50 protein-coding genes and 2 tRNA genes (2 of these 52 running past the window's edge) are annotated in these 57,671 nt (G+C 34.0%); 18 read left to right on the forward strand and 34 right to left on the reverse strand.

Annotated elements, in window-relative coordinates; genetic code table 11:
* The 13 genes from ftsZ to mraZ form a co-directional block, all read right to left on the reverse strand.
* Positions 1–995 carry the 5' portion of a cell division protein FtsZ gene (ftsZ, locus tag IWX83_RS01720; RefSeq protein WP_196827208.1) on the reverse strand. 955 nt of this gene lie to the left of the window's left edge, so the window shows 995 of its 1,950 coding nt (coding positions 1–995); its start codon is at positions 993–995; its stop codon lies beyond the left edge, outside the window.
* 54 nt (positions 996–1,049) lie between these two features.
* Positions 1,050–2,432, reverse strand: a complete 1,383-nt coding sequence (gene ftsA / locus IWX83_RS01725; protein WP_196827210.1) for a cell division protein FtsA — start codon at positions 2,430–2,432, stop codon at positions 1,050–1,052.
* A gap of 6 nt (positions 2,433–2,438) precedes the next feature.
* Entirely contained in the window at positions 2,439–3,161 is a 723-nt protein-coding gene (locus IWX83_RS01730) for a cell division protein FtsQ/DivIB (protein ID WP_196827212.1), read from the reverse strand.
* Positions 3,148–4,497 carry a UDP-N-acetylmuramate--L-alanine ligase gene (murC, locus tag IWX83_RS01735; protein ID WP_196827214.1) on the reverse strand — a complete coding sequence of 450 codons (1,350 nt, stop codon included), beginning with the start codon at positions 4,495–4,497 and terminating at the stop codon, positions 3,148–3,150. The genes IWX83_RS01730 and murC overlap by 14 nt, the downstream gene beginning before the upstream one ends.
* Before the next feature lie 23 nt (positions 4,498–4,520).
* Positions 4,521–5,618, reverse strand: coding sequence for an undecaprenyldiphospho-muramoylpentapeptide beta-N-acetylglucosaminyltransferase (gene murG / locus IWX83_RS01740; protein ID WP_196827216.1), 1,098 nt, complete (start codon positions 5,616–5,618; stop codon positions 4,521–4,523).
* Positions 5,619–5,673: 55 nt separating this feature from the next.
* Positions 5,674–6,963, reverse strand: a complete 1,290-nt coding sequence (locus tag IWX83_RS01745) for an FtsW/RodA/SpoVE family cell cycle protein (protein ID WP_196827218.1) — start codon at positions 6,961–6,963, stop codon at positions 5,674–5,676.
* Positions 6,964–7,010: 47 nt separating this feature from the next.
* Positions 7,011–8,342, reverse strand: coding sequence for a UDP-N-acetylmuramoyl-L-alanine--D-glutamate ligase (gene murD, locus IWX83_RS01750; RefSeq protein WP_073351967.1), 1,332 nt, complete (start codon positions 8,340–8,342; stop codon positions 7,011–7,013).
* A 1-nt stretch (position 8,343) separates the two neighbouring features.
* Positions 8,344–9,573 (reverse strand): phospho-N-acetylmuramoyl-pentapeptide-transferase, encoded by a 1,230-nt coding sequence (gene mraY, locus IWX83_RS01755; RefSeq protein ID WP_073351965.1) that lies wholly within the window; start codon positions 9,571–9,573, stop codon positions 8,344–8,346.
* 96 nt (positions 9,574–9,669) lie between these two features.
* Positions 9,670–11,133: a UDP-N-acetylmuramoyl-L-alanyl-D-glutamate--2,6-diaminopimelate ligase gene (locus IWX83_RS01760; protein ID WP_196827220.1), complete on the reverse strand. Its 1,464-nt coding sequence runs from the start codon at positions 11,131–11,133 to the stop codon at positions 9,670–9,672.
* Complete coding sequence (locus tag IWX83_RS01765; RefSeq protein ID WP_196827222.1) at positions 11,130–13,133, reverse strand: penicillin-binding protein; 2,004 nt, start codon at positions 13,131–13,133, stop codon at positions 11,130–11,132. The genes IWX83_RS01760 and IWX83_RS01765 overlap by 4 nt, the downstream gene beginning before the upstream one ends.
* Positions 13,124–13,471: an FtsL-like putative cell division protein gene (locus IWX83_RS01770; protein ID WP_073351958.1), complete on the reverse strand. Its 348-nt coding sequence runs from the start codon at positions 13,469–13,471 to the stop codon at positions 13,124–13,126. Before IWX83_RS01770 ends, IWX83_RS01765 begins: the two co-directional genes overlap by 10 nt.
* A gap of 95 nt (positions 13,472–13,566) precedes the next feature.
* The gene (gene rsmH, locus IWX83_RS01775) at positions 13,567–14,475 is read right to left on the reverse strand and encodes a 16S rRNA (cytosine(1402)-N(4))-methyltransferase RsmH (RefSeq protein WP_196827224.1); all 909 of its coding nucleotides are present in this window, start codon (positions 14,473–14,475) and stop codon (positions 13,567–13,569) included.
* A complete protein-coding gene (gene mraZ / locus IWX83_RS01780) occupies positions 14,450–14,923 on the reverse strand; it encodes a division/cell wall cluster transcriptional repressor MraZ (protein WP_073351956.1) in 474 nt (157 codons plus the stop codon). Before mraZ ends, rsmH begins: the two co-directional genes overlap by 26 nt.
* Before the next feature lie 380 nt (positions 14,924–15,303).
* Here mraZ and IWX83_RS01785 point away from each other — a divergent pair, with 380 nt between their 5' ends.
* Complete coding sequence (locus tag IWX83_RS01785; RefSeq protein ID WP_196827226.1) at positions 15,304–16,077, forward strand: alpha/beta fold hydrolase; 774 nt, start codon at positions 15,304–15,306, stop codon at positions 16,075–16,077.
* A gap of 31 nt (positions 16,078–16,108) precedes the next feature.
* A complete protein-coding gene (gene yihA / locus IWX83_RS01790) occupies positions 16,109–16,729 on the forward strand; it encodes a ribosome biogenesis GTP-binding protein YihA/YsxC (RefSeq protein WP_066079974.1) in 621 nt (206 codons plus the stop codon).
* Between the two features lie 229 nt (positions 16,730–16,958).
* Here yihA and gldC read toward each other — a convergent pair whose 3' ends face one another.
* On the reverse strand, positions 16,959–17,297 hold the full coding sequence (gene gldC, locus IWX83_RS01795; RefSeq protein ID WP_066079977.1) for a gliding motility protein GldC: 339 nt from the start codon (positions 17,295–17,297) through the stop codon (positions 16,959–16,961).
* Positions 17,297–18,253 (reverse strand): gliding motility lipoprotein GldB, encoded by a 957-nt coding sequence (gene gldB / locus IWX83_RS01800; protein WP_196827228.1) that lies wholly within the window; start codon positions 18,251–18,253, stop codon positions 17,297–17,299. The genes gldC and gldB overlap by 1 nt, the downstream gene beginning before the upstream one ends.
* A gap of 100 nt (positions 18,254–18,353) precedes the next feature.
* Between gldB and nadE the strand changes: the two genes are divergently transcribed.
* Both nadE and IWX83_RS01810 read left to right on the forward strand, forming a co-directional pair.
* Entirely contained in the window at positions 18,354–19,154 is an 801-nt protein-coding gene (nadE, locus tag IWX83_RS01805) for an NAD(+) synthase (RefSeq protein ID WP_073351945.1), read from the forward strand.
* A gap of 100 nt (positions 19,155–19,254) precedes the next feature.
* Positions 19,255–19,884 (forward strand): response regulator transcription factor, encoded by a 630-nt coding sequence (locus IWX83_RS01810; RefSeq protein WP_066079986.1) that lies wholly within the window; start codon positions 19,255–19,257, stop codon positions 19,882–19,884.
* 147 nt (positions 19,885–20,031) lie between these two features.
* Here the strand turns inward: IWX83_RS01810 and dnaG are convergent, their stop codons facing one another.
* Positions 20,032–22,008 (reverse strand): DNA primase, encoded by a 1,977-nt coding sequence (gene dnaG / locus IWX83_RS01815; protein WP_196827230.1) that lies wholly within the window; start codon positions 22,006–22,008, stop codon positions 20,032–20,034.
* 298 nt (positions 22,009–22,306) lie between these two features.
* Between dnaG and IWX83_RS01820 the strand changes: the two genes are divergently transcribed.
* On the forward strand, positions 22,307–25,894 hold the full coding sequence (locus IWX83_RS01820) for a PAS domain S-box protein (RefSeq protein WP_196827232.1): 3,588 nt from the start codon (positions 22,307–22,309) through the stop codon (positions 25,892–25,894).
* Between the two features lie 902 nt (positions 25,895–26,796).
* Here the strand turns inward: IWX83_RS01820 and IWX83_RS01825 are convergent.
* Both IWX83_RS01825 and IWX83_RS01830 read right to left on the reverse strand, forming a co-directional pair.
* Positions 26,797–26,961, reverse strand: coding sequence for a hypothetical protein (locus IWX83_RS01825; protein ID WP_196827234.1), 165 nt, complete (start codon positions 26,959–26,961; stop codon positions 26,797–26,799).
* Positions 26,962–27,085: 124 nt separating this feature from the next.
* Positions 27,086–27,865: a response regulator gene (locus IWX83_RS01830; protein WP_073351938.1), complete on the reverse strand. Its 780-nt coding sequence runs from the start codon at positions 27,863–27,865 to the stop codon at positions 27,086–27,088.
* Positions 27,866–28,066: 201 nt separating this feature from the next.
* Here IWX83_RS01830 and IWX83_RS01835 point away from each other — a divergent pair, with 201 nt between their 5' ends.
* A complete protein-coding gene (locus tag IWX83_RS01835; protein WP_196827236.1) occupies positions 28,067–29,146 on the forward strand; it encodes a hybrid sensor histidine kinase/response regulator in 1,080 nt (359 codons plus the stop codon).
* A 71-nt stretch (positions 29,147–29,217) separates the two neighbouring features.
* On the opposite strand, the gene IWX83_RS01840 is transcribed toward IWX83_RS01835, so the two are convergent.
* The 4 genes from IWX83_RS01840 to IWX83_RS01855 all read right to left on the reverse strand — a co-directional run bounded on the left by IWX83_RS01840 (position 29,218) and on the right by IWX83_RS01855 (position 33,274).
* Positions 29,218–30,810 carry a hypothetical protein gene (locus tag IWX83_RS01840; protein ID WP_196827238.1) on the reverse strand — a complete coding sequence of 531 codons (1,593 nt, stop codon included), beginning with the start codon at positions 30,808–30,810 and terminating at the stop codon, positions 29,218–29,220.
* 34 nt (positions 30,811–30,844) lie between these two features.
* The gene (locus tag IWX83_RS01845) at positions 30,845–31,564 is read right to left on the reverse strand and encodes a hypothetical protein (RefSeq protein ID WP_073351932.1); all 720 of its coding nucleotides are present in this window, start codon (positions 31,562–31,564) and stop codon (positions 30,845–30,847) included.
* Positions 31,551–32,111, reverse strand: a complete 561-nt coding sequence (locus IWX83_RS01850; protein WP_073351930.1) for an RNA polymerase sigma factor — start codon at positions 32,109–32,111, stop codon at positions 31,551–31,553. The genes IWX83_RS01845 and IWX83_RS01850 overlap by 14 nt, the downstream gene beginning before the upstream one ends.
* A 185-nt stretch (positions 32,112–32,296) precedes the next feature.
* Complete coding sequence (locus IWX83_RS01855) at positions 32,297–33,274, reverse strand: polyprenyl synthetase family protein (protein WP_196827240.1); 978 nt, start codon at positions 33,272–33,274, stop codon at positions 32,297–32,299.
* A 169-nt stretch (positions 33,275–33,443) separates the two neighbouring features.
* On the opposite strand from IWX83_RS01855, the gene IWX83_RS01860 reads away from it, so the two are divergent.
* On the forward strand, positions 33,444–34,298 hold the full coding sequence (locus tag IWX83_RS01860) for a hypothetical protein (protein ID WP_073351926.1): 855 nt from the start codon (positions 33,444–33,446) through the stop codon (positions 34,296–34,298).
* A 41-nt stretch (positions 34,299–34,339) separates the two neighbouring features.
* Here IWX83_RS01860 and rlmN read toward each other — a convergent pair whose 3' ends face one another.
* Positions 34,340–35,386 carry a 23S rRNA (adenine(2503)-C(2))-methyltransferase RlmN gene (gene rlmN / locus IWX83_RS01865; RefSeq protein ID WP_196827242.1) on the reverse strand — a complete coding sequence of 349 codons (1,047 nt, stop codon included), beginning with the start codon at positions 35,384–35,386 and terminating at the stop codon, positions 34,340–34,342.
* 81 nt (positions 35,387–35,467) lie between these two features.
* Between rlmN and IWX83_RS01870 the strand changes: the two genes are divergently transcribed.
* Positions 35,468–36,109, forward strand: a complete 642-nt coding sequence (locus IWX83_RS01870) for an O-methyltransferase (RefSeq protein WP_073351922.1) — start codon at positions 35,468–35,470, stop codon at positions 36,107–36,109.
* A 100-nt stretch (positions 36,110–36,209) separates the two neighbouring features.
* Here IWX83_RS01870 and IWX83_RS01875 read toward each other — a convergent pair whose 3' ends face one another.
* The 8 genes from IWX83_RS01875 to IWX83_RS01910 form a co-directional block, all read right to left on the reverse strand.
* Entirely contained in the window at positions 36,210–36,785 is a 576-nt protein-coding gene (locus IWX83_RS01875; protein WP_073351920.1) for a phosphatase PAP2 family protein, read from the reverse strand.
* Positions 36,785–37,186, reverse strand: a complete 402-nt coding sequence (locus IWX83_RS01880) for a twin-arginine translocase TatA/TatE family subunit (protein WP_196827244.1) — start codon at positions 37,184–37,186, stop codon at positions 36,785–36,787. Before IWX83_RS01880 ends, IWX83_RS01875 begins: the two co-directional genes overlap by 1 nt.
* 111 nt (positions 37,187–37,297) lie before the next feature.
* Entirely contained in the window at positions 37,298–39,541 is a 2,244-nt protein-coding gene (locus IWX83_RS01885; protein ID WP_196827246.1) for a M1 family metallopeptidase, read from the reverse strand.
* A gap of 63 nt (positions 39,542–39,604) precedes the next feature.
* Positions 39,605–40,108 (reverse strand): DUF6702 family protein, encoded by a 504-nt coding sequence (locus IWX83_RS01890; protein WP_073351914.1) that lies wholly within the window; start codon positions 40,106–40,108, stop codon positions 39,605–39,607.
* A complete protein-coding gene (locus IWX83_RS01895) occupies positions 40,105–40,860 on the reverse strand; it encodes a hypothetical protein (RefSeq protein ID WP_073351912.1) in 756 nt (251 codons plus the stop codon). Before IWX83_RS01895 ends, IWX83_RS01890 begins: the two co-directional genes overlap by 4 nt.
* Positions 40,861–40,879: 19 nt before the next feature.
* The gene (locus IWX83_RS01900) at positions 40,880–41,641 is read right to left on the reverse strand and encodes a hypothetical protein (protein WP_196827248.1); all 762 of its coding nucleotides are present in this window, start codon (positions 41,639–41,641) and stop codon (positions 40,880–40,882) included.
* Positions 41,628–42,356 carry a carboxypeptidase-like regulatory domain-containing protein gene (locus tag IWX83_RS01905; protein WP_245793720.1) on the reverse strand — a complete coding sequence of 243 codons (729 nt, stop codon included), beginning with the start codon at positions 42,354–42,356 and terminating at the stop codon, positions 41,628–41,630. Before IWX83_RS01905 ends, IWX83_RS01900 begins: the two co-directional genes overlap by 14 nt.
* Complete coding sequence (locus IWX83_RS01910) at positions 42,346–43,101, reverse strand: hypothetical protein (protein WP_196827250.1); 756 nt, start codon at positions 43,099–43,101, stop codon at positions 42,346–42,348. The genes IWX83_RS01905 and IWX83_RS01910 overlap by 11 nt, the downstream gene beginning before the upstream one ends.
* 145 nt (positions 43,102–43,246) lie before the next feature.
* On the opposite strand from IWX83_RS01910, the gene pepE reads away from it, so the two are divergent.
* Positions 43,247–43,954, forward strand: a complete 708-nt coding sequence (gene pepE, locus IWX83_RS01915; RefSeq protein WP_196827252.1) for a dipeptidase PepE — start codon at positions 43,247–43,249, stop codon at positions 43,952–43,954.
* Between the two features lie 136 nt (positions 43,955–44,090).
* Here the strand turns inward: pepE and IWX83_RS01920 are convergent.
* Together IWX83_RS01920 and IWX83_RS01925 are read right to left on the reverse strand one after the other, a co-directional pair.
* Positions 44,091–44,166, reverse strand: a tRNA-Gly gene (locus tag IWX83_RS01920).
* A gap of 44 nt (positions 44,167–44,210) precedes the next feature.
* Positions 44,211–44,283, reverse strand: a tRNA-Gly gene (locus IWX83_RS01925).
* Positions 44,284–44,886: 603 nt separating this feature from the next.
* Here IWX83_RS01925 and IWX83_RS01930 point away from each other — a divergent pair.
* Positions 44,887–46,473 (forward strand): murein L,D-transpeptidase, encoded by a 1,587-nt coding sequence (locus IWX83_RS01930; protein WP_196827254.1) that lies wholly within the window; start codon positions 44,887–44,889, stop codon positions 46,471–46,473.
* On the opposite strand, the gene IWX83_RS01935 is transcribed toward IWX83_RS01930, so the two are convergent.
* On the reverse strand, positions 46,462–47,184 hold the full coding sequence (locus IWX83_RS01935; protein WP_196827256.1) for a murein L,D-transpeptidase catalytic domain family protein: 723 nt from the start codon (positions 47,182–47,184) through the stop codon (positions 46,462–46,464). The genes IWX83_RS01930 and IWX83_RS01935 overlap by 12 nt on opposite strands.
* 187 nt (positions 47,185–47,371) lie before the next feature.
* On the opposite strand from IWX83_RS01935, the gene IWX83_RS01940 reads away from it, so the two are divergent.
* The 8 genes from IWX83_RS01940 to IWX83_RS01975 all read left to right on the forward strand — a co-directional run.
* The gene (locus tag IWX83_RS01940; RefSeq protein ID WP_196827258.1) at positions 47,372–49,765 is read left to right on the forward strand and encodes a DUF5916 domain-containing protein; all 2,394 of its coding nucleotides are present in this window, start codon (positions 47,372–47,374) and stop codon (positions 49,763–49,765) included.
* A gap of 130 nt (positions 49,766–49,895) precedes the next feature.
* Positions 49,896–52,313, forward strand: coding sequence for a DUF5916 domain-containing protein (locus tag IWX83_RS01945; RefSeq protein WP_196827259.1), 2,418 nt, complete (start codon positions 49,896–49,898; stop codon positions 52,311–52,313).
* Positions 52,314–52,454: 141 nt separating this feature from the next.
* On the forward strand, positions 52,455–53,972 hold the full coding sequence (gpmI, locus tag IWX83_RS01950) for a 2,3-bisphosphoglycerate-independent phosphoglycerate mutase (RefSeq protein ID WP_196827261.1): 1,518 nt from the start codon (positions 52,455–52,457) through the stop codon (positions 53,970–53,972).
* A 154-nt stretch (positions 53,973–54,126) separates the two neighbouring features.
* Positions 54,127–54,891, forward strand: a complete 765-nt coding sequence (locus IWX83_RS01955; RefSeq protein WP_196827263.1) for a carbonic anhydrase — start codon at positions 54,127–54,129, stop codon at positions 54,889–54,891.
* Positions 54,892–54,952: 61 nt separating this feature from the next.
* The gene (locus tag IWX83_RS01960) at positions 54,953–55,735 is read left to right on the forward strand and encodes a DUF2490 domain-containing protein (RefSeq protein WP_196827265.1); all 783 of its coding nucleotides are present in this window, start codon (positions 54,953–54,955) and stop codon (positions 55,733–55,735) included.
* 287 nt (positions 55,736–56,022) lie between these two features.
* A complete protein-coding gene (locus IWX83_RS01965) occupies positions 56,023–56,655 on the forward strand; it encodes a leucine-rich repeat domain-containing protein (RefSeq protein WP_196827267.1) in 633 nt (210 codons plus the stop codon).
* A gap of 111 nt (positions 56,656–56,766) precedes the next feature.
* Positions 56,767–57,438 (forward strand): TetR/AcrR family transcriptional regulator, encoded by a 672-nt coding sequence (locus IWX83_RS01970; protein ID WP_196827269.1) that lies wholly within the window; start codon positions 56,767–56,769, stop codon positions 57,436–57,438.
* Positions 57,439–57,444: 6 nt separating this feature from the next.
* A protein-coding gene (locus IWX83_RS01975) for a peptidase domain-containing ABC transporter (RefSeq protein ID WP_066080069.1) crosses the window boundary here: on the forward strand, positions 57,445–57,671 show its 5' end (the start). 1,441 nt of this gene lie beyond the right edge of the window; 227 of the gene's 1,668 nt are visible here — the first part of the coding sequence; its start codon is at positions 57,445–57,447; its stop codon lies beyond the right edge, outside the window.

Raw genomic sequence — 57,671 nt, forward strand, 5'->3', positions numbered from 1 at the left:
TCATTTTGTTGTTCAATGTCAAATCCTGTAGCAATAATAGTTACTGCGATGGCATCTCCAAGAGATTCATCTTCACCAACTCCCATAATAATATTAGCATTATGACCTGCTTCAACTTGAATATGATCATTAATTTCTCCAATTTCGTCAATTGTAATTTCATTAGTTCCAGAAACGATAAGCAACAATACGTTTTTGGCACCAGTAATTTTATTATCATTTAACAAAGGAGAATCCAAAGCTGCAATAATTGCTTCCTTAGCTCTATTTTCGCCTGAAGAAACAGAAGACCCCATAATAGCTGTTCCACTATTGAACAATACCGTTTTAGCATCTCTTAAATCGATATTCTGCGTATAGTGATGCGTAATTACTTCAGCGATCCCTCTTGAGGCTGTGGCCAAAACTTCATCAGCCTTTGAGAATCCTGCTTTAAAACCAAGATTTCCATATACTTCTCTTAATTTATTATTATTGATAACAATTAAAGAATCGACTTGCTTACGCAATTTCTCTATACCAATTAACGCTTGTTCCTGACGCACTTTACCTTCAAATAAGAAAGGCAATGTGACAATCCCAACCGTAAGAATATCTCTTTCTTTTGCCAGTTGTGCTATGACAGGTGCTGCACCAGTTCCAGTTCCACCGCCCATTCCGGCTGTAATGAACACCATCTTAGTATTGCGATCTAGCATTTTCTCAATCTCAGAAATACTTTCAATTGCGGACTGCTGTCCAACGTCAGGGTTTGCCCCAGCACCAAGTCCCTCCGTTAGATGAACTCCTAACTGAATTTTATTTGGCACAGAACTACTCTGCAAAGCTTGAGAATCCGTATTACATACGATAAAATCAACGCCTTTGATCCCTTGTTTAAACATGTGATTTATAGCGTTACTTCCGCCACCACCGACCCCTATAACTTTTATTACATTTGATTGGTTTTTAGGTAAATCAAATGAAATACTTCCAAATTCTGTGTTGCTTGGCATAATTTTGGGTTTTTGATATTTATTATTAATTCTTATATTTTTCAGGCCGTGCCTTTATTCTGCATTATCTAAAAAGTCCTTGATCTTATCTACATATCGATCAAAGAAATTTTTCTGAATTCTGTTAACGGTAGAATTTTGTTTTTCATGCGCATTATGATCTATTTCCTCTTCTACATTTTCATAAACCTCTTGTACTGGAGTTTGAACAACTGTAGGCCTGTACGTGGGCGCTTTGGGTTGCTCTACTGCATCCAAACGTACCGCGCTTTGCGTTTTATTTTCAATGCTTTTCATTACTAAACCCACTGCCGTTGCATACAACGGACTTGAGATTTCCTCATCTGAATTTCCAGCTAAATGTTCGTTAGGATACCCTATTCTTGTATCCATTCCAGTAATATATTCTACTAGTTGCTTAATATGTTTCAATTGAGCACCACCACCTGTTAATACAATACCTGCGATCAGTTTCTTTCGAGGATCTTCATGACCGTAAGCTTTAACTTCTGTAAACACCTGATCCACAATCTCCACAACTCGAGCATGAATTATTTTGGATAGATTCTTTAGCGATATTTCTTTTGGCTCTCTACCTCTTAGACCTGGAATAGAAACAATTTCATTATCTCTATTTTCTCCTGGCCAAGCAGAACCAAATTTAACTTTTAATAATTCAGCTTGCTTTTCAATTATAGAACATCCTTCTTTTATATCGTCTGAAATTACATTTCCTCCAAACGGAATTACTGCTGTATGCCGAATAATACCATCTTTAAAAATAGCTAAATCGGTAGTACCACCACCTATGTCAATTAATGCAACTCCAGCTTCTTTTTCTTCCTGACTTAAAACTGCATCGGCAGAAGCTAATGGCTCTAATGTCAAACCTGAAAGTTCAATTCCTGAACTTTGTATACACCTACCAACATTGCGAATAGACGATGCCTGACCCACTACTACATGAAAACTAGATTCTAATCTTCCACCGTACATTCCTATAGGTTCTTTGATTTCAGATTGTCCATCAATTTTGAATTCTTGTGGCAAAACATGTATTATTTCTTCACCAGGCAACATGGCCAATTTGTTGACTTGATCAATCAATAGTTGAATATCATTCCCACCAATCACTTCTTCAGGATTGTTTCTGCTAATATAATCTGTGTGTTGTATACTGCGTATGTGTTGTCCTGCGATACCAACAACCACATCTTTTATTTTATAACCTGAGTTATTCTCCGCTTCTTGAATAGCTTGCTGTATGGATTGTATGGTTTGCGTAATGTTATTTACAACACCTCGTGCCACACCCAAACTTTTAGATTTTCCAACACCTAAAATTTCTAGTTTACCATATTCATTCTTTTTGCCTATCATGGCAACTATTTTAGTTGTCCCAATATCTAGACCTACTGCAATATTCTCTTTTTCCATTATCTATTATTTAGTGCAAACTACTTGTTCCGTAAACCGGAGGTCAATTTTTTTATATTTATACAACGAACTATCTAAAACTGCTTTTTGAAAAAAAGCTTTGTAATTTTTAAATTTACGCTCCACATTAATCAATTTACCAAAATCAATTTGATAATCAAAATTTCTGTTGTGCATTTTTAAGCTACCATTTGGCATAATTTCAATTCCGATAATGTTTTTTTTCAAAAATTCATCATCATAAATTGTGCGAAATAAGTGGGCTAAATCTTCGTTATTATTTTTATTTATTCCTCCTGAAACAAGTGGAACTCGGGCTGTAAAATTAGCTGACAATGGCATTCTATTCCCTTCGTAATCAATATAAAAAGAACCTCCATTATCAAAAACTCTAGCAATAGGAGTTTTTTGTTTCACCACTGCTTTTAACACACCATCAATACTCACATAGACATCTGATTTTTCAATCATTTCTTGTGCATTGAGATTTGTCTCCAGCGTATTCAAATCTAAATTAACTTTTTGAATGCTGGATGCCTCTCTATTATTTTCTATTAACAATTTATTAACCGTTTCTTGTTTAACAAAGGGGTCATTATCTCCAACAAAAATAACTTCAGATTTGGTCAATTCCCTATTTTCATTTCGTTTTGACGTAAAAGAAAACAGAAAAACTACTAATGCAAACATCAGTATCAATCGAATATTGGTCCAATTAAAGAGTTTCATTGATTGCTTTTTTAATTAATGGTACTAATTCTCCAATATCTCCTGCTCCAATAGTGACAACTACCGTTGCATCACTTGCCAATATCGCGGTAATCAAATCATTTTTGGCAACTAATTTCTTATTATTAAGCAGCATCTTATCCATGATCCATTGCGAAGTTACACCTTGTATAGGCAGTTCCCGAGCCGGATAAATATCTAACAAAAGAACTTCATCAAAGTGGGACAAACTTTTGGCAAATTCATCAGCAAAATCTCTTGTTCTGCTGTACAAATGAGGCTGAAAAATCGCTAGCACTTTCTGATTGGGATACAATTCCCGTACAGCTTGATGCACCGCATTTATTTCTGTTGGATGATGTGCATAATCATCAATATAAACTTTAGCTACTGTTTTAATTTGGTACGAAAACCTTCTTTTTATCCCCTTAAATGATGCAATGGCATTTGCAATGGCATCGGTTGGGGTGCCGAATAAATTTGCCATTGCAATAGCCATTACCGCATTCATTAAGTTATGACGTCCTGGCAATCCAAAATGTAAATCTTTAATTATTTCAGTAGGTGTTTGTACATCGAAAACATAGCTTCCGTCTCCTATTCTTATGTTAAACGCTTTATAAATAGCATCTTCATTTACCGCACACGTTAACCCTTCTAATGGTAATTCTTTTGTGATGAAAAGATTATTTTTATCCTCTATTTTAGCTGCAAATTCCATAAAAGACGCCTCAATAGCTTCACTTGTCCCGTAAATATCAAGATGATCAGCATCAATGGATGTAATGCAAGCAATATTGGGATGCAAATGCAGAAAGGAACGATCAAATTCATCTGCTTCAACTACCGTTACTGTTGTACCACTTCCTATTAAATTTGAATTATAATTCTCAACTATTCCACCTATAAAAGCAGTGACGTCAGCGCCACTTTGGTATAATATATGTCCTAAAATCCCCGATGTCGTTGTTTTTCCATGGGTACCTGCAACTGCAAAACAAAACGTATCCTTAGTAATTAATCCTAAAACTTCGGCTCTCTTTTTTATTTCATACTCTCTTTCCACGAAGTAATTCCATTCCGAGTGCGTAACTGGTACTGCCGGTGTAATAATTACTAGCGTATTCTCGATAAAAAAATCTTTAGGGATCAAATCAATACTATCTTCAAAGTGAATTGCAATTCCACTTTCCATCAATTCATTTGTGAGAACAGAAGGCGTTTTATCATATCCGCAAACCTGTTTTCCCAAATTTTTGAAATAACGAGCTAAATTGCTCATCCCGATTCCACCAATTCCAATAAAATAGACGTTATGTATTTGATTCAAGTTCATTTTCGTTTCTTTCTTTATCTCTATTATTTTCTATCTATCAGCTTAACAATTTCATCAACAATTCGTATTGTTGCTTCTGGCATTGCCAATTGTTTTATGTTATCACTTAGCATTTTTTGTTTTGCCTCATCTTTAATCAAAGACTCAAATACAGTACCGAATTGAGAATCTAGCTCTACTTCTTTCAATAAAATAGCTCCATTTTTATCAACTATCGCTTGCGCATTTTTAGTTTGGTGATCTTCAGCTACATTAGGAGAAGGAATAAAAATGACGGGTTTACCAACAATGCATAATTCCGATACGGAAGAAGCTCCTGCGCGAGAAACCACGATATCTGCCGCTGCATAAACCAGATCCATTTTATCAATAAAAGAATGAATCTGAATATTATCATTCTCTTCCAAACGTTTATAGTCATCAAAATACAACTTACCACATTGCCAAATCACTTGTACATTATGAGCTGCAAACAACAAAATTTCTTTAGCAATTAACTCATTTATTCTTCTGGCTCCTAAACTACCTCCTAAAACTAAAAGTGTTTTTTTCTTAGGGTCTAAATCAAAATGCTGTAACGCTATTTCTCTTTTGGAATCAATATCAATTAAATCCTGACGCACTGGATTTCCAGTTAAAATCATTTTTTCTTTTGGAAAAAAGCGTTCTAAGTTTTCATAAGCAACACAAATCTTTTTTGCCTTTTTGCTCAATAACTTATTGGTAATTCCAGGATAGGAATTTTGTTCCTGAATCACAGTTGGAATACCTGCAATTGCCGCTATTTGTAAAAGTGGACCACTGGCAAAACCTCCAGTACCAATAACTACATCTGGCTCAAACTGCTTGATTATAGTGCGCGACTTTAGCAAGCTGCTAATTAGTTTTATTGGAAAAAGAGTATTGTCAAATGTTAGTCTTCGTTGTAATCCTGCAATCCATAGTCCGATTATCTTGTAACCTGCCTGAGGCACTTTTTGCATCTCCATTTTATCTTTGGCACCAACAAATAGAAATTCGGCATTAGGAAAACGAGACTTCAATTCATTTGCAATAGCAATTGCCGGATAGATATGTCCTCCAGTTCCGCCACCACTTAATATGAATTTGTATTGTTTCATTTTTTTAAAGTTACTGAGTTGCTATTATTTTAAAAATTTAAGGGTATAAAATGGCTTACTTGTTTAAAACTGCTTGCATTGGATTTTTTGCCTTGTCTTCGATTGAATACGCTTCCTCTAAAACGTACTCTTCTTCTAACTCTCTATCGATTAATTTTTGTAGCGCTTCCTCCCTTTTTGCAGTATCTTTTAATTCTTGAGCAATTTCTTCTTCTTTCTTAGTTACACCAATAATGATTCCTAAAGCAATACAGGTCATCCAAATAGAAGTTCCTCCACTACTAATCAACGGCAGTGTTTGTCCCGTAACAGGTAATAATTCTACAGCTACGGCCATATTAATCATGGCCTGAAAAATCATTGGAAAACCAAGACCTATAACCACCAATTTTCCAAAGAGTGTGGTGGCTTTATGCGAAGCAACTACAAATCGGAAAAGCAATAACAAATAGAGCGATAAAACGCCTAATCCACCTATTAATCCGTATTCTTCAACAATAATGGCATAAATAAAATCAGATGAAGATTGAGGTAAGAAATTTTTCTGAACACTTTTACCAGGTCCTAGTCCATAAATCTTACCTGAGGCAATAGCAATTTTTGCCTTTTCTATTTGATAATCATCTTCATCTGGTTTATCGGTACTAAAATTTTCAATACGACTTTCCCAAGTTCTTACTCTGCTAAAAAATTTAGCATCGGGAAAAGCTTTAGAAATCAAAACAAAGAAGGTTAGAAATACAATGCCTGATCCTACTATTACTGCGATATATTTCATAGGATACTTTCCTATGAATGCCAACATTAATATCATCGAAAAAATTAATGCCGTAGTCGAAAAATTCGAAGGAAGAATAAAAATCAAGGTAATAAAAACGGGGAGCCACAGCTCTTTCAATGATTCTACAAAATCAATTGGTTTCTCTCTTGTTTTAGACAAATAACGCGCAACAAATACAAACAAAACTAAGGCCGCAAAAGCCGAAGGTTGAAATGAAATACCTACAAATGGTATCTGAAGCCATCTACTTGCATTGGCTCCACCTATCACTGTACCTTTTATCATTGTTATGGCTAATACTACCCAAACAACGGGCAACAGCCATTTAGAAATAGATCTAAAATATTGATACGGAATTTTGTGAACCCAAAAAATGATTAAAAAACCAAAAAAAATATGACCCGAATGTTTTACTAAATACCCTAAAGTATTTCCTGTTCCATGCCCTAAATAGGCCAAGTTACTACTTGCACTAAAAACAGGCATAAACGAAAACAAGGCCAATAAGGCCACAAATGACCAAATCCCTTTATCTCCCTTTAGATTGCCTATTAATTGTTTCATATCATTTTCTTTTTAAAGTTTACTTTCGTTCATACGATAAAACTTTTCTATAAATTTTTAACTGCTTGTTTAAATTGATTCCCTCTGTCTTCATAATTTTCAAACAAATCAAAACTAGCGCAGGCCGGAGACAATAATACAGAGTCCCCTTTTTCAGTTAATCGTTGTGCCATTCGAACTGCATCATTCATGTTATCCACCTCAATCATCATGTCAACCACATTCCCAAAAACATCAATAATCTTTTTATTATCTACACCAAGGCAAATAATTGCTTTTACTTTCTCACGAACTAAGGACATTAATTCGTTATAATCATTCCCTTTATCGACACCACCCACAATCCAAACCGTTGGTGTATTCATACTGTCTAAAGCAAAAAAGGTTGCGTTAACATTGGTTGCTTTAGAATCATTAATATATTGAACATTTTGAATTTTTAAAACCTTTTCCAGACGGTGTTCTACTCCTTGAAAATTAGAAAGACTTTCTCTAATTGTAGCCTTTCTTATTTGCATTAATTTAGCCACAGAGGTTGCTGCCATTGCATTTTTCATATTATGTTTTCCTTCTAAAGCAATGTGTTCTGTGTCCATTGTAAACTCTTCCTGACTGATCTTAATTTCCATTTTATTGTTTTTTATATAGGCTCCTTCGCTGAAAATTTTAGTCAATGAAAAAGGGATTAATTTTGCTTTTGTTGTGTGCGTTTTGAACCAATTGCATATGGCTTCATCATCTGCATCATAGATGAGATAATCATCTTCTGTTTGATTCATTGTTATTCTGAATTTTGAATCAATGTAATTTTCATATTTGTATTCGTACCGATCTAAATGATCTGGGCTTATATTCGTAATAATAGCAATATGGGGTTTGAAATCAATAATTCCATCCAGTTGAAAACTACTCAACTCCAGCACATAGGAATCGTATTTATTATCAGCAATCTGCCAAGCAAAACTTTTTCCTATATTGCCGCCCAATCCTACATTCAATCCAGCTGATTTCAACAAATGATGTGTCAGCATTGTTGTAGTCGTTTTTCCGTTGCTTCCGGTTATACCTATAATTGTTGCCTTCGTAAAAGGAGCTGCAAACTCAATCTCTGAAATCACTGGAATTCCTCGTTCCTTCAGCTTTTTTACTATTGGAGATTTATCCGGAATTCCTGGACTTTTCATCACCACAGCAGCATTCAAGATCAACTCCTCCGTATGCTTTTCTTCTTCCCAAGAAATTCCATTTATCAATAAAATCTCTTTGTAATTTCCTTTTATTTTTCCAAAATCAGATACGAAAACTTCGTACCCTTTTTTCTTACCTAGAATAGCAGTACCAACACCACTTTCTCCACCACCTAAGATTACTAGCCGCATACTATCTTAATTTTAAAGTGACAATTGACAATATGGCCAGCATGATAGCAACAATCCAAAAACGGGTTACAATTTTACTTTCGTGATACCCTTTTTTCTGGTAATGATGATGTAAAGGAGACATTAAAAATATTCTTCGGCCTTCGCCAAAGCGTTTCTTCGTATACTTGAAATAACTTACTTGAAGAACAACAGATAAATTTTCGACAAGAAAAATTCCACACAATAAAGGGATGAGCATTTCTTTTCGAACTGCAATTGCAAGAACTGCTATAATTCCGCCAATTGTCAAACTACCGGTATCACCCATAAAAACGGATGCTGGATAGGAATTATACCAAAGAAATCCGATCAATGATCCTACAAATGCGGCTATGAAAACCGTCATTTCACCAGAATTAGGGATATACATAATGTTCAGATAATTAGAGAAAATAATATTACCTGAGACGAATGTGAATATTCCCAATGCGAGTACCGAAATAGCCGAAGTTCCCGCAGCAAGACCATCAATTCCATCTGTTAGATTAGCACCGTTTGAAACTGCCGTTATAATAAAAATTACTACCGGGATAAAAATTAACCAAGCCCATTTTTCATATCCGTCCCCTGTCCAAGCCAGCAATTCGGCATAATCAAACTCATTGTTTTTAAAGAAGGGAATTGTCGTTGCCGTAGATTTTTCTTCGATGGGCGCAGGCATAATAACGGTTTGCGTCGACGTTTTAAAAACGTCTACTTTACCTGTATCCGTTCTTACAGTTACACCAGCATGAAAATATAGAACGATTCCTACTATCAAACCCAAACCAACTTGTCCAAAAACTTTAAATATCCCTTTTAAACCTGCTTTATCTTTCTTGAAAATTTTAATATAATCATCAATAAATCCAATCGTTCCCATCCATAACGTGGTCACTATCAACAATACGATGTAAATATTATGCAGTTTTGCAAACAGTAAAACTGGCACTAAAGTGGCAAAAATTATGATTAACCCTCCCATCGTGGGTGTTCCCGCTTTTTCATTTTGGCCTGCCAACCCTAACTCTCGAACAGTCTCCCCTACTTGTTGTGCTTGCAAAAATCGAATGATTCTTTTTCCATAAATTGTGGACAGTAATAACGATAGCATAAATGCTAATGCCGATCTAAACGTGATGTACTGAAAAACCCCTGTTCCTGGAACATCCAATGTTTTATCTAAATATTCAAATAAATAGTATAGCATATATCGTTGTTTATTTGGTTAATCGTTGCTGTGTTGTTCGTTACTTTCCAATCTGATGGCTATTCGCAAAACAAATAATAGCAACCGATTAAACTATCATTTCCCTAATTGTTCTAAAACTTCTTTTACTGTTTCCATATCATCAAAATGTTGCCGAATCCCTTTGATCTCCTGATAGGTTTCATGTCCTTTTCCGGCTATCAAAATAATATCATTCGGCTGCGCCAATTGGCAAGCTGTCTTTATAGCTTGCTTTCTATCGCTTATGCTTAATGTTTTTTTATAATTTTGAGGCGCTACACCTTGTTCCATTTCAGCAATAATAGCATCTGGCTCTTCATTTCTAGGATTGTCCGAAGTGAAAATTGCTTTATCACTGAGCTCCGATGCAATTCCAGCCATAATAGGGCGCTTGGTCTTATCCCTATTTCCTCCACAACCTACAACTGTAATCAGTTGTTCGTTTTTTGTACGAATAGCATTGATAGTTTTTAGCACATTATCTAAAGCATCTGGAGTATGGGCATAATCCACAATTGCCGTGATGTTAGTTGAAGAAACGATAAACTGGAAACGACCTGAAACACTTTCTAAATCAGATAACAATCGGAGTACTTCTAAACTTTCCATTCCAAGCTCAACGGCAGTACCGTATATAGCCAGCAGGTTATAAGCATTAAAGGTTCCTATCAACTTAACCCATACTTCGTTTCCATTTATTTTAAGCAGCAACCCCGATAATTGGTTTTCCAGTATTTGTGCTTTATAATCAGCGTAAGTTTTTAAAGCATAAGTGCACTTTTTAGCGGCAGTATTTTGCAACATTACCTGCCCATTTTTATCGTCTATGTTAGACAATATAAAAGCAGTTTTAGGCAAATGATCGAAAAATGATTTTTTCACATCTCTATATTCTGCAAACGTAGGATGATAATCTAAATGATCGTGTGATAAATTAGTGAATATCCCACCCACAAAATGGAGTGCTTCTGTTCTTTTTTGATGAATCCCATGAGAGCTTACTTCCATAAAACAATAGTCAACATCATTCTCAACCATTGCTGCCAGATAATAATTTATCGTAATAGAATCTGGGGTGGTATGAGTTGCTTTATACTCAACATCATCTACCATTATTTTTACAGTTGACAGTAAACCAACTTTATAACCCGCTTTTTTAAACAATTGATACAACAAAGAGGCAATCGTAGTTTTACCATTTGTTCCTGTTATTCCCACCAATTTTAAATTTTGCGACGGATCACCAAAATAATTTGCAGCCATAAAAGCTAATGCAGAATTCGTGTCTTTAACCTGCACATAGGTAATTCCATTTTCGATCGTATCCGGAAAGGTATCGCATATCACTGCGACGGCACCTTGCAAAATTGCTTTTCCAATAAAATCATGCCCATCAGAAATAGAACCGCGAATAGCTACAAAAATGTCATTATTTTCTATTTTTCTAGAATCAAAATCCATTTTGTTTATGGCGATATCTGTCGGACCTTTCACGGCTTCGATAGCTACTTTGTACAATATGTCTTTTAGTATACTCATGATAATTCCAATAATATCGTTGTGTTTTTTACTAAATTCTGTCCCGCTTCAAGCGATTGTTTTTTAACTTTACCAACCCCTATAACCTTCACTTTCATGCCCAAATTTCCTAATAAAGCGACTGCATCCATTCCTGACATTCCCTTTAAATTTGGAATTATTTGTTGCTTCTTTTGATATTTAGAATAGTAAGCATCATAATTATTTTCTTGTTTTGGAATTTTTCTGTCCAAGTTTTTAATCTCATTTGTGGAAGGCGCATCGGTAAAAATCTTTTGTGCAATTCTTTTAAAAACGGGACCTGCCACATCCGCACCGTAGTAATTATTGAGTGCTGTACTTGGTTTATGCACGACAACTATACACGAATATTTAGGTTCATCAGCAGGAAAGTAACCCACAAAAGAAGATGCATAATATTTTCCAACTCCACCAGCCTTTCCGTAATTCACAGCTGCTGTCCCAGTTTTCCCTGCCATAGAAAAATCCTTAGAATATAATTTCGAAGCCGTTCCTTTTTTTACCACATTTGCTAAAACTGCTTTTAGCTTTGCAATAGTTGCTGGAGAACAAATTCTTGGATTTAAAACTTCCTTCTCATATTTTTTGATGGTTCTGTTCCATTCTTTGATTTCAGAAACAAATTGAGGTTTGACCATTTCACCATTATTAGCAACCGCATTGTAAAAAGCTAAGGTTTGCATTGGCGTGATCGATACTCCGTAACCAAAAGCCATCCATGGAAGGGAAATATTAGACCAATTTTTATCGCTGGGTTGCGGAACGTAAGGCTTTCCTTCTCCTTTAATTGAAAGTCCCAATGGTCTATTTAATCCAAAATTATTAAGATGATTTACAAATTTAGAAGGCTCATTCTTGTAATTATCATAGACCGCTTGCACCATAACCGTATTGGACGAAAGTTCAAAACCCCTTGCTAACGAAATCTTACCGTAACCCCCTTCATGTGAATCGCGCACTTTTTTTCCTGAATAAACTATTACGCCACCTTTGCTATCATAAACAGTACTAGTATCTGCTTTTTTATCTTCTAAAAGCGCCATTAAATCCGCTAGTTTGTAGGTAGAACCAGGTTCGTGAGATTCGGCCACAGCATAATTTGTAGTTTCAAAGTAAGTTCCATCTGTAGCTCTTCCTAAATTAGAAATTGCCTTAACATGACCTGTCTTTGTTTCCATGACCACAACACATCCGTGATCTGCCTGATATAACTCCAACTGTTTTAATAAGGCATGATGAGCAATATCTTGAATATATACGTCAATTGTTGAAATGACATCGTATCCATCCTGAGGGTCCACCTCATTTATATCTCGAATGGGTTTCCACTGTCCTTTGGCGATTTTTTGTTTTAAAATCTTACCGTCTTTACCATTCAAATATTTTCTAAACGCCCACTCAATTCCTTTTCCATCATAAGACTCCCCATTAGAAGTTCTCTCATATCCTACGGTGCGCTCAGCAATTTTCCCTATGGGATGCTCTCGCACTGTTTCTTGTTTAATTACAATTCCTCCTTTATAAGCGCCCAAATTAAACAATGGAAAACCTTTTATTTTAAAATATTGGGTATAACTTAAATTACGAGCAATTAAGTAATACCTGTTTTTATTAGCTCTTGCTTTGCGGAGTTCATTTTCAAAAAAACTAGACGACTTGCCTAATACTGTCGCTAATGAATCTGACAGTGATTTAACATTTTTTTCAAATGATTCCGCTTTGGGAGTAACAGCATCAAAACGTATTTCATAATTAGGAATTGATGTAGCCAATAGACTTCCGTCAGCTGAATAAATATTTCCTTTATTAGCTGGAATCACAAAGTTTCTAACCGTTCTTTCCTTGGCTAACTTTCTATAATAATCTCCTTCGACCCACTGAATATTTGTTAATTTCACAGCAATAGCAATAGCCATGACAAAAATGCCAAAAGCTACCAGATAAATTCTGTACGATATGTGTTTATCTTCTACTGCCATAATTTTTCTAAAAACCCTTTCGCTTTTTCTGCTTTAACTTTTATTTTTACTGGAGGAACTGTTGATGGGAAAATTTCTTTTTCTATCATTTTCTCTGAAACAGTCGATTCCATTTTTAATTTCATTAATTCTGAGCGCCTATCGACAAATTCTGAGCGCAACTCCTTGGCTTTATTTGTCAATTCTGCGATCTTAAATACTTTTTGCTCAAATCGTTGGGTGTTTGCTATCATTAAAATAGCCAACAGAATTATAAAAACGATAAAACGCCAGTTTTTAACCGCATCCTCATTGACAAGGAACCTTGCTTTTAGTAAACTGTATACTCCGTTTTTCATTTTTTATCAACCCCAACCTATCTCTAAAGTAGAGAAGATCTGCAATTGGGTATACTTATTGTTTATATTTTACTTTACACCTACGAAGCTTAGAACTACCTCTTTTCAGCTATTCGTAATTTTGCACTTCTCGCTCTATTATTTTCTTTAATCTCGGCGTTATTTGGAACGATTAATTTTCCCACTGTTTTGAACGGAACCGAAAAATTACCAAAAAAGTCGCGCTCTGGTTCTCCTTCGAACATTCCGTTTTTCATAAATCGCTTCACCAACCTGTCTTCTAACGAATGATAGGAGATCACACTTAATCTTCCATTTGGATTTAATATTTCCAATGACTGTTCTAAAAATTCTTTCAAAACATCCATCTCCTGATTTACTTCTATTCGAATGGCCTGATATATCTGAGCTAATATTTTATTTCGGACTCTCTCTGGTAAAAAACGTGCTAAAACCTCCTTCAATGCATCTGTTGTCTTGATTGGATCTTGTTCTCTAGCCTCTATAATTGTTCTGGCCAAAACGGGTGCATTTTTCAATTCACCATAATCCAAGAACACTCTTTTTAAATTAGCCTCGTCATATTCATTGACCACTCTATACGCATTCAAATCATTTTTCTGACTCATCCTCATATCTAAGTCTGCATCAAAGCGAGTAGAAAAACCGCGTTCTGCAACATCAAATTGATGGGAAGAAACCCCTAGATCTGCCAAAATTCCATCCACTCTTTTTACTCCATAAAAGCGTAAAAACCGTTTTATAAATCTAAAATTTTCATTAATCAACGTAAATCTTTCATCAGCGAGAGCATTGGCTAAAGCATCTTCATCCTGATCAAAAGCAAATAATTTTCCATCTGGACCGAGTCTTTTCAAAATCTCTTTTGAATGTCCACCTCCACCAAAAGTCACATCAACATAAATGCCGTCAGGCTTGATATTTAAGCCATCTACTGATGCTTGAAGCAAAACCGGATTATGATATTCCATTGTCGTCGTCATTTATATTTCCCATTACATCTTCGGCTAAATCTGCAAAATCTACATCTTCGCCGCTTATTGATTTTTCATACAAATCTTTATCCCAAATTTCTACAATATTTACAGCAGAGGAGAAAACTACCTCTTTAGTAATATTGGAGTAAGCCACCAAATCTTTAGGAACTAACAATCGCCCTAAAGCATCAATCTCAACTACTTTGACACCAGCGGTAAACCTGCGAATAAAGTCATTGTTTTTCTTTACAAATCGATTGAGTTTGTTGATTTTTTGCATCATTAAATCCCATTCTTTCATAGGATACAACTCTAAACAAGGCTGAAAAACAGAACGCTTCAAAACGAATCCGTTTTGAAGTGAAGTAGCCAACTGCTTTTTTAAGGGCGCTGGCATGAGCAGCCTCCCTTTAGCATCGACTTTACATTCATATGTTCCGACAATTGTATCCAAGCAAAAAGTATTAAATGATATAAAGCAAAAATATAAAAAATATTACCACAATTTACCACTATATACCACTTTGTTAATAAGTTTAACCACTTTGGGACAAAAACCCTTAATTTATAGACTGTCAAAAGATTAGCCATCCTTTGTCTTATTTGTAAGAAACATAATGTTATAAAAAATAGACCTTAAAAACACAAAGAATTCCTGTTTTTAAATACTATGAGAACCCCTTAAAAAGAACAAAACAGCATGTGAAATTTGAAAAAAAAGTTTCAATTAGCGGAGCCATCTCGATAATTTTACAATTAAAAATTGTTGTAAAAATTCATTTTTATTTATTAAATCCTATATTTGTCAAAATTGAAAATCCGGTTTCACAAAAAATGGAAAAACACTATAAAAAAGAAGGTAGATACAGCTATTATGAAGCTGGCGAAGGAACTCCAATTGTGATCTTGCATGGACTTATGGGCGGACTCAGTAATTTTGACGCTGTGGCCAATTATTTTTCTGCAAGAGGATACAAAATCATCATCCCAGATTTACCCATATACACGCAAAATATTTTGAAAACAAATGTCAAAAGTTTTGCGAAATACGTTAAGGATTTCATCACATTCAAAGGTTTAGAACGCGTGATCCTATTAGGAAACTCCTTGGGTGGCCACATTGCATTATACCACACTAAAATGTATCCTGAAAAAGTAGCTGGGCTTGTAATAACCGGTAGTTCTGGACTTTACGAAAGCGCTATGGGTGACAGTTATCCAAAAAGAGGAGACTACGAGTACATTAAGAAAAAAGCTGAGGATGTGTTCTACGATCCCAAAGTAGCAACTAAAGAGCTTATTGATGAAGTATATGAATCTGTAAATGATCGTATTAAACTGATTAAAACACTGACGATTGCCAAAAGCGCTATTCGTCATAATATGGCTAAAGATTTACCAAAAATGCATGTTCAAACTTGCATTATCTGGGGAAAAAACGACAAAGTTACCCCGCCAGATGTTGCAGAAGAATTTCATAAATTATTACCTAATTCGGCTTTGTATTGGATTGACAAATGCGGTCATGCCGCCATGATGGAACATCCCGACGAATTTAATCGCTTGTTAGAAAATTGGTTAACCCATACTCATTTAGCCGTACACTAAACATAGAAGGAGAATTTTATACCCTGAAAAAATGAAAATTAATACCGCCGAATTTGTTATCAGCAACTCCGATGTAAGCAAATGTCCTAAAGACTTTTTGCCGGAATATGCTTTTATAGGCCGATCAAATGTTGGGAAATCCTCTTTGATCAACATGATAACAAATCAGAAAAAATTAGCAAAAACTTCTGGAAGACCTGGGAAAACTCAACTGATTAATCATTTTTTGATTAATAATAATTGGTTTCTAGTGGATTTACCAGGTTATGGTTATGCTAAAGTTTCTAAAAAAACAAAATCCATTTTTCAAGAATTTATCACGGATTATTTTGAAACAAGAGAGCAATTAGTTTGTGCTTTTGTGTTAATAGACATCCGTCATGAAGCACAAACGATAGACATCGAATTTATGTCGTACATGGGGGAAAGTGAAATTCCTTTTTGTATTGTTTTTACCAAAGCAGATAAAATCAGTAAGGTGAAAATTGATTCTCATGTTGCCGCTTACAAAAAGAAAATGTTTGCTAACAACTGGGCCGAAATGCCACATTATTTTGTAACCTCAGCTACAGAATCTACCGGAAAAGAAGAATTATTGAGTTATATAGACGAAGTAAATCAAGAGGTCTTCAAAAACAATGCTCAGTTTTAGAAATAGGCTACTTTTCATAAAATAAAAAAATCCCAAAACTTAATTTAGTTTTGGGATTTTTGCTTTAGTACCACCCTTAACATAACTACTAAAATTCGACTCCGTTTTTTTTGATATCTGTTCCGACTATTTTTTGACCGTGCAGAAAAATTGAAATGCAGATAAAATCAACTAATTCCTAATCGAGGTCGAATTTCTCCTCCAACTATTAGCACCGAAGCATACTACATTACTGCTTTTTTAGGTCCAATTTCTCAGCAAAATATTCGCAGAAATCTTTCATTGTATCCGCCATCTTTTCATCATCTGTGGCCCGTTTAAATGTTTCCGACATCGCTACTAAAGTCTGGTGAAAGAAAATTTTCATTTCGTCGACTGGCATATCTTTTGTCCATAAATCAATCCGCATACTTTCTTTTGCTTTGCTGTCCCAAACGGACAACATAATTGCTTTTGCCTCCTCTAACTCGACTCCTCCATCTTTTGCAGACCACATTAATTTTTCTGGAACACGATTTTCATCTAATTCGACTAGAAACTTAATTTCTGATGTGTTTTTATTTGACATTATTTCTTGGGTTTGTATTTTGATTTAATAAAAATTTCTTTCGCATTTGTTTTCAACAAATCCGCAATAGGCAATTCATTATTTTTTGCATAAGATCGCACAATCTGCCAACCTAACCATGCTCCAACTTGTCCTGGTGAATCATTATCAATTTCTAAATAAAATTTAGAAAATGGCGCCGGATTTATAAATCTAGGGACTAATTTTTGATCACTGCTGTAAAGCATTTCTTTTTCAATAAAATAACGCCACATGTAACTTTCATTTTCCTGACACCAAACTATTTGTTCAGGAGTATATCCCATTTTTTCGGCATCTGAATAAGTAGGCAATAATAAATCTTTTAAATACAATTGCTTTCCTTGATAAATCATCTGACTTAATAAATCTTTGTCTAGTATTGGCGCAATTTTACGGCCAGCAAAACTTGAAACCACATCTGGCGCAATCTGCCTTTGCTCAAAATTTTGTTTTAAATAATTTGGAAACTGATAAAACTTATGATCCTTCCCTAAATACAATTCAAGGGATACAATGACCAGACTGTCCGCATAGATAACTTTATTTTTATAATCCATTTCAGAGATTATTGTAATTACTTTGGGGGTTTTGGTTTGTGGAAAGTAGTATTTAATATGTTTAAAAAGCGTTTCTAATTCTTCTTTAACGGGTTCAAAATCAGCATATTTTTTTTGAACTTCGGTATACAATTCTCTCCAAATAGGATCTTGCATTTTATTTAACCAAACACTGTTGTCATTTCCTAAAGGAAAGAAAAAAGGAAATTCTTTTTTTACTTTTTCTAAATTCTGTGGCGGTGTTTCAAAAAATATTTTATCAAAACGTACTACCTTCACTTCCATAGGAATGGCTGTTACAGCACTTTCAACTTTACTTTTCTTGTCACAAGACAAAACGAAGAGGCAAAAGACTACAAGAAACAGATATTTTTTCATATATATTAATTAAATTTGTTCCCAAAGCATTCTGGGAAACGAAAGCACAAGACAACTATTTTGCAAATATACATTCCTGCTTTTTAAAACGTAAACTATTATGACTAAAAAAAGTACAATTCAAGTTGAAAAAGTGAATATCCAAATTGTAAACTGGCTGAAAAGTTATGCTGAGAATGCAAAGGTAAATGGATTTGTTATAGGCATATCAGGTGGAGTAGATTCAGCCGTTACCTCAACCTTGTGCGCTCAAACAGGATTGCAGGTTTTATGCGTAGAAATGCCAATCCATCAAGCAGTAAGTCATGTCACTAGAGGACGAGAACATATTGAACAGTTAAAGCAACGATTCCCTAATGTTACTAGTATTGAAGCGGACCTAACCCGTGTTTTTGACACCTTCCAATCAGCAGTTCCTGGCGATTCAAATGAAGCCAAAGTATCCTTAGCACTAGCCAATACTCGCGCACGATTACGAATGACCACTTTATATTACTTTGCTGGAATTCATGGCTTGTTGGTTGCCGGAACCGGTAATAAAGTAGAAGATTTTGGAGTTGGTTTCTATACAAAATATGGAGATGGCGGAGTGGATTTGAGTCCAATTGCCGATTTAATGAAATCCGAGGTCTATTTATTAGGCCGTTTTTTAAAAATACCAGAGTCCATATTAGAAGCCTCCCCAACAGATGGCCTATTTGGTGATGACAGGACAGATGAAGATCAATTAGGAGCTAGTTATGATGAGCTAGAATGGGCAATGACGCAGGATGAAGCTAGAAAAAATAAGGATGACTTTTCAGGAAGAGAAAAAATTGTTTTCGAAATTTACAAACGATTAAACACCATTAATCAACATAAAATGACACCAATTCCGGTTTGTTTTGTGATAAAAGAGTAAAGAAATCATATTTTATATTGATTTACAATTAATTACAGAATTTATTTATTAATTTTACAGCTCCAATTACAATTAAAAACAATTCTAAAAATTAAAAATTATGATTAAAGTATGTATAGCCGATAATTTCCCTGTTGTGCATTTTGGAGTAAAATCTTACTTTAAAGATAATGCAGACATCTCAATAGTTGCCAACGTGGGCAATTTCCTGATGGTGAGGGATATCCTTCAAACAAAAGACATTGATGTATTAGTATTAGATTTGGAGCTGGAAGGTCTTTCCAGTATTTTTGAGGTTAAAGCGGTCTTGAAAAATTTTCCAAAAACAAAAATTATTATCTTCAGTGGTCTTTCTGAACAAATTTATGCGCCAAATGCCATAAAAGCTGGAGTATCTGGCTTTGTGCATAAATCAGAAAAGTTAGAGACTTTAGGTATTTCTATCATTAAAGTCTATCAAGGTAAGATCATAATGAACGAAACCGTGAAGAAAAACTTAGCGTTGATTGCTAAACAAAGCAAGAGTGAGCGTTTGTATCGTAAGCTGTCCAATCGAGAAGTGGAAGTATTGCGTTATTTAAGTGGAGGAAAAAAGAATCATGAAATTGCTGAAATTTTAGGACTCAACGAAAAAACGATCAGTACGTACAAATTGCGATTGCTTACAAAACTAAACGTTACCAATTTAGTAGACTTAGTAGAAAAAGCAAAAAAACTAGAGATTGTTTAGCACTAGCTAAAGGATACTCCTCCTGTTTTTTTTTAACTAAAAAAAGATTACGAATTACGAAAAGCGCTGTAACATCCGAATTTGATTCTGATGTCACAGCGCTTTTTTATTCTTGCCACTTGATGAAAACTTGAAATTTTGTGTTTTTCAATGGTAGCGCACTACGACTCTTCCTAATTTCCTTGAAAATTTTCCTCTAAGTTCGATATAATTCATTACCATGGTTAAGGATTCCATATTATCAGAATCTGGTTCATTTGACACCGCATTTTTTAAATCTTCGATAATCTCACTGAGTAAGAACCATCTGAGAGTAAACAACGTATCCGAAATACTCTGATTTAGTGTTTCTTCTTTGGTTTTTGGAAATATATTCTGACCAATCCAGTCGTGCAATACGTATTTCTCATCCTCCATCATAATACTTGTTACCTCTTGAGGAACACCCGCCTGCAAATGACTTATATATTTTTCCACACCAGAATCTTCGTTTTGAAGGTAATAATTAATTAAATCACCATAAATTTCCTTGAATATTGGACTTGTAAACTCTACTTCATCTTCTTGTAAACTTAAATATATTTTTTGAAAAATCTTTAATTCTTTCATCTCAGAAACTTCTATGATTTCTCCTTCTTCATTGGCCTTCATCAATACTTCTTCAAAATTCTCTGTCTTGTTTCCGTATAACAAAAGAACTTTGATAATCTCCCGTTCAAATAGATAAAGAGAATCCACTTTATCCGCTGGATTTATACTTTCATTTTTCACAAAGTCAAACGCCTTTTGAACTTGTTTTTGCTTTTTGTCCACTTCATTAACCTCTTTTTGGACTAATTGCGCTAAAGTACTTTGCAAAACTTGTTCTGAAATATCCATTATCCTAGAACACTCTTGAATGTAAATTTCTCTCTGGATTCTATCTGGAATTTTCGAAATACTAACAACCATATCCCGAATCAAATCAGCTTTTTTGATAGGGTCATTTTTAGCTTCATTCATCAAAAGAAATGCTTTGAACTGAATAAAATCTTTGGCGTTATTCTCTAAATATAAAATTAAATCCTCATAGGATGTTTTCTTGGCAAAACTATCTGGATCTTCTCCATCAGGAAAAGTACATACTTTCACGTTCATGCCCTCTTCTAGAATCAAATCGATTCCACGGATAGAAGCACGTAATCCTGCTGCATCGCCATCAAAAAGCACGGTGATATTTTTTGTTAATCGGTTTACTAATCGGATTTGGTCGGGTGTTAATGCTGTACCAGAAGAAGCAACGACATTCTCAATTCCCGCTTGATTGAACTGAATTACATCTGTATATCCTTCTACTAAATAACAATTATTCAGTTTAGCGATAGATTGTTTGGCTTGATAAATCCCATAAAGCACTTTACTTTTGTGGTAAATATCACTTTCAGGCGAATTTAAATATTTTGCTGCTTTTTTATCATTGGTAAGAATCCGTCCTCCAAAACCCAGCACTCTTCCTGACATACTTTGGATAGGAAACATCACGCGTCCTTTGAAACGATCAAACGGTCTGTCTTCTCTAGGGATTGTCAACCCTGTGCTTTCCAGAAAGTCTAATTGATAGCCTTTACCAAGCGCTTCTTTTGTAAATGCATCCCAGGCTTCGGGTGAATAACCTAGACTAAATTTCTTTATTGTTTCATTGGTAAACCCTCGTTCTTTAAAGTAGGAATACCCAATCGCCTTTCCTTCTTCGGAGTTTAAAAGCGTATTATGAAAGTAGGTTTTTGCAAATTCCGAGACCAAATACATGCTTTCTCGGACATCAGTATTGGCTTTCTCTTCATCCGTTTGCTCCGTTTCTTCAATTTCAATATTGTACTTTTTGGCTAAATAGCGAATCGCTTCCGGATAAGTAAACTTTTCGTGTTCCATCAAAAAAGCCACAGAGTTACCTCCTTTTCCTGAGCTGAAATCCTTCCAAATTCCTTTGGCGGGTGAAACCATAAACGATGGAGAGCGCTCTTCAGAGAAAGGACTCAACCCCTTGAAGTTAGATCCGGCTCGTTTTAAATTTACGAAATCACCAATAACCTCCTCAACTCGAGCAGTTTCGAAAACAGTATCTATAGTAGCTTTTGAAATCAATATTTTTATTTTGGAAATCCAAAGTTACAAAGTTTAGCGCGACAAAATTATACGTACAATGAATAAAATCAAACATCCTTGCACTTTCCTACTTTCGCAATAGTTTCAAGAAACTAAAATGCACTAAACCTGAATTCTAAATATTATTTAAGGCTAAAAAACTTACTTTTAAGATTGATTTCCACAAGAATCATAATTTCCTTTTTAATCACGGTTCATTTATAATTAAATATGCGTTCATTTGCAAATGATTTCCAAACCAGTAGTTTAATTTAATACCTCATAAGTAATCCTTTTTATGGTAATAAAACCTTTATCAAAGACTAAAAAGGCAAATTCTAATTTGCTGTTAAATACTAGCTTCCAAAAAAAATTAGAAGAAAATTTATTATTTCTCTCCGAAATAGGTATAATTTCAGCTGCTTTTATCACATTCCGTGAGCATGAAAATCATTCTATTCAAGCTAAGGTTGGCTTGGAGACTTTAAGTAATCCAAACGATATTATTTGTTTTGAAGAATTAGTAAAAAACAATGAAGTCTTACTTATTTCTGACATCAAAAAAGATTGCAGATATCAATCACTTGACCATACTGAGTCGGTTCCCTTTTTTGAGTTTTTCGCAGGTTTTCCTATAACTATATCTGAACTTTTTACAGGAACACTTTGCATATTAGATAAAACGTCCAGAGAATTGTCCTGCAATGATTTAAAAATCATAAAACAATCCGTTAGCAGCATAGAATCTATAGCACAGCTAAATATAAAGAACCAAGAGTTGCAAGCGCTCAAGAATCACAATAGAATAAAATTTCAAATGTTTGAAGAAAATTCAAAGGAGATTTTATATCAGATTAATTTAGAAGGAGTGCTCACTTACGTATCAAAAAATTGGACAACTTCTGTGGGACACGAATTGATTGAAGTTATTGGAACAAACTTTTCCCAATTTATCCATCCAGATGACATTGAAAAGTGTACTGTCTACTTCAATTCTATAACTCTTAATAAAAAAAATAGCAAACAAATTTCCTATAGATTACTACACAAGAAAGGGCACTATGTTTGGCATTCCTCTTGTGTACAATTATTTGAAAAGGATGAAGGACCTTTTTATATTGGCAACTGCACGGACATCACAGAATTTATAGAAACTGAACAGAAACTGAATCAACAAAAAGATTTCTACGAAACTATATTGAATAGTTTACCAACCGATGTTGTGGTTTTTGATATCCACCATAAATACCAATATTTAAATCCTGTTGCTATTAAAAACAAAGAACTTCGTGAATTTATCATTGGGAAAGATGATTTTGAATACGCAGCACACCTGAATAGAGATTCCTCCATTGCCAAGAGTCGTCGAGAAAGGTTTCTCGCCACACTTCAAAACAGAGAGACCTCTTTCTGGGAGGAAACTTTACATGCAGTAAATGACGGTAAAACCTATCATAACCGCAAATTTACTCCCGTTTTTAATGATGATGGAAGTTTTAAAATGATGATTGGTTTTAGTGTTAACATCACAGAAAGTAAAAACATAGAAGCGGAAATAATCCAAAGTAGAGAATTAATCAAAAATATTTTAAATAATACCGCCGTAGGAATTTTGGTTCAAGGACCCAACTCGGAAATTTTAGAAAATAATTTAGCTGCCTGCGAGATGCTTGGACTTACGCAAGACCAACTTTTAGGAAAGACCTCTTTTAATGACTACTGGCAGGTAATTCACGAAAATGGCACCAACTTTAAACCGGAAGAACATCCTGTACCGCAGTGCATACAGTCCTTAAAACCAGTCAACAATATAGTAATGGGGGTTCATCGACCAACCAAAAAAGATTTGGTTTGGTTATTGGTTGATGCTATACCCATTTTTAACAATAATCAGGAATTGCTTTATGTAATTTGTTCTTTCAACAATATTACCCACCAAAAAAACACCGAAGAAGCGTTGAAAATTAGCAATGAGCGTTTTACTTATGCCACTAAAGCAACATCTGATGTAATTTGGGATTGGGAAATAAGATCTGAAAATCTTATAATTGGAGAAAATTACACGAAGCTTTTTGGTCATAAAATAAATAACAAAAATAACTTTTTAAAAGTAACCGAATTTAATAACCTGATTCATCCTGATGACTTAGAAAGAGTTCTTAAAAACGTCAACAAAACACTTGAAAGTAAAGCAACAACTTGGTACGATGAATTTCGCTATTTAAAATCTGATGGTTCTTATGCTTATTTAATAGATACGGCCTATATTATCCGAAACAAATCAAACAAAGCGATTCGTATGATTGGAGCTCAAACGGATATCACCACTAAGAAAAAAGTTAGTGAAGAATTACGCATAAGTGAGGAAAAATTTAAAGGGGCATTTGAACATTCTGCTGTAGGAATGGCGATTATAGATCTCGATGGTTTTTGGATCGAAACAAATGCAAGATCATGGGAAATATTAGGCTATTCTAAGGAAGAGTTTAAAAAATTAACTTGCCTAATGATGACCCATCCAGATGATATAGAAGCAGATGTAATCAATAAAAAAAGATTGACTTTAGGTTTAGCGCCAAATTTCAATGTGGAAAAAAGATACATCCATAAAAACAAATCTATAGTATGGGTTCATTTGTCTGTATCAGTAGTAAGGGATAATGAAGGAGCAATTATGCATTATATTCCACAGATTATAGATATTACCGAAAGAAAAAAAATAGAAGCAGAAAACAAATTACTAACAGAGGAAAATTTCAGAAATAAAGCAATCCAACTTAATGAAGCTAAAAACAGGTACCGACTTTTGGCAGATAACACACTTGATTTAGTTTGTTTGCATAATTTAGATACTACTTTTCAATATGTCTCTCCCTCCGTTTACAAACTTTTAGGCTACAGTCCTGAATACTTAATAGGAAAATCACCTTTAGCATTTACACATCCCGATGATGTAGAAAACCTACAAGAGAACATTTCAATTTTATTAACTAAAAAGGAAGATGTGACCGTACAAACTAGATATAGAAACACAAATGGACAGTACGTATGGTTTGAAACCAAAGCTAATTTAGTTAAAGTAAATGGAATCCCGGTTAGTTTTCATTCAGGAACAAGAGAAATTACTGTACAAAAAGAAGCAGAGGAATCTATTAAGAAAACACTGGCTCAGGAACAAAAACTAAACGAGTTACGCACCAACTTAGTTTCGACCATATCACATGAGTTTAGAACCCCGATGACAACTATTAGAACAAGTGCAGAATTAATAGAAATGTATACTGAAGGGCAAACATTTAAAAACTCTGACCGACTGCAAAAGCATTTATACACCATTACCAATGAAATAGATCGCATTGTCGAACTAATGAATACAGTATTGACTATTTCTAGAGAAGATTCAGGAAAGACTAATTTTAGTCCAATTCCTTTCGACTTAAAGCAAGTTTGTTTGGATGTAATTGAAACCAGTTACTCCAATCAAAAAGATGGCCGAACCGTAAAAACAGCCATTCAGGGAAATTTATTTCCTGTTCTTGCAGATAGGAATCTAATGGAATACGCGCTGTTCAATGTTTTAAATAACGCTTTTAAATATTCTGAAGGATTTGGCGACATCGTCCTTTCTCTTTTTACTAGAGACACTACCGTTAGTGTTGAAATTATTGACTTTGGTATCGGGATTCCAAAAATAGATCAGCATAAACTTTTCAACACCTTTTTTAGAGCTAGGAATACTGATGGGATTCAAGGTACTGGTTTAGGGCTTTATATAGTAAAAACATTTACTGAAAAAAATTCGGGAATTGTGAAACTCGAAAGTAAATTAGGAAAAGGCACAAAAATAACCTTAGAATTTCCACTGCATCATACCAACGAATGCTAATCAATACTATTTTAGTCCAAATACAATTTTGATTTCGAGCTAGAAAGCACACCTTCCTCTTTAGCACAAATTAATTTGTTATTGACAAACTGGTCAAGCAATGAATAAGCGTGAAAATATGCTTTTTAGATAGTGTTATTGCTAAAAACTCAGAACCTTTTGTGTTTAGTACTAACTTATAGGAATACCAGCGAAGAGTTAGAGAAAATCGAATACAGAAAAGGACAAGTACCGCGAAAAGACTTTGCAACGGGAAATTTATTTTATAAGAAACTTGTATTGCATACCAGCATAAATAAAGAATAACTAGCACTAAAGCATTTATTGACAGAACTCTACTTTTTGTAATTCTAATGTTGGTTATTTGATTCAAGTCTAAACCTATTTTAGGTCCGTTAGTACAAACTAATAGTTTCTGTTCTACAATACCAAAAAAACAATCATTAGGCGTATTATTATTATGTTTGTTTTCTAAACTTAAAATCATGTTGCTGCATCATTTAACTTATAATATTCCTACCAAAACAGCTTACATTAATCAACCAAATCTTAATTATAAAAACTTATTACTCCTAACAAATTTTAAGTAAGCTGTCCGGTAAGAACCCCAAATCTTGAGCCAAATGTATATTAAGGCGTGACTTAAACATAGATTTTAAGGGATAGGTTAAAAAGAAGTAGTGATAATTTTAAATAGCAACAAAATACTATTAAATAAAGACGGCATTTCGCTTATTAAATTTTCGATTTACTTTTTATCACCAATTAATAAAACCAGTAATTTGTTGGTAAAAAATATAGATTAGGAGTTGATTTTACCATATTTATCTAAATAATTCCTTTGGTAATATTGGTAAAACTGAACTTAAAATGAAGTCGATCAAGTACAAAAACCAGAGATGCTACTTAAATAGTGCGACAATAAAAAAAGCAAAAACTACGATAAACACCCCAAGAAGGAGGACTGCGCTGACACAGAGATTAATTTTTTTATTTAAATTCTCGTCTTTATTTTTTAGCAAAATATCTAATTTAGCCCAATCACTATCTGAAGGAGGAGTGTTCATAATTTACTTTTTCATGGAATTATAGCTTAAATATAAAATCCTAAAAAGAGTTTAATTCCGTTTTGACTAATAAATTAAAAAATAAAAGAAATAATTTAAAATGGTACTGATTTTGAGATATTTATTAGCCTTGCGGAAGATTGTTCACTTGAATAGACTTAATATAATCAGATGGAGTCATCCCTTGATACGCTTTGAAACTTGTAGTGAAATAAGAGAAGGAATTAAAGCCAGTTTCATCGACTAAAAACTGAATATTTCTTTCTCCTAAATCGATGAGCTTAATTGCAAAATCAAGCTTATACTCCCTTATATATTGGGTTATATTTTTGTTACTATGCTTTCTGATTTTTTTATCCAAAGTCGACTTGCTGATAAAAAGTTTTTTCGACAACTCATCAATATCAACTTTAGACTTTAATTTTTTACATAGAATTGTATTCACTGAAGTGATAAAATCTTTTTCAGACAACTTTATAGTAACTTTCGAGAATGGGTCAGGACTTAGTTTCTTTTCAATATTTTTTTTAAAATCAATTACATTATTAATTTTATAAATCAACTCCTTTACTTTAAATGGCTTCATTATATAATCATTTACACCATTTTTAAGTTGACGGTATTTAACCCCTTGCTCCATATTTGCGGTAATTATTATAAAAGGGACAGCATTGTATTTACTGTCTTTTCGAATTCTTAAAAATAATTCTTCTCCATTCATATTTGGCATCATAAAATCACTAATAATGATATCAGGCACTTTTTTTTGAAGGTGTTTTAGTGCTTCTTGACCATCTTTGAACCAATCAACGATAAAATCATTCAACAATAATAATTCCAGAATCAAACTTCCTAAAACTAAATCATCTTCAATTAAAACTATTTTTATTTTTTGATTTTTCATTTCGTGAAATTAACTAATCCAATTTTAAATTATAGCTATTTTTTTTTAAATTATTTACACTTATTGGAACTAAAATTAAAATTGAAATACCTTTATACATTGGTTTATTAGCGCTTTATCCAAAATCTATTTTATCGACTGAAGCTATAAATTTACATACTAAAAAGGGGTTTCTAGCAACCTATTCCTATCCTTATTCCTATGAACAAAAACAAAATACTTTTGGTTGACGATGAACTAAACATCAGAGAAACCATAACTGAATTTCTTATCTACAAAAACTACGAGGTGAAATCTGCCAACAATGGACAAGAAGCTTTAGATATTATAGAGTATTGGATTCCAGATTTAATAATATGTGATATAATGATGCCCATCATGGACGGTACAAAATTCCATGAAATAATAAAAGAGAATAAGTCTTTAGTAGCCATTCCTTTTATTTTTATGACCGCAAAAAAGGAAAATAATCTAATGAGAAAATGCATGCTCAATGGAGCAGATGATTTTATATCAAAACCCTTTAAAACAAAAGAATTATTAAATATAATAGCAACAAAAATTGATCGATTCCAGAAAATAAAAAATGTTCACAATAATCTTTATGTGGGCGAAAAAAAATATTTTTTACACGAAGTCAATACGCCTCTTAACGGCATATTAGGCTCCATAGACCTCTTACTTGACAACGTAAATAATTTGGAAAAAGAAGATCGGAAAACTTTTTATAATGCTATAAAAATATCTGGAGAACGCTTGAATAGAACCATGCAGAACCTAATTCTTTATGAAAGTTTAAAAAATAATGAACTGAATTTTTCAGATAATGAACAGTGTGAAATCCTAAATGTATTTTGGAAAACAAAAAAGAAAATTCTCACTACCTATAAAAATCAAGAAAATAGAATCACTTTTGAAATTGACAAAGCAAATTTAAAAATTAGTAAAAAAAACCTAAATTTCATACTCTTTGAATTGATTGACAATGCTTTAAAATTTTCGCCCACCAATACAATTATAATTATTTCTGGAGAAAAATATAACGACACCTATTATGAATTGATCATCCGCGATTTTGGAATTGGGTTCAGTCCCAAAGAATTAAATACCATAAATGCGGCGCAACAATTCAATCGTGATGAAAGAGAGCAACAAGGATTGGGGTTGGGCCTCTATTTAAGTAAGACTATAATAAAAAAGATAAAAGGTGTTTTCAGTATTATTTCAAATGAAAATAAGGGAACAAAAATTTCACTTTTCCTTCCCTTATCTCCTGAATAACAGCATTAACTTATGAAGTTATTGCTCCCTTAACATCAACATATTTAACTTTTATAATTCCTTTTTAAAATTTAATTAAAGTCAAAACGCAACCCTAGAGAAACATTATTTTGCTTCACAGCATTATCTTTAAACAAAGGATTCAAGTCATATTTCAAGTACAAACTAGTAGCTTTATATCCTACATAAGTACTTAATCCATATACAAAACTATCAACATTAAAATTACCTTTAGTTATTTCTCTTGACTTATATTCATCACTATCATACTTTACATATTGCTTCGATTTTAGATTTGTACCAACGTATCCTCCTAAACCAACACGAAAACTATCGTGTGTTTTAAAATAGGTCTTCCCATCTCTTTCTTTGGATTTTGTGAAGTCAAATTCTAGGTGCACTGGAAATACTAAATTTACATTCTTGAAACGAGAATCATCCTGACGAATTGGATTTGCCTCCAGATTTGTTTGGTTTCCATCCGCTACAAAATACCTATTATTTGAAGCTCGCAAATTATTGTACATTACAGAAAATCCATATTTTGCGTGTAATAGATTGTTATTTTTTAAAATTCTGGTATTATAAGTCAATCCCCATTCATAAAAATGTGAGCCTAAATACCTAAAATCTGATTTTTGTACTGAGCCATCGGTCACTACATTATTCAATCCATTAGCGAGTACAAATTGCGTAGTAGTTCGCTTTGATTGGCGCTCTTCCTTATCTTCCTGACCATTATAAACCTTCATGGAAGTGATATTAATTTCGGTTTGAGAACCAATTGAATTTGGGTTATTCCCTAGAATAATCGTTCGACCTCCGCTTCTATCATCCTTTTCATCTACTACTTTTCCATCAACTTTATCTTGCACCAATTGATTTAACTTTGCTTGTTCATCACCCACTTTTGCCTCAATGGCCGCAGCATGAATTTTTGCCTTCTCCATTTTAAGGTCACTTGCTTGCTCCTTAGTAATTACACCCTTCTCTAAGTCCCTATCAATTAAATCTACAGCCACTTTTAGGGCGTTTTTTTCATTATCTGTAATGGCTTTAATTTCGTTACTAATAGCTTTGGCTTTGGTCTCAAAGGAAATTGCTTTATGGTCTCTTCCTTTATTTTGTCCGGTTTCTTCAAGGGAGTCCTCAACTATTTCTATTGCTAGATCCTTAAACCAAATTTGTCCTGTTTCATTTAATAAAACACCATACGAAATAGCTGTTGCCTCAGTTGGAACATATAAAACCACTTCATACTTAGTCCAATCCTTAGTCCCTTTGATGGGTCTTCTTTGCATATTATCAAAAGCTAAAACTGCTGCAGTGTAATAATCTACTCGCATCCACAACCCTGCCCATGACTTTACATTTTCACTTTTTACATACGCAGTCATTTTGACTGTTTTTCCTAAAAATGCATCCGGTTTTATGGTTTTCATTATAGTACCAAAACCATTCGTTTTACTTTGAATCGATTTAATTTTGTAAACCGTTTGATTGTTTTTTTCAGCCCCTGAAACTTGCCCCATTTCATAACTTTCTGATTTTGAACCCCTGTAATGCCAGTCTGAACTGTTTTTGATAGCATCTACTCCTTGAGCGTTTACCTTACTTAGTAAAGAAAACAACACAATTACTGTGATTAAAATAATTTTTTGCATGATTTTCGTTTTTTGATTGATGATTGATTTTTATTTATTGTTCGTAATTTCTATTGACTAAAACTGTTTTTATAGCATTAAAATTCTTGTTGAATTTATCCAATGCCGATTCTCTAAATGATTGATTTAATTCTGTTTCAGCACTAGATAACAAACTATTTGGATCTATTGAAATAGTTTTTCTGATTTTTTCAATTGATCTATTACTTGTGTTAGGTTCAAACGTAGTGTTACTAACTTCAGCTAATAATTTTTCTGCTGAAACGTATCTATTGCTGCTGCTTGATTCATAATTCTTATTTTCAGAGACTAAAAATTCGTTTGCTCGTGATGGATTGCTGTTTGACACTTTCTCTTCTTTTTTAGTAAGTTGCTTTGACTGCTTATTCACGGTATTATTTTCAGCAACAACTTTATACTCCTTCGTTATTCCTTTTTGAATCTGGCGCTGCACAACCTCTTTATTTACTATCTCTGGTTTTTCCAAATTATTCTCGTCTGATTTCTCTTCTAAAACTATTGGAGCTGTCGAATCTATTTTTACAGTTTCAACTCCATTAAAAAAAACAGTAGATACAAGAAGAAAACCTATAAAACTTGCAGCAATATAAATCCAATTAGTATTGCGTTTGCTTTTTGTTTTTTCAGCAGAATCTAACATAGCATCTAATCGATCCCAAGCTTGTGCAGAGGGCTGAATAGTTCTAAATTCCAACTTCTGTTTTATTTCAAGATCTAATTTATTCGGTTCCATACTCGTAATTTTTTAAGGTATTAATCTGTGCTTGCAGCATTTTTCTAGCATGTGACAATTGCGATTTTGATGTTCCTTCCTTAATCCCTAACATACTGGCAATTTCATGATGCTTGAATCCTTCGATAGCATACAAATTGAACACCATTTTGTAGCCGACCGGCAAACTGTCTATCAAAAATTGAATGTCAGCAATTGCAAATTGGCTTTCAGTATTGTTGAAACTTTCTTCAAAATAAGTTTCATCTTCAACATATTTCAACTTTTTCTCCACTCGAATAAAAGAAATACATTCGTTGACCATAATTCTTCTAATCCAGCCTTCAAAACTTCCTTTGTGCTGAAAATTCTGCAGATTTGTAAACACTTTCATAAAAGCGGTAATCATAACATCTTCGGCCTGATGAATGTCTTTTATATATTGGCGGCAAACGCTTAACATTTTTGGAGAAAATTGAGTATAAATCTGCTGTTGTGCTTGTCGATTGTTTTCGACAGCCAACAGGATCAATTCATTTTCCTCTTGATGTAAGTTGATTACTTTCATAAATAAATGCAATGGCAAAATTCAATTTCAATATTTTCACTGCTTATGCAATTCATTTTTTGATAGTGAAACTGACTTCTATTAGCATAGACGATTTACAATGCAAAAAGGTTGCATAGCAATAAAATTAAATTAAAAAAAAGGGTTTACTGAGATTCTTCCTTCATCAGAATAACAAAATGATTCTATTTTTTTCTTTCAATAACATAATTGACCATTAAGATCAGTGCGTCTTTAAACTCGGAATCAGGATAATTATCCAGCAATAAAAGTGCTTCTTGCTGAAATTCAACCATTTTTTGTTCCGCATAAACTAAACCGTTATTGTTTTTCACAAAAGCAATAACTTCTTTTACGCGTTTCTTATCTTTATTATGGTTTTTGATGGAATTAATTAACCAACTCTTTTCTTTAGATGTAGTAGTATTCAAAACATGAATAAGTGGCAAGGTCATTTTTTGTTCTTTGATATCGATTCCGGTTGGTTTCCCTATGGCTTCATCGGTATAATCGAATAAATCATCTTTAATTTGAAAAGCCATACCGATAAGCTCCCCAAATTTTCGCATATTGTCTACCTGAACCTCATCTTCAATAACTGATTTTGCTCCAAGGGCACAACAGGCAGCAATAAGGGTTGCTGTTTTTTTGCGAATAATTTCGTAGTATACATCCTCTGTGATGTCTAATCTTCGGGCTTTTTCTATTTGGAGTAACTCGCCTTCACTCATTTCGCGCACAGCGACAGAAATAATTCGGAGTAAATCGAAATCACCATTATCAATAGAAAGCAACAATCCTTTGGACAACAAATAATCCCCAACCAAAACTGCAATTTTATTTTTCCAAAGTGCGTTGATGGAGAAAAAACCTCTTCTTCGATTACTGTCATCTACTACATCATCATGAACTAATGTTGCGGTGTGAATCAATTCGATAACGCAGGCGCCTCGATAGGTTCGTTCATTTATTATCCCTCCCGAAACCATTTTAGCTGTTAGAAAAACGAACATGGGCCGCATTTGCTTCCCTTTTCTATTTACAATATAATAGGTAATCCTATTTAACAACGCCACATTGGAGGTCATCGATTCGTAGAACTTTTTTTCAAAAAGTTCCATTTCATCGAAAATAGGTTGTTTAATTTGAGAGGTCACATTCATTAGAGTTCAAAGATACTATTTTTAATAAAAGAACGTTATCTATTTTACACTTAGAATTGAATTCTTTACTACCGATGAATAAAATTACAAAAACAAAAATTTAGCAAGCTAAGAATCTAAATTTGTATTATTACTTTGATTACTAATAGATTAACTTAATGGTTTTATCATGAAAACAACTATAATAATACTCATCACCTTTTTATCTCTACATTTTTTCAGTAGTTGTGACAGTAGCGATAAAATTGAAAATACTGCTGCATTATCGGTTAAAGATATTACTGTAGATTCTAAAATTGATGCTTCCTTAGATGACATCATAAATATAGTTGAAGATCAGTATGCGGTGCAACAAAGTACTGCTAACAAAACTAAAACCACTATCAAAAGTATTTTACCTACTTGTGCAACAATTACAACTTTATTAGCCAATGGTTCTTGGACGAGAACAATCGACTTTGGTACTGGAGACTGCACGCTGCCGAACGGCAACAGTATAAAAGGAAAAATTATTATCCGATTTTCCAATGATTTTAATGCCGCAGAAAGGACTTTATCCTATAGCTTTGATAATTTTTATCACAATGGCAAACTGTTGCAGGGCAATAAATCCATCCGTTATTCCCTAAAAACTACTAAACTACTTGCAGTAGTCCATCCTGTCTCAATATTTACCGTTGATATGAAAATAACTTTTGAAGACGGAAAAATTTATACTAGGACAGGTACTAAAACAAAAGAAATAATTGAAGGTAACAATACGCCTCTTAGCTGGGAAGACACTATTTTTCTGGTAACAGGGAATAGCACTACTCTGTTTCCAAATGGAACTTCCATTAGCCGTGTGATCACAACACCACTGCGTTACGTGTTGCGCTGTAAATCCATATTTCCCGTAGAAGGCATTCTTACAATCACAAAAAATAAATCTGAAGGAACCTTGGACTTTGGCAAAGGAACATGCGATAATTTAGCCCTACTAACGATTGATGGAGTCGCTACAGAAATTATATTAGAAAAATAAAAACTAAAACAGGATTGCATATTAAAAATAGTGATCCTGCTTTATTCAGCTTCTTTGTTTGCCAATTGGCCGCAAGCTGCATCTATATCTTTTCCGCGACTGCGCCTTACTTTCACAACAATTCCACTTGATTCCAGCGCTTGGATGTAGGCATTTATGGATTCTTCTGAAGCTTGTTGAAATTCTCCATCATCAATAGGATTGTATTCAATCAAATTGACTTTACAAGGAACGTATTTGCAAAACTTTACTAATGCATCAATGGATTCTTTATTATCATTGATGTCTTTCCAAACCACGTACTCGTATGAGATTTTGCTTTTGGTTTTTCGGTACCAATATTCTAATGATTCGCGTAAATCAGCTAACGGAAAATTAGTGCTAAACGGCATAATTCTAGAACGAATTTCGTCAATAGCGGAGTGTAAAGAAACAGCGAGTTTGAATTTAACGTCATCATCAGCCAGTTTTTTAATCATTTTAGGAACTCCCGAAGTCGATACCATAATTCGTTTTGGTGACATTCCCAAACCTTCTGGCGAGATAATCATTTCGATTGCCTTCAGCACATTGTTGTAATTCATGAGCGGTTCTCCCATTCCCATAAAAACAATATTCGACAAGGGATGATTATAATACAACCGACTTTCTTTATCTATGGCAATTACCTGATCGTAAATCTCAGCAGGTTCTAAGTTGCGCATTCTTTTTAATCGCGCTGTTGCGCAAAAATTACAATCTAAACTACAGCCTACTTGACTGGAAACACAAGCCGTCGTTCTGGTATTTGTAGGGATTAAAACTGATTCAACCACCAATCCATCGTGCAACCGAACGGCATTTTTAACTGTTCCATCTTCACTGCGTTGCATCGTGTCGACTTTGATGTGATTGATAACAAAATTAGCTTCTAGCATCGTTCGTGTTCCCTTAGAAACATTAGTCATATCCTCAAAACTATGTGCTCCTTTACTCCACAACCATTCATAGACTTGATTGCCACGAAAGGCTTTATCGCCATTAGCAACAAAAAAATCTCGTAATTGTTCTTTTGATAAGGCTCGTACGTCTTTTTTCTCCATTTCCATGGTGCAAATTTAATGACAATTTGTTGATTTGTTGTTTTGATAATTTGATAACTTTGTACTCCATTGAAAAAAAATTGAATAATGCATTTCATTTCCCAAGAATTAGAAGATTATATCGAGCAACATTCCGAAAAAGAACCGCTTTTACTAGCTGCCTTAAACAAAGAAACCTACCAAAAAATCTTGCTGCCAAGAATGCTAAGCGGTCATTTTCAAGGTCGCGTTTTGAGCATGTTGGCTAAACTCATTCGGCCGATGCATATTCTTGAAATTGGAACTTATACAGGGTACTCCGCCTTGTGTTTATGCGAAGGCATGCAGGAAAATGGAACACTTCACACCATCGACATCAAAGAAGAATTAGTGGATTTTCAACGAAAACATTTTGACAAATCACCTTGGGGAGCACAAATATTTCAGTATTTAGGAGAGGCAGTTGACATCATTCCGACCCTTGATCAAAAATTCGATTTAGTTTTTATTGATGCAGACAAAGAGAATTACCTGAACTACTTTGAATTGATTGTTCCAAGAATGAATAAGGGAGGAATTATATTATCGGATAATGTTTTGTGGAGCGGTAAAGTTCTAGAACCTTTAAATCCCAAAGATTTTAGTACAAAAGTGTTAGTAGAATACAATCAGTTATTAGCAAATGATCCAAGAGTAGAAACCGTCTTGTTGCCTATTCGAGATGGATTGACAGTAAGCAGAGTACTCTAGTTGTAACAATTATCGAAGAAAAAGTCTGCCTTGAGGTTGATTCCCCCAATTTTTGAGGGAAAACATAAGCCTCCAAAGTTCTGGAGGCATAAAATCACAACTAATCTCTTACGGGTAACGGAAAATACCGTTTTTGTGCTGTTTTGTATATCTTATACATCAAAAAACCAAAAGTAAATCCAAATAAATAACCGGATAAAATGTCTAGAGGATAATGCAATCCGAGATAAATTCTACTGTAAGCAAAGACTAAAGGCCATAAAAACAGGAGACTAAAATATTTGAAATGCGATCTTAAAGTAAAATATATCAGTGTAGCGACCGCCATTGAATTTGAGGCATGACCGGAGAAGAAACTAAAGGATCCTCTGACTTGAACCACACGAATAAAGGAATTAATTTCAGGATTGTTACAAGGTCGCAGTCTTTCAAAACCATTTTTGAATACATTGGTCATTTGATCGGTAAAAGTTACCAGTATAGCTACAAAAATGAGTAAATATAACGTCTGTTTTGCCCCCAGTTTTTTGAAAATAACGTACAATAAGAGTAAAAAAAGTGGAATCCAATTGCTCTGTTTGGTTATGAATATCCATAGGCCGTCATAACCTTTCGAACCTAAACCATTTAAAAAAACAAACAATTCTATATCTAAAGAGAGTAATTTTTCTAGCATTATCCTTGACGTTTTATAGGTCCCGTACTCTCTTCAATTACTTCTTTAGTTGCTTCTAATGGCGCAGTTGATTCGCCCAGTAAACCGTCTTTGGCTTTATTTATTTCTGTGGTGATGTTCGCCGATATATCGTTAAATTGAGAAGTATCGCCTAGTAGATTATCCTTCGCTTTATTAATTTCAGAGCTGATGTTTCCTCGTATATCACTAAATGATTTTGCATCAAAACCATTGGCCTCTGCTCCCTTTTGAATTTCGCTTTTTATATCATTAGTAGCATTTTTCAATTGCGCCATTGCTTTACCCATGGTACGAGCTATTTCAGGAACTTTATCAGATCCAAAAAGCATCAGTACTATAAACATGATGAAAATTAATTCACCTCCACCTATACCAAACATATATTTTGTTTTTTATTGTTACAAAGATATTACTTTTTGAATCTTTGACTTTTAATTATTTCATAAAAAAAAAGACTCTTTTCAGAGTCTCTTTTATAATTTGGTCTTTATTTAATCAAATTTAGTCTTTATTTCTTCTTTAGGCCAGGTGTTATTTGTCACATCAATATCAGCTGTTTCTAATTTTGGATCTACTTGAATTTTTTTGATAGCCTTTTCAGTAGCGTATACTTTCTTAGCGGTATCATTGTTTTTTCGCCAAATTTGAGCTGGATATTTGAACATTTCCTTTGTATCGTCTTCATAAGTTAATTCAACGATAATAGGCATTAACATACCACCTGGTTTGTTGAATTCAACTTCATAGAAATACTTTGGTGATTTTAATTTTGATTTTTCATCAGCTGTAAAATTTTTGCTTACATATTCCGAAAGTAAATTTACATCTGCTAGGGCTAATGCTTTTTTATCTTTAGCAGATAACTCTTCGCTTGCACTAGGAACTAAATAGACGAAAGGTCCTTTTTCTTGACCAAATCTTCCTCTTCTAACTACAGCGTCCTTCAATTCTTTGGTAGCAGTTTCAGAAACATAATATTGTTTTACCTCTTTCACTCCGATATCTACAAAATCAGTAGAGTAAAACCAGCCTCTAAAAAACCAATCTAAATCTACCGCAGAAGCATCTTCCATGGTTCTAAAAAAGTCTTCTGGTGTAGGATGCTTGAATTTCCATCTGTTCGCATATACTTTGAAAGCATGGTCAAACAATTCTCTTCCCATAATAGTTTCTCTTAATATATTCAATCCTGTTGCTGGTTTACCATACGCATTAGCTCCAAACTGAACAATCGTTTCCGAGTTGGACATTATAGGTTCCAAGAATTTTTGATCTCCACTCATGTAAGGAACAATTTTACTTGCTGGTCCGCGACTAGAAGGGAAATTGGTTCCCATTTCTTGTTCCGCCATATATTGCATAAACGTATTCAATCCTTCATCCATCCAAGACCATTGACGCTCATCAGAGTTTACGATCATTGGAAAGAAGTTGTGTCCTACTTCATGAACAACCACTCCAATCATTCCGTTTTTAGTTCGCTCAGGTGTCACTCCTTTTTCGTCAGGACGACCATAATTCCAACAAATCATAGGATATTCCATTCCTTGATCTTCTGCTGATACGGAAACTGCTTTTGGATAAGGATAATCAAATGTATGGGCTGAATAGCTTTTCAAAGTATGCGCTACTGTTCTTGTAGAAGTTTCTCCCCAAAGCGGATTTGCTTCTTTAGGATATACTGAAACGGCCAGAACCGTTTTATCGTTTAACTTCACTGCCATGGCATCATAAATAAATTTTCTTGATGTAGCAATTCCAAAATCCCTTACGTTTTTTGCACTGAATTTCCATGTTTTCTTCTTATCTGAAAATCCTTTTTCGGTAGCTTCCGCTTCCGCTTGAGTTACGATAACGACAGGATTATCATAAGATTTCAATGCTAATTCGTATCTTTTTACTTGCTCTGGGGTAAACACTTCGCTTCTATTCATCAACTCTCCCGTTGCCTCCATAACATGATCCGCAGGAACAGTAATATTGACATCAAAATTTCCAAAAGGCAACGTAAATTCTCCTGTTCCCCAAAACTGCATATTCTGCCATCCTTCCACGTCATTGTATACTGCCATTCTAGGATAGAATTGTGCAATTACATATAATTTATTACCGTCTTTCTCAAATAATTCATATCCAGAACGACCTCCTTCTGCTCTATAATTATTAATATTATAAGACCATTTGATGGCAAAAGAAAATTTCTCCCCCGGCTTCATTGCTGTATCTAAATTGATACGCATCATAGTTTGATTGATCGTATAAGACAAAGGATTTCCTTTAGCATCTTTTACGAACTCTATGTTGAACCCGCGCTCCAACTCTTGTTTCAAAAATTTATTAGCAAAGTTTCCTGCTGGAAAAACCTGCTCCATTCTTTGACTTTCTGCCAAAGGCGTTTGGGAGGTTTTTGCCGCTTGATTTTGATCCAATTGTACCCATAAATACTCTAAAGTATCTGGTGAATTATTGTAATAGGTAACGGTTTCGGAACCGCTTAATTTAGAGTTTTTATCATCAAGCTCTATGTTGATCTTGTAATCGGCTTGTTGTTGATAATACGCTGGACCGGGCGCTCCTGAAGCGGTACGAAACATGTTAGGTGTAGCTAGCAAATCGTACATCTGGCTAAACTTATTGCTGTCGTACTTTCCGGTTTGTTTTGGTGTGGTGGGTGCTGTTTTTTCTTGCGCAAACAATAATGCAGGAAGAAATAAAAATAAAGATAATTTTTTCATAGGTAAGAATCTGGTTTTTCAATGGGTGAAAATAATAATTTTAAGTAGATCTATCTAAATTTATTAATATTTTAACACTCCCTTGGAAGTTGACTCCGTAAAGAGCAACGTGTTTTTAACACCCATAACATTAAAATGCATAATGTTTTGCTGCTCTGAGTTCCCTTCCGTGATTACTGCATTATAGATTTCAATAGAATTTATTTTTTGAATTTCCTTAATACTGAAGTAACAAATAAGAACATCGCCCTCCATCTCTTTGCTCAAGAAATGAATTGGCTTGACCTGACCATTAACTTTAATATTGAATTTTTCGTTAAAGTATTTTTTAAAAAAAATTAAATCTTCCTCTGTTTCCTTTTCTGATCCTAGATTAATTTTCTTTTGGTACTTCTTCCCAATAGCTGTATTTAAATCATCTACAAATATGCGAGTCGTTATTTGGAGCATTTTCTTTTCCGGCGCATAATTAACCTGATACAGTGCAACATAAAATTTATGTGCCGCAAATGAAGTTAATGTTAGAAATAATAGGCCAAAAAAAGTAATTAATATTGTTTTTTTCATTTTTCAAAAGTAGTAATTCTTTTAAACTCTTCATTCTTGGTGATTAAAAAATCAATCAGCATGAATTCATCTTGCTGCTTAAGTAGGGTTCTTGATTTTGGATCATTCTCGCAATAATCAAGAAATAGTGCAATTTCTTCGCTTTTTAACTTCAAGGTATTGGTAAAAAAATAATGGTCTAATCCTTTCGAAACAACATCCGAAAAATCCACTAGCGCATTTGGTCCTTCTTTTACCGCCACATCTTTTTTAAATACTTTAGAAACCATTTTGAATATTCTAACAAAATCCATTCCGTTTTCAATAGTTCCATTTAACGGCATTGTTCTATTTATTGGCGACGATTTTGCATCGTCAATGAATTCGATGTCTACAATGCCTTGAGAATTTCCTATGGCGGGTTTTATATCTGTTTTTCCTTTCACAATTACTTCTTTTAGCAGCGTTGTTTGTGCTTCTAGTAAGACTACGAACAAAGGTTTTGTAAAATCTTTGTCCTCAAGCACAATTTTCTTAGACTTGAAAGCAGGGCTTGAGACTAGCAGCGTGTCTTTGGCTTTCGCCAAAATATCAAAAAAACCTTGGTTGCTAATGAAAGTTCGGGTTTTAGAGTTCAAATTAAAAACATATCCGTTGTCTACCAATGCGGATTCATTTGTAAATTGACCGTGTAAAGATTTCCTGTTTCCATTTTGACCAAAAGTGAATTGGCTAAAGAAAATCAAACAAAGTAGTACTATTTTAGTTTTCATCTTGGTATTGTTAATTATGTTAGTTTTTACTTTGCAATAAAGTTTTATAATCTTCTGCCAAAGCTATCAAAAAAAATGAAGTTTTTTGTTCATTTTTAGAATGTAAAACTTTGACAAACTTATCATTTTCCACGGCAAAATACTTGAATCCATTTACATATTCCGCAGCTATCCCTAATTGGAGCGTGAAATATTCCTGCTGATACAATTTTGAAATCAATTGTATATTCATTTCCTTTTTCTCTACGACAACTAATTTCTTAAGCCGTTTCGTTCTACCATTAATCTTATTGATAAGTGGGTCTAATGGCATTCCACCACCCAAAATACGCAATAACATGATTGGTTTGAAATCTCCTGCGGTCTGCAAATGCCTTTCTGCAGGACTATATCTTACAGGTTCTTTAGCTACAATACGTAATGAAAACACCGAAATCTGCTTGTTCTTAACAATCACTTCCTTCAATTCATTCGTTTTAACCTGCATCTGCAATACCAATCGATTGCGTATTAGATCAGTGCTGCTAATCTTTTTTTCATAGGTTTTAAGACTTACCTCTTTAAAAACAAGTATGTCATTGGCCTTTGCCAAAATAGAAAAAGTACCGTCACTATTTGTTAAAGAAGTTTTACCGCTTGTTAAATTTAAGATATTAATCCCATTGGCACCTATAGAATCAACTGTAATTTTCCCATGAAGTAGGTTTTCATCGGCAGCTTGTCCAAAAGATATTTGGCAAACCAAAGATAAAAAGAACGCAAAAACTTTACTTATTTTCACTAATAATGATCTCGTTATAATTTTCAGCTAATTTTACAATTAAATACATCGTTAAAGTCTTGTTTTTTGCTCTTAATGCACTTGCAAAATCAGAATCTTCAATACAAAAATATTGAAATCCCTTGATGTAATCGGCGGGTATTTTTAAAGTTGCGGTATAATAGTTATCCTCAAAAAGCACATCAATTCTAGCCAAAAGCTGCTCTTTTTTTTCAACAATGATTTCTTTTTTCAGCATGGCTTTTCGCCCAGATATAGTATTTAGTAATCCATCGATTCCTCCACCAGAAGTTGCTGTATATAATTTCCGCTCTGCAGCTGTATATTTTTTTTGGCCATAAGGAATAATTCCTAAACTCTCCGCCGAAATAGCCGACTCGTTAATGACAACCTCTTTCAAAATAATACTTTTGGAAACCATTTGCAAAGTAAAAACTTCTTGTTCCAGATCCTGCTGGTTTATTTTTCTGCGAACTGATTCTAAATTAACGGCAGTAAACACCAAAATATCTCCTGCTTTAACGGGGATTTTAAAAAACCCATTTGCATCTGAAATTGTTGTTTTTTCTGCTGTTAAATTCACAATATTAATGCGATCCACGGATGCAGAATCAGCACTAATTTTTCCCTGAATCTCCTTTACTGCTTCTGTTTGTCCAAAAGAAACTTGCACCAACAAAAAGAGGAACAACTGTAGTGTATGTTTAATTTTCACTGGCAATTATTTGTTTATACTTAAACGCTAATTCTCCTAATAAAAAACCAGCCATTGTTACATTTTTAGACTTCAGAACCGCTACAAATTGTTCGTTTTCTACACTGTAATACTCAAATCTTTTGACATATTCAGCCGGTATTTTTAATGTAGTCACAAAATAATCCGCAGTAAACAAATTCTCTAATTGTCTTAAATAGGATTCTTTCTTCTCGACTTCTAGTCCTTTTTTCAGCATTTTCGTTCTTCCCGAAATCCAATTTAATAATGGATCAGCCGAAACAGACCCTCCCATCATAGTACCAGCAGTTGCAGAAGCATTAAGATCACTAGCAGTGTATAACTTTCGTTCTGCTGCTGAGTATGACTTTTGCCCCTTTGGAATTATTCCCATTGCTGTTGCATTAATGTCGTTTTTCACGACAACTTCGCGCAATTCATTTATTGTGGGTATCATTTTTACCAGAAGTATTCCTTGCTCAAAATCTTTTGGAGTCAATCTCATTTTCGTTTCGTTAAATTGTGCTACTCTAAACAATAAAGTGTCACCAACGGCTGCTTGTATATTGAAATCACCATTTTGACTTGTAATTGTAACCTTATCTGTTTTTTTATTAAGGACATAAACACCTTCTAAAACGGCAGCATCAGCAGTAACTTTTCCATTCAATTGCTTTAGAGACTGTTGTTGTGCCAGCACATTTGTCGCTGCAAAAACCAGAAATAAATAAACAATTTTTAGCATCTTTCTTAAGGCGGTTATTGACCCTTTGTAAAAGTATCTTAATGCGATCTAAATTAACTACTAATGAGTTGGTAAAAAAATGTTAATTAAAAACTACAAATAAAAAAGACTGATTTAATACCTTTAGCACAAATTATCCACAAAAATGAAAAACATACTAATCGCAAGTACCTCAACACTCGCAAACGAGGATTATCTGGAGTATTTATTGCCTGAATTACAATTGCATTTTAAAAACTGTTCGACCATTCTTTTTATTCCTTATGCAAGACCAGGTGGAATTTCGCATAAAGAATATACCAATAGTGTTGCATTGGCTTTCGCCAAAATAAATAAAAAAGTGATAGGAATTCATGAGTTTGAAGATGCTGCATTAGCTGTAAAAAGCGCAGAAGGAATTTTCACGGGAGGCGGAAATACCTTTGTACTGGTATCTCAATTGCACAAAAACAATGTTATGGCAATCCTTTCACAAGTAATAAAAAACGGCACACCATATCTGGGAACTAGTGCAGGAAGCAATATTTGTGGGCTTACAATGCAAACTACTAATGATATGCCTATTGTATATCCTCCAAGTTTTCAAACTTTAGGAGCAGTTCCGTTTAATTTGAATCCTCATTATTTAGATCCAGATACAAATTCAAAACACATGGGTGAAACTCGTGAAACCCGAATAAAAGAGTTTCATGCTTATAACTCGATTCCCGTTTTAGGGTTGAGAGAAGGAAGCTGGCTGGATGTAAAAGGAGATGCAATTACCTTGAAAGGAAATTTGACTGCCCGACTGTTTAGACAAAATCAAACTCCTGTGGAATTAGAAAGTGAAACTGATTTGAGTTTTATAAAATAATGCAATAAAAAAGCCGAAACTATTAAGTTTCGGCTTTGAAGAGCGAAAGACGAGGCTTCCCGTATCTCTTCGTTCACGGGATAAACTTCGCACACATCCTTAAAATAAAAAACCTCAAACAAATGTTTGAGGTTTTTGGAGCGAAAGACGAGGCTCGAACTCGCGACAACCAGCTTGGAAGGCTGGAGCTCTACCAACTGAGCTACTTTCGCATTATAACAGTAAAAGAAACTTCAAAAAAAAATTTGAAGTTTAGAGCGAAAGACGAGGCTCGAACTCGCGACAACCAGCTTGGAAGGCTGGAGCTCTACCAACTGAGCTACTTTCGCATTAACAACGGTGCAAATATACTTAATAAGTTTGCTTGAATGCAAATTTATTTCCCAAAAAGTCTCAATCTGACTCCTAGCCTCTTTTTTAAAAAAGGGAAATCAAATCATAAAGAATTTAATATGAAAATATTATACCTTTATAGTACACAAAAAAAATATTTAAAAATTAATTCAAAACAGCAAAAAACAGTCATTTTGGATGCCTTTTAAGTACATCAACTTTGCCTTACGGTTCAAAATCCGATAGAAAATTCGTAATTTAATAGTGATACTTTAGAGACAACCCTTCATGTTGGACTGTATTTTGCACTTAACCTTATCGCTTCGCTTGCTATAATTGGAGCTAAAATGATTTGTTTGCCATGGGAAAACAACAACAAATGTGAGGAAGTACAGGGTCGAAAAAAAGAAAAGGGCCGAAAGAATTAATGATATCTATGCCCAAAAAATAATACAATCAAGATATACCCTGTTTCATGAAGTCACAAACCCTAAGAAAAGCAGTTAGAATTACAAAAAACAAGTTGCCTCACAAAAAGTCTATTTTTATTGAAGGGAAAGAAATTGGAAACCCTTTTACCAAGCTAAAAAAACTAAGTAATGAAAAATTTATTTATAATTTTACTGCTGATTTCCTTCTTTAGTTGTAAAAAAGAATCACTAAAAATTGCCGTAGTTTTAAAGAAAGAAATCCCCATGTTGGTTATTCAACCTGAAGGAAAACCAACCAATATCGACTCTACTTTGTTACTTTCATTCAATAACAAAGTCCTCACCAATTTTTATAAAGCAACAAATTACAGAACCGTTTGGCAATCCGAAGAAAAGAGAAAAATAATACTCGAGGAACTTAGCAAATCAGAGGAGGAAGGATTACAACCAGAAGATTACAACCTCAAATCGTTATTTGATTTTGAAAAAAAAGCGCCCTCTCTCGACTCTTTAGGTTTGGCGAAATATGATATTTTACTAACCTCCAGTTTGCAAAAATACATTGCACACCTTACAAACGGAACCGTAAATCCAAGAAAACTATATAAAAATTGGGATTTAAAAGAAAACTACATTGACCTTAACACTACAGTGGTCCAATTGCTTAACAGCGATTCATTGACTTATGAAATAGAGCAATTAAAACCGAATCATATTGTTTACAAAAGATTAAAAAAAGCACTTCAGCTCTTAAACAATTTCCCAAAAGACAACTTCAAATCGATAAAATTTACAAAAATAATAACACCAAACGACACCACTGCCTCCATCATTGACATCAAAAAAAGATTGATTTACTGGAAAGACATGCAACCTAATGACAGCCTTACGCCTATTTATGATCAAGAAATGGTTGCGGCCTTAAAAAGATTTCAAAGTCGCCACGGTTTAGCTGCTGATGCAAAAATTGGACTGGGAACAATCGCTTCACTTAATTTTTCCAAAAAACAACGCTTGGAACAAGTCATTGCCAATCTAGAACGCTGGAAATGGTTTCCCAAACAAATGGGACAAGAATACCTCATCATCAACATTCCTGATTACAAGTTGCTACTCGTTAAAAACAAAGATACGCTGAGAGCCCACAGAGTAATCGTGGGAAGAACTAAAAGAAAAACTCCCATATTGTCGTCTACCTTAACTCAGGTAGTTTTTAACCCAACTTGGACAGTTCCACCAACTATTCTAAGAGAGGATGTTATTCCGGCCATTTTGAGGAGCCGAGCTTATTTGACACAATCGAACATTAAGGTTTATGATGCTACAGGAAGATTTGTAAGTCCTTACGAATGGCAGTTATCTCAAGCGAATACATATCGTTATGTACAAAGTCCAGGTACATTTAATTCTCTAGGCATGGTAAAACTTATTTTTCCCAATCGCTTTTCAGTATACTTACACGACACAAATCATAGGGATTATTTTGAAAAGATAAACCGTTCTTTAAGCTCTGGCTGTGTCAGAGTAGAAAATCCTTTAGAATTAACTGAATATTTACTCCATGATGCAGTGTCTTGGAACTTAGAAAAAATCACAGAAACGCTTCAAAACGAAAGAACTAAATTTGTCAAAATCAAAAAAGAGGTGGCCATCCATCTGTTATATTGGACCGCTTGGAGCGAGAACAATAAATTGATTTTTAGAGACGATATTTACAACCTTGACGCCAATTTATATGACAAATTACGAAATTGATTTTATTCCAAATTTAGAAACTCGTGAAGGATGATAAATGAAGAAACAAGATTTATCTTTGATGGCACTAATAATTTCCTTAGATAATTCGGCAGGAACAGCTGGGCAACCTTGGCTTCTACCTAATCTGTGGTTGTTTTTGATAAATGAATTAGAAACATAATCTGCTGCATGCATTACCACGCCTCTTGCTCTTGCGTTATCATTTACTCCTTTTTCTAAACCATCTAGTCTAAGTGACATTCCATGTTTACCACTATAAATTTCACCTGTTGAATAAAACCCTAGGCTACTTTTAAAAGATTCTGAAGCATTTGAAAAATTAGAAGCAAATTCTTCTCCAGTATTTCTTCCATGCGCAACAAGAGAATGAAATAATATATCGCCAGTGGCTAAATCAATAACCCAAAGTCTTTTAGTATTAGCAGATAAGCTAAAATCGATTAACGTTAGAATTTCTTTCTTTATCAATCCTTTTTCTTTCAAGGTATAATATCCTTTCAAAGCCTCCGTGAAACTTTCTAATTTTGGTAATGCATATTTACTAGAATGCAAATTATGGTACGCCATTTCGATTTTAGCATCAACAGTTGACTCTAACTTTTCGGCATAAGCAATTGAGGCACTAATCTTTGGTTCAGGAGAAATTGCAGTACTTGGAGCGAAAGAGGCAAGTACTAATAAAATAGTAGGAAGTATCGTATAAATCATTGATTATCTTTAAGTTACAGATCAATTCGGGTTGCAAACGTACAGTAAAATTCATCAAACTTAGTGCCTTTAACAAAAGTTTAGTCTTGTAATAACGAGAATTGAGATTAATTATTGAGTGATTAATCATAAAAAAGGCAATTTCTATGTTAATTTTTCTATTTTTGTTTATACACAACCCCAAATTATGTCAAAATTATATTTTTTTACTGTTATTCTTTTACTATTCTTCAGTTTTGAAATTTACAGCCAAAAAAAAACGTTGCAGGCAAAATCCACCTCAGAAAACATAACAATCGACGGTAAAATGAATGAGAGAATTTGGGAATCAGCCGCAATTGCCTCGGATTTCATCATGTTCGAACCTGATAACGGCAAACCGATCAGTACTGATAAAAAAACAGAAGTAAAAGTATTGTATGACAACGACGCCATTTACATATCGGCCCTACTGTATGATAATGAACCCGATAAAATCCAGAGAGAGGTAACAAATAGAGATGTTTTTGGTGTTTCGGACCATTTCTCCGTTTACATTAATGGATTTAATGATGGTCAGCAAGATTTTCGTTTTTTTGTCAGTGCTGCAGGCGTTCAAATGGATTGTTTAGCCACCGAAGATTACGAAGATTTTACTTGGGATGCCATCTGGGATAGCGAAGTAACGATTACGGAATTTGGTTGGGCCGTTGAAATGAAGATTCCTTATGCCGCTTTACGATTTTCCAAAGCCGATAAACAAATTTGGGGATTGAACTTCATGCGGGAAATCAAGCGGGATGTGCAAAAATACACTTGGAATCGCATAGACACTAAAATTGGAGCTATAATACCCCAAGCTGGAATCCTGGAAGGAATTGAAAGCATACAAACACCCACCCGCCTTTTCCTTATTCCGTATACATCAGCGTACCATCAAGAAAGCGATATTGGTTCAGACAGAACTTTCAAAGCGGGGTTAGATCTAAAATACGGCATCAACGATTCCTTTACATTAGATGCAATTTTAGTCCCTGATTTTGGACAGACAAAATTTGACAATGCTATTTTAAACCTACTGCCTTTTGAACAAAGATTTGAAGAAAATAGACCTTTTTTTACCGAGGGAACTGATTTATTTAGCAAAGGTAGTTTGTTCTATTCTCGAAGAATTGGTGGCGCTCCCAGCACAGAGCCAACTATTACCGAGCAGGAAGAAATTACGAATTATCCCAGCACAGTCAATTTAATCAATGCCATAAAAATATCAGGGCGAACTGAAAAAGGGTTAGGAATTGGATTTTTGAATGCCGTTACTGAAAAAACTAAGGCTACAATTATGAATACAACTAATGGCCAAGTACGAAAGGAAGTGATTGAACCATTAACGAATTATAATATGTTTGTTCTAGACCAACGATTCAATCAAAACTCCTCCATTACCTTCGTCAATGCAAACACTACTCGAAACGGCGAATTTAGAGATGCAAATGTTTCAGCATTATTATTTGATTTAAACACTAAAGCGAACACCTATAATCTATATGGCGACTTTAAATACAATACTATCAATACCATACAAGATTACGATGGTTTCAAAACAGAAATTGGATTTGAAAAAACAAGCGGGAAATATCGGTATGGATTTTCCGGAAAATATGTTTCTGAAAACTATGATGTGAATGATTTAGGAATCAATTTTTATTCCAATTATCATAATGCTTATGCACATGGAAGCTATAGAATAGTGAACCCAACTAAAGTTTTCAATACTTTCAGGATAAATGAATACATAAATTTTGAAGTGGACAACACGTCTAAAAAATTACAAACGGGGGCTTTTGGAACCGAAATAAAAGCGAGAACGTTAGACAATGACACTGTGGAATTATTACTCGAATTTTCACCTTTCGAAACATTCGATTTCTACGAACCACGTGAATATGGAAAATATGTTTTTGTTCCCGAAAAAATTATTACCATATTCAATTTTACCTCAAACGACAATAATCCTTTTACAATAATTGTACAACCTGCATTTACAAAATACAACGAGAAAGGCCGAAATAGTTATGGTTTTTATCTCGGCCCAAAATACCGTTTCAACGACAAATTTTCGTTAGCGTACGCAGCTGAATACACAAAAATGAACAATGATCGCGGTTGGGTTGACTTTGATAATTCTGGAGTTGTATTTGCAGAACGCAATCGTGAAATCCTTCAAAATGATCTTATTGGAAAATATTCGTTGAACAATAAAATGACTATTAATTTAACGGCCAGATACTATTGGTCGTATTCTAAAAATCACGACTTTTTCACGCTTCAAAACAGTGGTTATTTAACTCCAAATACCAGTTACACCTTAAATAAAGACCGAAATTTTAATTCATGGAATTTCGATTTGTCCTATTCTTGGTGGTTTGCTCCTGGAAGCGAAATCTCCATTTTATATCGTAGTTATGGATTAGAAAGAGCTAGTGTAGTCGAAAAAGATTTATCAAAAAATATCAAAAACATCTTTAATAGCGACCTTACTAATGTGTTTTCTATTAGCATTCGCTATTTTATTGACTACAATTCCGTTAAGAACAAATTTTAAATTTTTTAAATTAAACTGTAACATTCCATTAAAAATGAAGTCTATTAGGCAACCTTTGGAGTGAAATGGCGTTTGCTGCCTTGAAGCTATTTTGGTTTTTATATTATAGCATCAATCAATCAATCGCTTCATGAAGAACCAATTTCTATTTTGTTTTCTCTTACTATCCTTTGTTGGCTATAGCCAAAAAAAAGTACTCCAAACTAAATTCATTTCGGAAAAAATCGAAATTGATGGAAAACTAGAGGAGCCAATATGGCAATCAGCTGCGATAGCTTCTGATTTTATAATGTTTGAGCCTGATAATGGCAAACCAATTCCCGAAAATAAGAAAACTGAAATTAGAGTATTATATGACAATGATGCTATTTATATTGGTGCATTACTAAACGATGAAAATCCTGAAAAAATCCTGAAAGAAATCACCCAACGGGATAATTTTGGGACATCTGATCTTTTTGGTGTTTTTATTAATGGTTTTAATGACGGACAGCAAGATTTTCAATTTTTTGTAAATGCCGCCGATGGTCAGGCTGATTGTATTACGACCGATACCAATGGGGAGGATTATTCCTGGGATGCTGTCTGGAAAAGTAAAGCTGTGATTACTGATAAAGGTTGGGTTGTAGAAATGCGTATTCCTTATGCTGCATTGCGTTTTTCAGCAGAAAATAAACAAACTTGGGGCCTTAATTTTTTTAGAGAAATAAGACGTGACCGTTTTAAATACACTTGGAATTTCATTGATTTAAAACTGGGAACCTTTACCCAACAAACCGGTGTTTTAGAAGGAATTGAAAATATAAAACCTCCTACCAGACTCTTTCTTTTGCCGTATTCTTCTTTTTACGTCAATGCAAATGCCGCACAAAAAACGTACGGAACACTTAAAGGCGGATTGGATTTAAAATATGGAATAAACGACGCTTTTACGCTAGATATGATTCTTATACCTGATTTTGGCCAAACGAAATACGATGATCAAATCCTGAACTTAGGACCATTTGAGCAACAATTTAACGAAAATAGACCCTTTTTCACCGAGGGAACAGACTTGTTTAGCAAAGGAAATTTAGTTTACTCGAGACGAATTGGTGGAAACCCAATCAATTATCCAAGCCCTGAAGCGAATGAAGAAATTATTGACAATCCTGCAAGTGTTAATCTTATCAATGCTTTAAAAGTATCAGGAAGGACTAAAAACGGATTAGGAGTTGGAATTTTAAATGCGGTCACTGAAAAAACTTACGCAACCATTTTCAATAAGAGCACACAACAAACTAGGAAAGAAGTAGTAGAACCACTCGCAAATTACAACGTATTGGTTTTAGACCAACGCTTTCGCAAAAATTCCTCTATCGCGTTTGTAAATACTAATGTGACACGAAATGGAAGTTTTCGAGATGGAAATGTGACCGCATTAGTTTGGGATTTGAATACCAAGAAAAACACGTACAATCTTGCTGGTGATTTCAAGTACAGTTATGTCAATAGTATTGATGCTAAAAAAGGGATTAATTCCCAATTGAACTTCTCAGAAACGAGCGGAAAATTCCGCTATGGAGTTGGTGCAGACATTACCACTAAGGATTTTGACAATAACGATTTGGGTATTAATTTCGAAACTAATTATTACAGTATTTATGGAAATTCGAGTTATAGAATCTTGAATCCCACTAAGTATTTCAACTCTTTCAGCGCTAGAATAAATGCTTACTCTCAGTTTCAAAAAGAAACGGGTAAAATTCAATCCAATAATATTAATATTCAGATTAACTCAAATGACAAAAAAAATCATTATTTCGGATTAGGAATGGACGCTAATCCCATAGAAACCTATGATTATTACGAACCAAGGGCAACGAATCGATTTGTTATCAGACCCACGAAAATTGGCGGATTTATTTATATTTCTACTAATTACAACAATCCTTTTGCCATTGATTTTAATCCTTCCTATGCCGTTTTTGATGAGCCTGGTCGAAATTCTTATGGTTTTTCCGTTGGTCCACGGTACCGATTTAGCGATAAATTATCCCTAAACTACAACTTCAATTTTTTCAGACAAAACAATAATAAAGGATACATTGACAGCATCAATGACGATATGAATGCAGCTACGCCAAACACGATCGTCTTTGCGAATAGAAATGTAATAACGTATTCCAATACACTTTCTGGGAAGTACGCATTAAACAGCCAAATGACCTTTAACATTGCACTGCGTCATTACTGGTCGTATGCCGAAAACAAAAATGCTTTATCCTTAGAACAAAACGGAAGATTAGAAGATTTTACCGGATACACCGCAAATAAAAACTCAAGTTTTTATTCTTGGAATGCAGACTTGTCCTATACTTGGTGGTTTGCGCCGGGGAGCCAAGTATCGGTTTTATACCGAAATAATGCGGGTGCCTTTGAAAGGAATATCAATAAAGAATTCACGAGTAATGTTACGAGCCTTCTCACGAATGAAGCATTAAACCATATTTTCTCTATAAGCGTGCGGTATTTCATCGATTACAATGAGGTGAAAAATAAATTCTAAATGCATTAATTTTAAAAAACAGAACCATCCACAACCAAATATTCACTATTTGTTATTGTTCACCTTCAAATCTATAATAGTGATTTCCATTCCTTAGAACATTTTTAGAAATGCTTTATCTTTGCTTAAAATAAATTTGCAATGAATAAAAAAGTAATTCTTATGATTTTGGACGGTTGGGGTAAATCTCCTGACCCAAAGGTTTCTGCTATCGATAATGCTAATGTACCTTTTATTAACAGTTTATATAGAAATTATCCCAGCGCTCAACTTCGAACTGACGGCTTAAATGTTGGACTTCCTGAGGGACAAATGGGAAATAGTGAAGTGGGCCACATGAATCTTGGTGCGGGGCGAATCGTATACCAGGATTTAGCCAAAATTAATCTTGCTGTTGCGCACGATACTTTGTCTAAAGAGCAAGTTTTAGTAGATGCCTTTACGTATGCCAGAATAAACAACAAAAAGGTTCACTTTTTAGGTCTAGTATCCGATGGTGGCGTGCACTCTCATACGTCTCATTTAAGAGGTTTGATTGACGCTACACAACAGCACGGTTTACAAAAAGTGTTCATTCACGCCTTCACTGACGGTCGCGACGTAGATCCAAAATCTGGCAAACATTATATTCAAGATTTACAAGATTATATAGCTACTACTACCGTAAAACTGGCTTCTGTAATAGGACGCTATTATGCAATGGATCGAGACAGACGTTGGGAAAGGGTAAAACTTGCCTACGATTTATTAGTAAACGGAATTGGAACCCATTCAACCAATGCAGTAGTTACTATCGAAGAAAGTTATGAAGTCAATGTAACTGATGAATTTATACATCCAACGGTTATCGTGGATGAACATGACAAACCAATAGCCACAATTGAAGAAGATGATGTGGTTATTTTCTTTAATTTTAGAACCGATAGAGGAAGAGAATTAACAGAAGTATTGACGCAAATCGATTGTCATGAGCAAAACATGCACAAACTCAATTTATATTTCGTCACGTTGACCAATTATGACGACACGTACCAAAACGTAAAAGTCGTCTACAATAAAGACAACCTAACGGAAACTCTTGGTGAAGTTTTAGAAAAAGCGTACAAAAAACAAATTCGCATTGCCGAAACGGAAAAATATCCACACGTCACTTTCTTCTTTTCTGGTGGAAGAGAGCAGCCCTTTATTGGCGAAAGCCGCATTCTAAAAAACTCTCCAAAGGTTGCCACTTATGATTTACAACCGGAAATGAGTGCCTTTGAATTGACTGATGCACTTATTCCCGAACTCTACAAAGGGGAAGCTGATTTTGTTTGTCTTAATTTTGCTAATGGGGACATGGTAGGACATACTGGAATCATGAGTGCTGCCATACAAGCCTGTGAAGCAGTTGATAAATGCGCCGAAAAAGTGATTACAGCTGCGCTAGAAAACAACTATACGACTATCGTAATTGCTGATCATGGAAATTGTGAAACAATGATTAATCCTGATGGAAGTCCAAATACGGCACATACAACAAATCCAGTTCCTATCATTTTGGTAGACAAAGAAATCAGAACCATTTACGATGGCGTTCTGGGTGATATTGCCCCAACCATCTTGGAGTTAATGGGAGTTGAAAAACCGGAAGTAATGACCTGTCATTCGCTACTTTAAACAAAATTTAAATATTGTTGAGATACAAAGCCATTCCAAATCGAGTGGCTTTTTTTTATAAATAAAAGTTAAAATTTCATAATCGATAGTAATGCTATTATTTTTAATTATTTTTGTTTCAAATTCAAATGTTTAACTCTAATAATTAAAAATCATGAAAAAAGTAATTTTATTTTTAGTGTGCTTTTGTATAGGAACAATCTCCTATTCACAAGAAAAGAAAAGTGTAAAAAACAGAGGAAAAAAAGTTGCAGTCGATTCCATGCAATGGAGCAGAGAACATTACCTAGTGGATAGAGATTCCGCTTATGCTGATCCAAAAATAGCTTTAAAAAAATTAATTGGCGGCAATAAACGTTTTGTAGAAGGAAAAAGCTTAAAGCCTAGGCAGGATATGGTAACGATAAAAAAACTTGAAAGTGGACAAGCACCCTTTGCAACAATAGTTGGTTGTTCAGACTCAAGAGTTCCTAACGAAATGATTTTTGATCAAGGTTTAGGAGATTTATTTATCATTAGGACTGCAGGTCAAGTTTCGGCAGCTGCTTCCTACGGCAGTATGGAGTTTGCTACGCTCAAATTAAAAACCAAGTTAATTGTTGTTCTAGGACATACGGAATGCGGCGCAGTAGCAGCTGCAGTAGAGCGACCGGAAGATGTTCCTGGCCACATTGTAACATTGATTAATGAAATAAAACCAGCAGTAGCTAAATGTGCACATTTACCCGGTGATCCCGTAAATAATGCTGTAAGACAAAACGTTATTGATCAAGTTTATAACTTGCGAGACTTAGAACCTATTTTGCATAAAAAATACGTGAATGGTGAAATATTAATTGTTGGCGCAGTCTACGATATACAAACCGGAAAAGTAGAGTTTTTGCAAGAAACACTTCTTAATTTACCGCTAAAAAAGTAGCTATATAGTACTAAAACCATGCTGAATTTATGTTTTAGCATGGTTACAACTAAATTAAACCATGAGAAAACTACTGTCCCTCTTCATAATCATACTGTTTTTAAACAATGCTTATTCACAGAACACGAGATTACAAGACCACAATAAAATAGGTTGGTATAATTATTTTGGAACTTTTAAAATCGCTGAAAAATACAGCATACACTCCGAATATCAATGGCGCCGAGACCATTATATTACGGACAAACAACAAGGGCTCTTGCGAGTTGGATTAAACTATCAAGCTAATCCAAAGTTACAATTGCGGCTGGGTTACGCATGGATAGAAACATATCCTTATGGTGACTATGCCATTAATGGTCAAGGGAAGGATTTTACGGAACATAGAATTTTTCAAATGGCTACTTTAACTGATAAAATTTCAAAATTTGAAGTATCACATCGTTTTATGTTAGAACAACGATTTGTGGGAAGGTATACAAATCCAGCCCTAACTGTTGAGGATGATTACTTATTATTAAATCGTTTTAGGTATCTTTTTAGAGTACAAATGCCATTAAAAGGAGCTGAAATTACAAATAAAACACCTTATTTGGCAGCTTATAACGAAATCCTAATTGGATTTGGCAAAAATGTAAACGAAAATATATTTGATCAAAATCGAATTGGACTGCTGCTCGGCTATAGGTTTAACAATACTTTCAGGATTGAAGGCGGCTATTTAAACCAAAGAGTACAACTTGGAAGAGAAATTGAACAAAAGAACGTTTTTCAAAATAACAATGGATTGATCGTAAACACGCTCGTAAATTTAGATTTTACTAAGAAGAAAAATACGAACTAATGGCACATAAACATGATTTTTCTGTTTGGCACCAAGATAGAATTCCTTAAAATACAAAAAAACAAAAGCGGGAACGAAGGGAAAGCACTCCGCTCATTATTGATGGATAATAGATCATTATAATAAACGCAAACACTTAGATCTATTTTTAAAAGTAACGTTGGGATTGTAAACTCAATAGAAAAAAGAGCAGAAAATCAAAAGCAGAAACATATTATCTAAAATAAAACTTCATTATTAATAGTAATACTATTATATTTGCGACTAATTTAAAAAAAATATAGAAAATGAAAAAGAACTTAATTTTGGCATTTTTACTTGTTGGTACAAATGCACTGTTTGGTCAAATTAAGTTTGATCGCAATAAAGAATACAATAATATTGAAGAAGCCTTAAAAAACCCTGAAATGATTTTTAAACTCAACTTGAGTAATCAAACCCTAAAACTAACGGATATTGATTGGTCAAAGTTTATTAACCTTGAATATCTTAATCTTAAAAACGATCATTTAAAAGAGATCCCAACAGGAATTACAAGACTAAAATCATTAAAAATAATCGATTTGAGCGGAAATGATTTTAGCAAATTACCAAGCGAGTTTTCAAATTTGACTAAATTAGAAGAGATCTTTTTAAATGATGAAAAAAACATGGACTTACCTAAGACGCTAACTCTTTTAGCTAAATTACCCAATTTAAAATCGTTACACTTAGAAAACGACCACTTAAAATCACTTCCAAGTGAACTATTAGCTTTTAAAAATTTAGAATATTTATACTTGAACAATAATGACTTAAAAACGATACCTGTACTAAAACCATTAGACCATTTAAAGTATCTAGATTTAAAGGATAACAAAATAAAACCAGAACTTCAAGATATGAAAAATTTAAACTTTGGTTTGAAAATTAATTTTTAATAGAGAAATACAAATGAGTGATTTAATTTTTAAGTGCACTTGACTTTATCGTCAATAACAAAAAATTAAAGCGAATTTCCAACCTGCAGCATCTTATTAAAATTATTAAATATGAACTCTATATTATCAAATATTACAATTACTGTCAACGACACCCTTTATGTGAAGAATCCTGAAACTTCTCCTTTAGGCAAGAAAATTATTGAACATAGTATCTTAATGATTGACCAAATTGGTTTTGAAAGCTTTACTTTTAAAAAATTAGGTGAAAGTATCGGTTCGAACGAAAGTTCGATTTATAGGTATTTTGAAAGTAAACATAAATTAATGTTATATTTATCTTCTTGGTATTGGGGTTGGATAGAATACCGATTAGTTTTCGCTACAAATAATCTACCCGTTCCGATAGAAAAATTAAAAAAAGCAATTACCATCGTAACAGAGAAAATAGAGGATGATTCCTCTACAGCACACATAAACGAAGCTATTTTAAACAAAATCATAATTTCAGAATTTACCAAAACAATTTTAACTAAGGAGGTAGATGAAGAAAATAAAGAGGGTGTTTTCCTAGTTTACAAAAGAGTTATAAATAGAATTGTCGAAATGATAGTAGCAGTAAATCCTGACTATAAATTTGCTAAAAGTTTAGCTTCATCCATCGTGGAAGGTGCTTTGCATCAACATTTTTTAAAAAATCATTTAAAAACGATAACCAATTGTAATGAAACTATTTCTCCAACTGATTTCTACATTGATTTAGTTCAAAAAATTACAAAATAATATACAATGAAAAACACGCCATTACAGAGATTTTACAACTTACTCGCTTTAGACAGAAAAGATGTTTATCAAATATTTTTCTACGCCATTTTTGCAGGATTAGTCAGTTTATCGTTGCCATTAGGAATTCAAGCAATCACAAACTTGATTCAATCAGGAAGAGTCAGCGCTTCATGGATCGTTTTAATTGTCTTAGTGGTTTTTGGCGTAGCATTAGTTGGAGTCTTATCACT

Source organism: Flavobacterium sp. CG_9.1 (assembly GCF_015751645.1).
Classification (GTDB): Bacteria; Bacteroidota; Bacteroidia; order Flavobacteriales; family Flavobacteriaceae; genus Flavobacterium; species Flavobacterium xanthum.

Excerpts from the sequence above, each read along its gene's own strand:
- IWX83_RS01840 (WP_196827238.1), bottom strand. The coding sequence starts at position 30,810 with ATGCAAAAAATTATTTTAATCACAGTAATTGTGTTGTTTTCTTTACTA.
- IWX83_RS01825 (WP_196827234.1), bottom strand. The coding sequence starts at position 26,961 with ATGAACACTCCTCCTTCAGATAGTGATTGGGCTAAATTAGATATTTTG.
- IWX83_RS01845 (WP_073351932.1), bottom strand. The coding sequence starts at position 31,564 with ATGGAACCGAATAAATTAGATCTTGAAATAAAACAGAAGTTGGAATTT.
- IWX83_RS01830 (WP_073351938.1), bottom strand. The coding sequence starts at position 27,865 with ATGAAAAATCAAAAAATAAAAATAGTTTTAATTGAAGATGATTTAGTT.
- IWX83_RS01945 (WP_196827259.1), top strand. The coding sequence starts at position 49,896 with ATGAAGAACCAATTTCTATTTTGTTTTCTCTTACTATCCTTTGTTGGC.
- yihA (WP_066079974.1), top strand. The coding sequence starts at position 16,109 with ATGAAAATTAATACCGCCGAATTTGTTATCAGCAACTCCGATGTAAGC.
- IWX83_RS01850 (WP_073351930.1), bottom strand. The coding sequence starts at position 32,111 with ATGAAAGTAATCAACTTACATCAAGAGGAAAATGAATTGATCCTGTTG.
- IWX83_RS01745 (WP_196827218.1), bottom strand. The coding sequence starts at position 6,963 with ATGAAACAATTAATAGGCAATCTAAAGGGAGATAAAGGGATTTGGTCA.
- IWX83_RS01785 (WP_196827226.1), top strand. The coding sequence starts at position 15,304 with ATGGAAAAACACTATAAAAAAGAAGGTAGATACAGCTATTATGAAGCT.
- IWX83_RS01935 (WP_196827256.1), bottom strand. The coding sequence starts at position 47,184 with ATGATTTATACGATACTTCCTACTATTTTATTAGTACTTGCCTCTTTC.
- IWX83_RS01940 (WP_196827258.1), top strand. The coding sequence starts at position 47,372 with ATGTCAAAATTATATTTTTTTACTGTTATTCTTTTACTATTCTTCAGT.
- IWX83_RS01765 (WP_196827222.1), bottom strand. The coding sequence starts at position 13,133 with ATGGCAGTAGAAGATAAACACATATCGTACAGAATTTATCTGGTAGCT.
- mraY (WP_073351965.1), bottom strand. The coding sequence starts at position 9,573 with ATGCTATACTATTTATTTGAATATTTAGATAAAACATTGGATGTTCCA.
- IWX83_RS01870 (WP_073351922.1), top strand. The coding sequence starts at position 35,468 with ATGCATTTCATTTCCCAAGAATTAGAAGATTATATCGAGCAACATTCC.
- nadE (WP_073351945.1), top strand. The coding sequence starts at position 18,354 with ATGACTAAAAAAAGTACAATTCAAGTTGAAAAAGTGAATATCCAAATT.
- murD (WP_073351967.1), bottom strand. The coding sequence starts at position 8,342 with ATGCGGCTAGTAATCTTAGGTGGTGGAGAAAGTGGTGTTGGTACTGCT.
- rlmN (WP_196827242.1), bottom strand. The coding sequence starts at position 35,386 with ATGGAAATGGAGAAAAAAGACGTACGAGCCTTATCAAAAGAACAATTA.
- IWX83_RS01955 (WP_196827263.1), top strand. The coding sequence starts at position 54,127 with ATGAAAAAAGTAATTTTATTTTTAGTGTGCTTTTGTATAGGAACAATC.
- IWX83_RS01970 (WP_196827269.1), top strand. The coding sequence starts at position 56,767 with ATGAACTCTATATTATCAAATATTACAATTACTGTCAACGACACCCTT.
- IWX83_RS01875 (WP_073351920.1), bottom strand. The coding sequence starts at position 36,785 with ATGCTAGAAAAATTACTCTCTTTAGATATAGAATTGTTTGTTTTTTTA.
- IWX83_RS01810 (WP_066079986.1), top strand. The coding sequence starts at position 19,255 with ATGATTAAAGTATGTATAGCCGATAATTTCCCTGTTGTGCATTTTGGA.
- rsmH (WP_196827224.1), bottom strand. The coding sequence starts at position 14,475 with ATGACGACGACAATGGAATATCATAATCCGGTTTTGCTTCAAGCATCA.
- IWX83_RS01770 (WP_073351958.1), bottom strand. The coding sequence starts at position 13,471 with ATGAAAAACGGAGTATACAGTTTACTAAAAGCAAGGTTCCTTGTCAAT.
- murC (WP_196827214.1), bottom strand. The coding sequence starts at position 4,497 with ATGAACTTGAATCAAATACATAACGTCTATTTTATTGGAATTGGTGGA.
- gldC (WP_066079977.1), bottom strand. The coding sequence starts at position 17,297 with ATGTCAAATAAAAACACATCAGAAATTAAGTTTCTAGTCGAATTAGAT.
- IWX83_RS01960 (WP_196827265.1), top strand. The coding sequence starts at position 54,953 with ATGAGAAAACTACTGTCCCTCTTCATAATCATACTGTTTTTAAACAAT.
- murG (WP_196827216.1), bottom strand. The coding sequence starts at position 5,618 with ATGAAACAATACAAATTCATATTAAGTGGTGGCGGAACTGGAGGACAT.
- gldB (WP_196827228.1), bottom strand. The coding sequence starts at position 18,253 with ATGAAAAAATATCTGTTTCTTGTAGTCTTTTGCCTCTTCGTTTTGTCT.
- IWX83_RS01895 (WP_073351912.1), bottom strand. The coding sequence starts at position 40,860 with ATGAAAACTAAAATAGTACTACTTTGTTTGATTTTCTTTAGCCAATTC.
- IWX83_RS01930 (WP_196827254.1), top strand. The coding sequence starts at position 44,887 with ATGAAAAATTTATTTATAATTTTACTGCTGATTTCCTTCTTTAGTTGT.
- gpmI (WP_196827261.1), top strand. The coding sequence starts at position 52,455 with ATGAATAAAAAAGTAATTCTTATGATTTTGGACGGTTGGGGTAAATCT.
- pepE (WP_196827252.1), top strand. The coding sequence starts at position 43,247 with ATGAAAAACATACTAATCGCAAGTACCTCAACACTCGCAAACGAGGAT.
- IWX83_RS01880 (WP_196827244.1), bottom strand. The coding sequence starts at position 37,186 with ATGTTTGGTATAGGTGGAGGTGAATTAATTTTCATCATGTTTATAGTA.
- ftsA (WP_196827210.1), bottom strand. The coding sequence starts at position 2,432 with ATGGAAAAAGAGAATATTGCAGTAGGTCTAGATATTGGGACAACTAAA.
- IWX83_RS01835 (WP_196827236.1), top strand. The coding sequence starts at position 28,067 with ATGAACAAAAACAAAATACTTTTGGTTGACGATGAACTAAACATCAGA.
- IWX83_RS01820 (WP_196827232.1), top strand. The coding sequence starts at position 22,307 with ATGGTAATAAAACCTTTATCAAAGACTAAAAAGGCAAATTCTAATTTG.
- IWX83_RS01730 (WP_196827212.1), bottom strand. The coding sequence starts at position 3,161 with ATGAAACTCTTTAATTGGACCAATATTCGATTGATACTGATGTTTGCA.
- IWX83_RS01890 (WP_073351914.1), bottom strand. The coding sequence starts at position 40,108 with ATGAAAAAAACAATATTAATTACTTTTTTTGGCCTATTATTTCTAACA.
- IWX83_RS01965 (WP_196827267.1), top strand. The coding sequence starts at position 56,023 with ATGAAAAAGAACTTAATTTTGGCATTTTTACTTGTTGGTACAAATGCA.
- IWX83_RS01885 (WP_196827246.1), bottom strand. The coding sequence starts at position 39,541 with ATGAAAAAATTATCTTTATTTTTATTTCTTCCTGCATTATTGTTTGCG.
- IWX83_RS01855 (WP_196827240.1), bottom strand. The coding sequence starts at position 33,274 with ATGAATGTGACCTCTCAAATTAAACAACCTATTTTCGATGAAATGGAA.
- IWX83_RS01910 (WP_196827250.1), bottom strand. The coding sequence starts at position 43,101 with ATGCTAAAAATTGTTTATTTATTTCTGGTTTTTGCAGCGACAAATGTG.
- IWX83_RS01860 (WP_073351926.1), top strand. The coding sequence starts at position 33,444 with ATGAAAACAACTATAATAATACTCATCACCTTTTTATCTCTACATTTT.
- IWX83_RS01760 (WP_196827220.1), bottom strand. The coding sequence starts at position 11,133 with ATGAGTATACTAAAAGACATATTGTACAAAGTAGCTATCGAAGCCGTG.